53 protein-coding genes and 1 tRNA gene (1 of these 54 running past the window's edge) are annotated in these 57,671 nt (G+C 43.0%); 36 read left to right on the forward strand and 18 right to left on the reverse strand.

What is annotated here, in order from left to right:
- On the forward strand, positions 1–874 hold an 874-nt coding region (locus AC13CC_RS13700; protein ID WP_482877617.1), incomplete at its 5' end, for an IS256 family transposase.
- A gap of 27 nt (positions 875–901) precedes the next feature.
- On the opposite strand, the gene AC13CC_RS13705 is transcribed toward AC13CC_RS13700, so the two are convergent.
- Positions 902–1,258, reverse strand: a complete 357-nt coding sequence (locus tag AC13CC_RS13705; protein ID WP_482877618.1) for a hypothetical protein — start codon at positions 1,256–1,258, stop codon at positions 902–904.
- A 354-nt stretch (positions 1,259–1,612) separates the two neighbouring features.
- Between AC13CC_RS13705 and AC13CC_RS13710 the strand changes: the two genes are divergently transcribed.
- Together AC13CC_RS13710 and AC13CC_RS13715 are read left to right on the forward strand one after the other, a co-directional pair.
- Entirely contained in the window at positions 1,613–2,323 is a 711-nt protein-coding gene (locus AC13CC_RS13710; protein WP_482877619.1) for a tRNA1(Val) (adenine(37)-N6)-methyltransferase, read from the forward strand.
- Between the two features lie 46 nt (positions 2,324–2,369).
- Complete coding sequence (locus AC13CC_RS13715; RefSeq protein ID WP_482877620.1) at positions 2,370–3,548, forward strand: acyl-CoA dehydrogenase family protein; 1,179 nt, start codon at positions 2,370–2,372, stop codon at positions 3,546–3,548.
- Here AC13CC_RS13715 and AC13CC_RS13720 read toward each other — a convergent pair whose 3' ends face one another.
- Positions 3,549–5,855 carry an FdhF/YdeP family oxidoreductase gene (locus AC13CC_RS13720; RefSeq protein WP_482877622.1) on the reverse strand — a complete coding sequence of 769 codons (2,307 nt, stop codon included), beginning with the start codon at positions 5,853–5,855 and terminating at the stop codon, positions 3,549–3,551.
- Between the two features lie 135 nt (positions 5,856–5,990).
- Between AC13CC_RS13720 and AC13CC_RS13725 the strand changes: the two genes are divergently transcribed.
- Both AC13CC_RS13725 and AC13CC_RS13730 read left to right on the forward strand, forming a co-directional pair.
- Positions 5,991–7,250 carry a Y-family DNA polymerase gene (locus tag AC13CC_RS13725; RefSeq protein WP_326276968.1) on the forward strand — a complete coding sequence of 420 codons (1,260 nt, stop codon included), beginning with the start codon at positions 5,991–5,993 and terminating at the stop codon, positions 7,248–7,250.
- A complete protein-coding gene (locus AC13CC_RS13730; protein ID WP_326276969.1) occupies positions 7,247–7,696 on the forward strand; it encodes a LexA family protein in 450 nt (149 codons plus the stop codon). The genes AC13CC_RS13725 and AC13CC_RS13730 overlap by 4 nt, the downstream gene beginning before the upstream one ends.
- Positions 7,697–8,266: 570 nt before the next feature.
- Here the strand turns inward: AC13CC_RS13730 and hutG are convergent.
- From hutG to hutH, 4 genes are read right to left on the reverse strand one after another with little or no spacing between them, the layout of a single operon-like run.
- A complete protein-coding gene (gene hutG, locus AC13CC_RS13735; protein WP_326276970.1) occupies positions 8,267–9,238 on the reverse strand; it encodes a formimidoylglutamase in 972 nt (323 codons plus the stop codon).
- A 4-nt stretch (positions 9,239–9,242) separates the two neighbouring features.
- Complete coding sequence (locus tag AC13CC_RS13740; RefSeq protein WP_326276971.1) at positions 9,243–11,246, reverse strand: urocanate hydratase; 2,004 nt, start codon at positions 11,244–11,246, stop codon at positions 9,243–9,245.
- Between the two features lie 10 nt (positions 11,247–11,256).
- On the reverse strand, positions 11,257–12,483 hold the full coding sequence (gene hutI, locus AC13CC_RS13745; RefSeq protein WP_326276972.1) for an imidazolonepropionase: 1,227 nt from the start codon (positions 12,481–12,483) through the stop codon (positions 11,257–11,259).
- A 1-nt stretch (position 12,484) separates the two neighbouring features.
- Positions 12,485–14,062 carry a histidine ammonia-lyase gene (gene hutH, locus AC13CC_RS13750; RefSeq protein WP_482877623.1) on the reverse strand — a complete coding sequence of 526 codons (1,578 nt, stop codon included), beginning with the start codon at positions 14,060–14,062 and terminating at the stop codon, positions 12,485–12,487.
- 239 nt (positions 14,063–14,301) lie between these two features.
- On the opposite strand from hutH, the gene AC13CC_RS13755 reads away from it, so the two are divergent.
- Positions 14,302–15,189 (forward strand): LysR substrate-binding domain-containing protein, encoded by an 888-nt coding sequence (locus AC13CC_RS13755; protein WP_326276974.1) that lies wholly within the window; start codon positions 14,302–14,304, stop codon positions 15,187–15,189.
- 48 nt (positions 15,190–15,237) lie between these two features.
- Positions 15,238–15,792, forward strand: coding sequence for a nitroreductase family protein (locus AC13CC_RS13760; RefSeq protein ID WP_482877624.1), 555 nt, complete (start codon positions 15,238–15,240; stop codon positions 15,790–15,792).
- Here the strand turns inward: AC13CC_RS13760 and AC13CC_RS13765 are convergent.
- Positions 15,789–16,301 carry a DUF456 domain-containing protein gene (locus AC13CC_RS13765; protein WP_482877626.1) on the reverse strand — a complete coding sequence of 171 codons (513 nt, stop codon included), beginning with the start codon at positions 16,299–16,301 and terminating at the stop codon, positions 15,789–15,791. The two genes, AC13CC_RS13760 and AC13CC_RS13765, sit on opposite strands and share 4 nt — an antisense overlap.
- A 177-nt stretch (positions 16,302–16,478) precedes the next feature.
- Here AC13CC_RS13765 and AC13CC_RS13770 point away from each other — a divergent pair, with 177 nt between their 5' ends.
- The 14 genes from AC13CC_RS13770 (at position 16,479) to AC13CC_RS13835 (ending at position 29,513) form a co-directional block, all read left to right on the forward strand.
- The gene (locus AC13CC_RS13770; RefSeq protein ID WP_326276977.1) at positions 16,479–16,856 is read left to right on the forward strand and encodes a hypothetical protein; all 378 of its coding nucleotides are present in this window, start codon (positions 16,479–16,481) and stop codon (positions 16,854–16,856) included.
- Positions 16,857–16,970: 114 nt separating this feature from the next.
- Positions 16,971–19,196, forward strand: a complete 2,226-nt coding sequence (locus AC13CC_RS13775) for a TonB-dependent receptor (RefSeq protein WP_326276978.1) — start codon at positions 16,971–16,973, stop codon at positions 19,194–19,196.
- Positions 19,197–19,501: 305 nt separating this feature from the next.
- Positions 19,502–19,864 (forward strand): BlaI/MecI/CopY family transcriptional regulator, encoded by a 363-nt coding sequence (locus AC13CC_RS13780; RefSeq protein WP_326276979.1) that lies wholly within the window; start codon positions 19,502–19,504, stop codon positions 19,862–19,864.
- Positions 19,861–21,774, forward strand: a complete 1,914-nt coding sequence (locus tag AC13CC_RS13785; RefSeq protein ID WP_326276980.1) for a TonB family protein — start codon at positions 19,861–19,863, stop codon at positions 21,772–21,774. Before AC13CC_RS13780 ends, AC13CC_RS13785 begins: the two co-directional genes overlap by 4 nt.
- Before the next feature lie 29 nt (positions 21,775–21,803).
- Positions 21,804–22,952 carry a tetratricopeptide repeat protein gene (locus AC13CC_RS13790; RefSeq protein ID WP_482877629.1) on the forward strand — a complete coding sequence of 383 codons (1,149 nt, stop codon included), beginning with the start codon at positions 21,804–21,806 and terminating at the stop codon, positions 22,950–22,952.
- A gap of 44 nt (positions 22,953–22,996) precedes the next feature.
- The gene (locus AC13CC_RS13795) at positions 22,997–23,476 is read left to right on the forward strand and encodes a hypothetical protein (RefSeq protein ID WP_326276982.1); all 480 of its coding nucleotides are present in this window, start codon (positions 22,997–22,999) and stop codon (positions 23,474–23,476) included.
- A gap of 1 nt (position 23,477) precedes the next feature.
- Complete coding sequence (gene ruvC / locus AC13CC_RS13800; protein WP_326276983.1) at positions 23,478–24,029, forward strand: crossover junction endodeoxyribonuclease RuvC; 552 nt, start codon at positions 23,478–23,480, stop codon at positions 24,027–24,029.
- Positions 24,030–24,036: 7 nt separating this feature from the next.
- Positions 24,037–25,167, forward strand: coding sequence for a radical SAM family heme chaperone HemW (gene hemW / locus AC13CC_RS13805; protein ID WP_482877630.1), 1,131 nt, complete (start codon positions 24,037–24,039; stop codon positions 25,165–25,167).
- An 85-nt stretch (positions 25,168–25,252) separates the two neighbouring features.
- On the forward strand, positions 25,253–26,005 hold the full coding sequence (locus AC13CC_RS13810) for a cyclase family protein (protein ID WP_482877631.1): 753 nt from the start codon (positions 25,253–25,255) through the stop codon (positions 26,003–26,005).
- Positions 26,002–26,361, forward strand: coding sequence for a DUF4260 domain-containing protein (locus tag AC13CC_RS13815; protein WP_482877632.1), 360 nt, complete (start codon positions 26,002–26,004; stop codon positions 26,359–26,361). Before AC13CC_RS13810 ends, AC13CC_RS13815 begins: the two co-directional genes overlap by 4 nt.
- Positions 26,354–26,977: a DUF4230 domain-containing protein gene (locus AC13CC_RS13820; RefSeq protein WP_326276987.1), complete on the forward strand. Its 624-nt coding sequence runs from the start codon at positions 26,354–26,356 to the stop codon at positions 26,975–26,977. Before AC13CC_RS13815 ends, AC13CC_RS13820 begins: the two co-directional genes overlap by 8 nt.
- A gap of 2 nt (positions 26,978–26,979) precedes the next feature.
- Positions 26,980–27,381 (forward strand): Dabb family protein, encoded by a 402-nt coding sequence (locus tag AC13CC_RS13825; protein ID WP_293167131.1) that lies wholly within the window; start codon positions 26,980–26,982, stop codon positions 27,379–27,381.
- Positions 27,378–27,737 carry an MmcQ/YjbR family DNA-binding protein gene (locus tag AC13CC_RS13830; protein WP_326276988.1) on the forward strand — a complete coding sequence of 120 codons (360 nt, stop codon included), beginning with the start codon at positions 27,378–27,380 and terminating at the stop codon, positions 27,735–27,737. The genes AC13CC_RS13825 and AC13CC_RS13830 overlap by 4 nt, the downstream gene beginning before the upstream one ends.
- Before the next feature lie 6 nt (positions 27,738–27,743).
- Positions 27,744–29,513, forward strand: a complete 1,770-nt coding sequence (locus AC13CC_RS13835; protein WP_326276989.1) for a MutS-related protein — start codon at positions 27,744–27,746, stop codon at positions 29,511–29,513.
- Between the two features lie 224 nt (positions 29,514–29,737).
- Here AC13CC_RS13835 and AC13CC_RS13840 read toward each other — a convergent pair whose 3' ends face one another.
- The 3 genes from AC13CC_RS13840 to AC13CC_RS13850 all read right to left on the reverse strand — a co-directional run bounded on the left by AC13CC_RS13840 (position 29,738) and on the right by AC13CC_RS13850 (position 33,363).
- Complete coding sequence (locus tag AC13CC_RS13840; RefSeq protein WP_326276990.1) at positions 29,738–30,838, reverse strand: DUF4407 domain-containing protein; 1,101 nt, start codon at positions 30,836–30,838, stop codon at positions 29,738–29,740.
- A gap of 108 nt (positions 30,839–30,946) precedes the next feature.
- The gene (locus AC13CC_RS13845; RefSeq protein ID WP_482877633.1) at positions 30,947–32,995 is read right to left on the reverse strand and encodes a M56 family metallopeptidase; all 2,049 of its coding nucleotides are present in this window, start codon (positions 32,993–32,995) and stop codon (positions 30,947–30,949) included.
- Positions 32,996–32,997: 2 nt separating this feature from the next.
- On the reverse strand, positions 32,998–33,363 hold the full coding sequence (locus tag AC13CC_RS13850) for a BlaI/MecI/CopY family transcriptional regulator (RefSeq protein WP_326276992.1): 366 nt from the start codon (positions 33,361–33,363) through the stop codon (positions 32,998–33,000).
- Positions 33,364–33,498: 135 nt separating this feature from the next.
- Between AC13CC_RS13850 and AC13CC_RS13855 the strand changes: the two genes are divergently transcribed.
- On the forward strand, positions 33,499–34,077 hold the full coding sequence (locus AC13CC_RS13855) for a PhnA domain-containing protein (RefSeq protein WP_326276993.1): 579 nt from the start codon (positions 33,499–33,501) through the stop codon (positions 34,075–34,077).
- On the opposite strand, the gene AC13CC_RS13860 is transcribed toward AC13CC_RS13855, so the two are convergent.
- Positions 34,074–35,462, reverse strand: a complete 1,389-nt coding sequence (locus tag AC13CC_RS13860) for a dipeptidase (protein WP_482877634.1) — start codon at positions 35,460–35,462, stop codon at positions 34,074–34,076. The two genes, AC13CC_RS13855 and AC13CC_RS13860, sit on opposite strands and share 4 nt — an antisense overlap.
- Before the next feature lie 97 nt (positions 35,463–35,559).
- Here AC13CC_RS13860 and AC13CC_RS13865 point away from each other — a divergent pair.
- The 3 genes from AC13CC_RS13865 (at position 35,560) to AC13CC_RS13875 (ending at position 38,120) form a co-directional block, all read left to right on the forward strand.
- Positions 35,560–35,641 (forward strand) — tRNA-Leu (locus tag AC13CC_RS13865).
- A gap of 542 nt (positions 35,642–36,183) precedes the next feature.
- Positions 36,184–36,573 (forward strand): response regulator, encoded by a 390-nt coding sequence (locus AC13CC_RS13870; RefSeq protein WP_326276995.1) that lies wholly within the window; start codon positions 36,184–36,186, stop codon positions 36,571–36,573.
- An 86-nt stretch (positions 36,574–36,659) separates the two neighbouring features.
- On the forward strand, positions 36,660–38,120 hold the full coding sequence (locus AC13CC_RS13875) for a sensor histidine kinase (protein ID WP_482877635.1): 1,461 nt from the start codon (positions 36,660–36,662) through the stop codon (positions 38,118–38,120).
- Between the two features lies 1 nt (position 38,121).
- On the opposite strand, the gene AC13CC_RS13880 is transcribed toward AC13CC_RS13875, so the two are convergent.
- The 3 genes from AC13CC_RS13880 to AC13CC_RS13890 form a co-directional block, all read right to left on the reverse strand.
- The gene (locus AC13CC_RS13880; RefSeq protein WP_482877636.1) at positions 38,122–39,057 is read right to left on the reverse strand and encodes a threonine ammonia-lyase; all 936 of its coding nucleotides are present in this window, start codon (positions 39,055–39,057) and stop codon (positions 38,122–38,124) included.
- A 60-nt stretch (positions 39,058–39,117) separates the two neighbouring features.
- Positions 39,118–40,026, reverse strand: a complete 909-nt coding sequence (locus tag AC13CC_RS13885; RefSeq protein ID WP_482877637.1) for a universal stress protein — start codon at positions 40,024–40,026, stop codon at positions 39,118–39,120.
- An 81-nt stretch (positions 40,027–40,107) separates the two neighbouring features.
- The gene (locus tag AC13CC_RS13890; protein ID WP_326276999.1) at positions 40,108–40,797 is read right to left on the reverse strand and encodes a Crp/Fnr family transcriptional regulator; all 690 of its coding nucleotides are present in this window, start codon (positions 40,795–40,797) and stop codon (positions 40,108–40,110) included.
- 119 nt (positions 40,798–40,916) lie between these two features.
- On the opposite strand from AC13CC_RS13890, the gene AC13CC_RS13895 reads away from it, so the two are divergent.
- From AC13CC_RS13895 to AC13CC_RS13935, 9 genes are all read left to right on the forward strand, one after another.
- Positions 40,917–43,301 (forward strand): heavy metal translocating P-type ATPase, encoded by a 2,385-nt coding sequence (locus AC13CC_RS13895; RefSeq protein ID WP_482877638.1) that lies wholly within the window; start codon positions 40,917–40,919, stop codon positions 43,299–43,301.
- 59 nt (positions 43,302–43,360) lie between these two features.
- Positions 43,361–43,570, forward strand: a complete 210-nt coding sequence (gene ccoS / locus AC13CC_RS13900) for a cbb3-type cytochrome oxidase assembly protein CcoS (RefSeq protein ID WP_326277001.1) — start codon at positions 43,361–43,363, stop codon at positions 43,568–43,570.
- Positions 43,571–43,572: 2 nt separating this feature from the next.
- Positions 43,573–45,756, forward strand: a complete 2,184-nt coding sequence (gene ccoN / locus AC13CC_RS13905) for a cytochrome-c oxidase, cbb3-type subunit I (protein ID WP_482877639.1) — start codon at positions 43,573–43,575, stop codon at positions 45,754–45,756.
- A gap of 99 nt (positions 45,757–45,855) precedes the next feature.
- Positions 45,856–46,044, forward strand: a complete 189-nt coding sequence (locus AC13CC_RS13910) for a hypothetical protein (RefSeq protein ID WP_014033099.1) — start codon at positions 45,856–45,858, stop codon at positions 46,042–46,044.
- 4 nt (positions 46,045–46,048) lie between these two features.
- The gene (locus AC13CC_RS13915) at positions 46,049–46,942 is read left to right on the forward strand and encodes a cbb3-type cytochrome c oxidase N-terminal domain-containing protein (protein WP_326277003.1); all 894 of its coding nucleotides are present in this window, start codon (positions 46,049–46,051) and stop codon (positions 46,940–46,942) included.
- Between the two features lie 102 nt (positions 46,943–47,044).
- Positions 47,045–48,454 carry a cytochrome c oxidase accessory protein CcoG gene (gene ccoG / locus AC13CC_RS13920; RefSeq protein WP_326277004.1) on the forward strand — a complete coding sequence of 470 codons (1,410 nt, stop codon included), beginning with the start codon at positions 47,045–47,047 and terminating at the stop codon, positions 48,452–48,454.
- A gap of 11 nt (positions 48,455–48,465) precedes the next feature.
- Complete coding sequence (locus tag AC13CC_RS13925; RefSeq protein WP_326277005.1) at positions 48,466–48,912, forward strand: FixH family protein; 447 nt, start codon at positions 48,466–48,468, stop codon at positions 48,910–48,912.
- Between the two features lie 2 nt (positions 48,913–48,914).
- Entirely contained in the window at positions 48,915–49,625 is a 711-nt protein-coding gene (locus AC13CC_RS13930) for a sulfite exporter TauE/SafE family protein (protein WP_482877640.1), read from the forward strand.
- A gap of 14 nt (positions 49,626–49,639) precedes the next feature.
- A complete protein-coding gene (locus AC13CC_RS13935; protein ID WP_482877641.1) occupies positions 49,640–50,908 on the forward strand; it encodes an acetyl-CoA hydrolase/transferase family protein in 1,269 nt (422 codons plus the stop codon).
- Between the two features lie 91 nt (positions 50,909–50,999).
- Here the strand turns inward: AC13CC_RS13935 and AC13CC_RS13940 are convergent, their stop codons facing one another.
- A complete protein-coding gene (locus AC13CC_RS13940; RefSeq protein WP_326277008.1) occupies positions 51,000–51,824 on the reverse strand; it encodes a universal stress protein in 825 nt (274 codons plus the stop codon).
- Between the two features lie 18 nt (positions 51,825–51,842).
- Positions 51,843–53,216, reverse strand: coding sequence for an oxygen-independent coproporphyrinogen III oxidase (gene hemN / locus AC13CC_RS13945; protein WP_482877642.1), 1,374 nt, complete (start codon positions 53,214–53,216; stop codon positions 51,843–51,845).
- Between the two features lie 171 nt (positions 53,217–53,387).
- On the opposite strand from hemN, the gene AC13CC_RS13950 reads away from it, so the two are divergent.
- The gene (locus AC13CC_RS13950; protein ID WP_326277010.1) at positions 53,388–55,232 is read left to right on the forward strand and encodes a glutamate-cysteine ligase family protein; all 1,845 of its coding nucleotides are present in this window, start codon (positions 53,388–53,390) and stop codon (positions 55,230–55,232) included.
- Between the two features lie 2 nt (positions 55,233–55,234).
- On the forward strand, positions 55,235–56,437 hold the full coding sequence (locus tag AC13CC_RS13955; protein ID WP_482877644.1) for a succinylglutamate desuccinylase/aspartoacylase family protein: 1,203 nt from the start codon (positions 55,235–55,237) through the stop codon (positions 56,435–56,437).
- A 39-nt stretch (positions 56,438–56,476) separates the two neighbouring features.
- Here AC13CC_RS13955 and AC13CC_RS13960 read toward each other — a convergent pair whose 3' ends face one another.
- Both AC13CC_RS13960 and AC13CC_RS13965 read right to left on the reverse strand, forming a co-directional pair.
- Positions 56,477–57,205: an energy transducer TonB gene (locus AC13CC_RS13960; RefSeq protein ID WP_326277012.1), complete on the reverse strand. Its 729-nt coding sequence runs from the start codon at positions 57,203–57,205 to the stop codon at positions 56,477–56,479.
- A gap of 202 nt (positions 57,206–57,407) precedes the next feature.
- Positions 57,408–57,671: the final stretch of an ROK family protein gene (locus AC13CC_RS13965; RefSeq protein WP_326277013.1), read on the reverse strand. 705 nt of this gene lie beyond the right edge of the window; the window shows 264 of its 969 coding nt (coding positions 706–969); its start codon lies beyond the right edge, outside the window — the gene reads right to left on this strand; its stop codon occupies positions 57,408–57,410.

Consider the following 57,671-nt stretch of genomic DNA (forward strand, 5'->3'; position numbering starts at 1 on the left):
GCACCAGAGGTCCAAGGACGGCAACTCCCGTAACGGGCACTCCAAAAAGAAGGTGCGTACCTCTTTCGGGGAGTCCGAGATATCCGTCCCCAGGGACAGGGATGCCAGTTTCAACCCCATGGTCGTCCCCAAGCGGGGCAACATGGTGGACGGCATCGAAAATGTCATCGTATCGCTATATGCCAAAGGGATGAGCAACAGCGATATCGAGGAGCAGATACGCGAGGTTTATAATTTTGACATCTCCACTTCCACCATATCGAGGATAACCGAAAAGGTGGCGGAGGACATTGTCGCCTGGCAGAACCGACCCTTGGAACCGGTCTATCTTATCGTATGGATGGACGGGATCGTCTTCAAGGTCAGGGAATCCTCCAAGGTGATCAACAAGACCGTGTACGTGGCCGTGGGCCTGCGCAGGGACGGACGTAAGGAAGTCCTCGGCCTCTGGCTGGGCAAGAACGAATCGGCGGCCTTCTGGATGTCGGTGCTCACCGACATGAAGGGCGTCTACAACGCACCCAACGAGAAGGCCGCAAGGGCCGCCCTGGAGGACTTTGCCAAGAAATGGGAAACCAAGTACTCCTATGCCATAAGGAGTTGGAGGGACAACTGGGACGAACTCACCGTGTTCTATGAGTTCCCTCTCGAGATACGAAAGATCATCTATACCACCAACCTTATCGAGAACCTGAACGGGAAGATCAGGAAGTACACCAAGAACAAGCTTTCCTTCCCGACCGACGATGCGGTGATGAAATCCGTATATTTGGCAACAAGGGAGGCCACCAAGAAATGGTCCATGCCCATCAGGAACTGGGGCATCATTTTAAACCAGTTCCTTACGATCTATGAAAAAAGGGTCAGGCTCTAGAAAAGCCCAACCCCCGTTATTTTTAACTTACACACTTATTGGGATAGTGTCATGAAAAGCAAAACCGATTAATCCTTGAAAAGCACTGTCTGTCTTACTTTCACCTAAAGTCATATTGTATCGAATTGTTGGCTCAATACTTACATTGTTTGCGACAAACCATGCATAACCTCCTTGAACGCCAACCCAACTGGCACCATTCCCATTAGAACTTGCCCCAGTGTAATCCACTCCTAAAGGTATCTCATCTATAATATAGTATTTGACCCCCACTTTGTAATTGAATGTGCCATCCATATCATCTCCCCTAGAATAACCTAAACCTAGTTTTAAAGCTAAATTGTCGGACACAAAGTAACCTCCCTCTGTTCCGATAGAATACAAGGTATATCCATATAGTTGAGACCAGGGAAAAAGCTGTGCTGCCCGTAGTCCAGGAACCTGTATTGGCCTCGATAATCCAACTACCTTGGTTCAAGGAATTTGAATCATTCTGTGAATAAGTTGCTAGTCCAATCAGAACAGAGAATGCAAAAAAGATTTTTTTCACAATCATAAGTTTAGATAATTTGGTAATGATTTAATTGGGGCTCTTCCCCGTAAATTATTAGCGAAATAACCATATTGATCCGATTTATCACCCTGCAAATTAACGGATGGCCTATATGAACTGATGGATACCTTATTTCAATTGATGGTTGTAAATTGTTTACAATGCTTTGCCTTACCTTTGATTCAATGAAACCTTTCAAATTCAAAGAATTTGCCATTCAACAAGACCAATGCGCCATGAAGGTGGGGACCGATGGGGTATTGTTGGGCGCTTGGGCATCGCTGGACAAGCTGCCGGAATCCATTCTGGATATAGGCGCGGGAACCGGGCTCATTGCCTTGCAAATGGCCCAACGTTCATCAGCAGAGGTTATAGATGCCATTGAGCTGGATGATGATGCCTACGAACAATGTGTCACCAATTTTGAAGCTTCACCATGGGCAGACCGACTGTTCTGTTACCATGCAGGTTTTGATGAATTTGTGGATGAAATGGATGATAAGTACGACTTGATCATTTCCAATCCGCCTTTCCATTCAGAAGATGTGGCCAGTGGAAACGAATCGCGAGACAAAGCAAGACAAAGCAGTTCACTGCCTTTTGGGGAATTAGTTGAGGGAGCAGCAAAACTTTTGAATGAAGATGGGATTTTTGCGGTGATCGTTCCCTTTAAAGAGGAGTCTTATTTTACCGGTCTTGCTAAAAAAGAAAGATTATTTCCAAACCGAATCACTCGGGTAAAGGGAAATCCCGAGACTGATTTTAAAAGGAGTTTGATGGAATTTAGCTTTGATGAGGTCAAACCAAACATCAATAATTTGATAATAGAGGAGAGCCGGCACCAATACACCAAAGAATACATTGAATTGACCCAAGCATTTTATTTAAAAATGTAACAATGAAAAGACTAAATGTTATATTTGACAAGTAAAATTATTCTGAATGAAGCCCGATTTATTTGAAGCACCAGATTACTACAACCTCGATGATTTGCTTTCCGAGGAACATAAACTCGTTCGCGATGCTGCCCGTCAATGGGTGAAGCGGGATATTTCACCCGTTATTGAGGAATATGCCCAAAAAGCGGAATTTCCCAAACAGATTATCGGCGGATTGGCCGAAATAGGTGCGTTTGGACCCTACATTCCAGAAGAATATGGTGGGGCTGGCTTAGATCAAATCAGCTATGGGTTGATCATGCAGGAGATTGAGCGGGGTGATAGCGGGGTGCGTTCCACCGCTTCCGTACAATCATCCTTGGTCATGTATCCCATTTTTGCTTATGGCTCCGAAGAACAACGCAAAAAATATCTGCCGAAGTTGGCGACCGGGGAGTGGATGGGCTGCTTTGGACTTACTGAACCCAACCATGGATCCAATCCGGGGGGGATGGAGACCAAATTCAAAGATGCAGGGAACCATTACCTTTTGAACGGTGCCAAATTGTGGATTTCCAATTCACCCTTTGCCGATATAGCCGTGGTGTGGGCCAAAAATGAAGAAGGGCGCATTCATGGGCTTATCGTGGAACGTGGCATGGAAGGTTTTTCCACACCTGAGACGCACAACAAATGGTCATTGCGGGCATCGGCCACGGGCGAACTTATTTTTGATAATGTAAAAGTGCCCAAAGAAAATTTGTTGCCGGGCAAAAACGGACTTGGAGCACCACTCGGTTGTTTGGATTCCGCCCGATATGGCATTGCTTGGGGAGCCATTGGTGCCGCCATGGATTGTTATGATACGGCACTCCGATATGCCAAAGAGCGGATTCAGTTTGGGAAACCCATTGCCGCATACCAGCTTCAGCAGAAAAAATTGGCCGAAATGATTACCGAAATTACAAAGGCCCAATTACTGGCTTTCCGTTTGGGACAGTTAAAAAATGAAGGGAAGGCCACTACGGCACAAATTTCCATGGCCAAACGGAACAATGTGGAAATGGCCATTAAAATAGCCCGCGAAGCAAGACAGATATTGGGTGGAATGGGCATTACCGGCGAATACAGCATTATGCGCCACATGATGAACCTTGAAAGCGTAATCACTTACGAAGGTACCCACGATATCCACCTCTTGATTACTGGTGCGGATATTACCGGAATCCAGGCATTTAAATAATCAAGATAAAGAAACTTTTTCTACCGTTACCTTAATGGATTTACTGATGGGCGTCTGGCTTTTATCGGCAAAATGATTATGGGGAACCAACATATTGGTTTCAGGAAAATAAGCGGCCATGTTTCCTTTCGGGATTTCATAGGGTACAACCATAAATTTTTCCGCGGTGCGTTTGATGTCGTCATAATTACTGTGTAGATGAACCACATCCAGTTTGGTCAGATGTTTCTCCGCCATATCCTCCTCATTCATAAAAACTACGCGGCGCTCGTTGTGGATGCCGCGGTAACGATCGTTCAATCCATAAATGGTGGTGTTGAACTGGTCGTGGGACCGTATGGTCATCAACAGCAATTCATCAGGATTCAGCTGATGGTCGGGCAAAGAGGTAATGGATAACTGTGCCCTGGCGTTCGGCAGCATCCGAAAATCACGTTCACGAACATTGTTCGGGAGGTAATACCCAAACCCTTTGGACTGTTCACTCGTTTTTTCAAACCCTTTTACGGTCTTATCGATAAGATTTCGGATGAGATTGTAGTCCTGGCCCAATGCATACCAATTCATGGAATGGTCGCCCCTAAAATATGTATGGGCCAAGAGCGAAATGATTTCAGGTTCACTTTTAATGTGTTCCGAAGCAGGCCTTAACAGGCCCTTGCTCTGCCGAACCTTGCCCGTACTACTTTCCATCGTCAAGAATTGAAGCACTCCATTTTTATCATCCTTTTCGGAACGGCCAAAAGTGGGAAGTAGGAGGGCTGTTTTGCCCGTCACCAAATGGCTTCGATTCAGTTTGGTACTTATCTGAACCGTCAAATCACAATTTTGTAGGGCCTCCGCAGTATATTTTGTATCCGATGCAGCCATTAAAAAATTACCGCCCAAACAAATGAATACCTTGGCTTTTTTTCCATACATGGCCTCAATGGCTTCCACCGTATCATATCCCTTTTCGGTTGGTGGGTCAAAATTAAGATGCTCCCGGATTCTCTCGTTCAAGGTCTTGTTCACGAAATGCATTATCCCCACCGAACGATCACCTTGAACATTGCTATGGCCCCTAACCGGACAGGTTCCCGCAAAGAGTTTGCCCACGGCACCCTTTAACAATAAAATATTCACATATTCCTTAATGCACTCCACAGCATTTTTATGCTGGGTGATTCCCATGGCCCAGCAGATGACAATCTTGGAATTTTCGGCCAATAATTCCACAACCTTGTCAATTTTGTGCATATACACCCCACTTCTGCGTTGGAGGCTTTCCGTATTGTAACGGTCTAAATCTTTCAACAGATCATCATACCCATCAACATATTCCACAATAAATTCGTGGTCGATAATATTGGAATTTTTAGCATCGAGAGCGACCAGCTTCTTCAAGATCAGTTTTGCCAAAGCTATATCCTCATTGATTTTGACAGGGAGGTGAATGTCGGCAATAGGCTGTCCGTTGCCCAACATATCCGAAATATTTTGGGGATTTTTAAAGTTGACCAGTCCCGTTTCTGCCAATGGATTTATACTGATGATTTTACCACCATTCTTTTTGCACTTTTCCAGGGCCGATAGCATTCTTGGGTGATTGGTGCCTGGGTTTTGCCCCACGACCAGAATAACTTCCGCCCCATACAGATCGTCAAGCTTTACGGAACCTTTTCCAATGCCCAAGGTTTCGGAAAGTGCCACCCCAGATGATTCGTGGCACATATTGGAACAATCGGGCATGTTGTTGGTGCCAAAAGCACGGGCAAACATGTCGTAGAGATAAGCGGCTTCGTTGCTGGATCGGCCCGAAGTATAAAAAATAGCCTCATTTGGGTTTTTCAAGCAGTGCAATTCATCCGAGATCAATTCAAAAGCATCCTGCCAAGAAATGGGTTCGTAATGAACACTGTTCGGTTTAAGGATCATCGGTTCAACCACACGTCCCAATTTGTTGAGTTCAAAATCGCTGAGTTGGGATAGTTCTTCCACGGAATGTTTTGCAAAAAATTCCGCGCCAATATGTTCTTTGGTGGCTTCGTCCGCCAGTGCTTTGGCTCCATTTTCGCAGTATTCCGCAATTTTTGAGGGGTGCTCGGGAACGGGCCATGCACAACTGGGGCAGCGAAAGCCGCCCTCTTGGTTCATTTCCAAGAGACTACGCATGGAACGGGCAATGCCCATTTCCTTAAAAGTATGCCGTAAAGCTTCTTTGATCCCCAAAAGACCTGCAGAGGTTTGCATGGGTTCTTTTAGACGCAGTCCCGTAAATTTGATGTCCCCAGTGAGGGAAACCTTGCGCTTTATCTCTTTTTCCATGCTCTAATATAGGATTTTGGTGTGGGATAATTATTTTTCATCATTTCGGGCAATTCTATGTAGAGCGTAGTTACCTTTAATTTGAATTGCAATTGATTTCCTATGTAATTTAGCAAAAACCGAGTATTTTAAAGTATGTTCGCCCTAGTGGATTGCAATAACTTCTATGCCTCATGTGAACGGGCCTTTCAGCCCCAGTTCAACAATGTCCCCGTGGCCATTCTCTCCAATAACGATGGTTGTTTCATCTCGCGCAGCGATGAGGCAAAGGCACTTGGACTGCCCATGGGTGCCCCGGAATTTAAGTACAGACAATTTTGCAAGGAGAACAAGATCAAGGTCTTTTCGTCCAATTATCCCCTGTACGGAGATATGAGTGCCAGAGTGATGAATATTCTCGGAACGTTCACGCCGGATATGGAGGTCTACAGTGTGGATGAGGCTTTTTTAAAGTTTGATGGTTTCAAGAACTACGACTTTGATGCTTACGGCAGGGAAATCCAAAGAAGTGTGGAAAAGTGTACGGGAATCCCCATCAGCATAGGAATTGCCCCAACAAAAGCCTTGGCCAAGGTCGCCAATAAAATTGCCAAAAAGCTGAAATCAAAAACTGGGGGTGTGTATGTAATTCAATCCGAGGAGAGACGGGTAAAAGCATTAAAATGGACCAAGATCGAGAGTGTTTGGGGGATAGGGCGTGGAAACCTGAAACGACTTGAGAGCAGAAACATAAAAACGGCTTATGATTTTACCCAATTGTCGGATGAATGGGTGCGGAAGCAAATGGGCATAATCGGTCTTAGACTGAAAAAAGATCTGGATGGAAGCCCGACCTTGGATCTGGATGATTACACCCGCGATAAAAAGGCCATAGCCACCACACGAAGCTTTGAATACACCTATTCCGATATTGAAAACATTAAAGAACGAATATCCACCTTCGCGACCAGTTGTGCCGAAAAATTGCGGAGCCAAGGAAGCAGTTGCAACTATCTTGTTGTACTTTTAAGAAGTGACAGGCATAAAAAGGATGAGCCACAGGATAGGGGCAGTCTTATTGTTACCTTGCCCTATGCTACGGATTCCAGCCTGACCATAAGCAACTATGCCGTCAAGGCCGCTGTCTCCATATTCAAACCAGGAATCAAATACAAAAAGGCAGGAGTGATCGTATCGGGACTGGTGCCCACCCATGAAAGACAATTGGATCTCTTCCTGTCCGAAAACCCAAAACACCAGAGACTTATGCAGGTGATGGACGGCATAAACAACAAATATGGCATCAGCAAAATGAAAATAGCCAATCAAGATTTGGAAAGGACTTGGAAGATGCGCCAAGAACACCTTTCCCCAAAATATACCACAAACATCAATGATATCATAAAAGTGAAATGACCTCAAAAAAATCGCCAGAAACAGATTCACTTACTTTTTTTGCCCCAAATGAAGAAAAGGGTTTGGGGATGCCATTGTCCAGAAATGCCATCTCAGCAGGATTTCCATCACCAGCTGACGATTTTAAGGAAAAGCGCATCAGTTTGGACAAAACTTTGATCAAAAACAAAGAAGCGACTTTCTACGCACGCGTGAGCGGAGAATCCATGATTGGGGCCGGATTGGATGATGGAGACCTCTTGGTCATAGATAGAAGTTTGGAAGCGGAGCATGGCAAAATAGCCGTTTGTTTTTTGGATGGGGAATTCACCGTAAAACGGTTGAGCATTGAAAAAGACACCATTACATTGATGCCCGAGAATAAAAATTACAAACCCATCAAAGTTTCCAAGGACAGTGACCTATTGATTTGGGGAGTGGTCACTTATGTGATCAAGGCGGTGTAAAAGATAGATTTTCCAATCGTTACCATGTTCCTCATTTCGAAATGACATATTGTTTTTCTTTATTGTTTTTATTCTTGGATTGAGAAGCTTTCCTCCGTGTCATTTCGAACGAATGTGAGAAATCTTGAGTCTATCTGTCCTAAACTTGGGTCTCGACTGCGCTCGACCTGACACCAACTAGTTTTCAATTATTAGTGCCATTAGTGTCAAACCATTAACGCTGCCCCGAATGCCAAGTATGTTCCTTTGGAATGGTTTTGCCCTGATTTTTTTTGAAAAGACGGCAAGTTCGAAAAGCTTTGCTATCTTTGTACCGTTGTGTTGGATTCCAGTCGCGATGATTGGAATCAGGTTGAAGCATCAAACCGATGCTCGCCAATGAAAGGCTTTCCATTTGGAAGGCTTTTTTTGTTTGTGAGACCGGTAGGTCGAACAAATTCCGCTGCAGAACGGAATCTTTTCCTAATAAATTATAAAGTTGTCACCTCGAGCGCAGTCGAGAGGTCTTACTGTCAAAGGTCTCGACTGCCTGACCGTCCGGCAGTCGAGCATTCGACCTGACAAATACTATCAACCCCCAGAAACAGCATGTGCCACATGGTGCACGAGCGAAGCAGCGAGTTTTGCTGTTTGTCCATCAATATCATATTTCGGATTCATTTCGGCAATGTCCATACTGATCAATTTTCCAGAACCAATAATGGTTTTCAAGCATTCCAAAACCATGTGGGGCGTAAAACCCATAGGCGAAGCCGCACTTACCCCGGGAGCATAGGCAGAAGAGAATCCATCCAAATCGATGGTGACATACACAAAATCCACATTTTTGGCAAAGGCATTGATCCAGGTGGTGATTTCATTCAATAGTGGAATTTGAAAGGTATCGTTCATTACATAGATGACATCCAAGTCCCTTGCGGTTTGGAACAAGTTTCTATCATTGGCGTCCTTTCGGATACCCAGACAGAGATAGTTAAAATCAACACCCTCTTTTTCACAGTCTTTGGCAATTTGATAAAACGGGGTGCCCGAATTGCTCTGCTCTGTGTTTTTCCGCAAATCAAAGTGTGCATCAAAATTGATGATACCGATGGTTTGTCCTTCTTTTTTGAAATCCAGATATTTTTTGATACCGTTATAGTGACCATAAGCCACATCGTGCCCACCGCCCAAAACAATAGGGAATTGCTTTCTTTCTAAAAGTAAATTGACAGCTTCGGTAAGCTGATTTTGGGCAGCTTCCATATCTCCCTCATCACAGATAATCGAACCCACATCGTGCAACCGTACATTGCTCCCCAAATGGTTGGGCATCTTGGCAAAACTGCTTTTGATGACATCGGGACCTTCCGCGGCACCGATACGGCCTTGATTTCTTCGCACCCCTTCATCACAGGCGTAGCCCAAAAGAGCAATGGATTTTTTCTGGGCTTCAGGAAGTTCCTTCAAAGGCGTGCAATGCACCTTTTCATGCAGGTATAGCCATTTATTGGATATTCGACCTGTCCAGAGGTTTTGTTTCGGGAGTTCGTAGTGTTTCATCACATTAAAAAAGATTATCCAAAATATCGGATTCCACCAGATGGGGCAAAGTTACTTTTAAATTTGGAGAGCGTTCCATTTCCCGTTCAATGGCAAAGCGGGCTTCCTTGTTTCTGGCCCAACTTCTTCGTGAAATTCCATTGTTCACATCAAAAAACAACATTTTCTTCAATCGGTTGGAGGCTTCTTCGGAACCATCGAGCACCATTCCAAATCCGCCGTTGATGACTTCGCCCCAGCCAACGCCTCCACCATTATGGATGGAAACCCAAGTGGCACCCCTAAAACTATCGCCAATCACATTTTGAATTGCCATATCAGCGGTGAATTTGCTACCATCATAAATATTGCTGGTCTCCCTAAAGGGAGAATCCGTGCCGCTAACATCGTGGTGATCTCTGCCCAAGACCACGGGTGCACTAATTTCTCCAATGGCAATGGCTGTGTTGAAGGCATCGGCAATCTTGCTTCGTCCCTCGGCATCGGCATAGAGGATTCGTGCTTGCGAACCCACCACTAATTTGTTTTGTTCTGCCTCCGAGATCCATTTGATGTTGTCTTGCATCTGCTGTTGGATTTCTTCCGGTGCTTGGGATTTGATTTTTTTCATCACTTCCAAGGCAATGGCATCGGTTTTTTGAAGGTCTTTGGGGTCGCCCGATGTGCAAACCCATCGGAACGGACCAAAACCGTAGTCAAAACACATCGGACCCAAAATATCTTGGACATAGGATGGATACCTGAAGTCGATGTTGTTTTCGGCCATCACCTCGCCACCCGCTCGCGAAACTTCTAGTAAAAAGGCATTGCCATAATCAAAAAAGTAGGTGCCCTTTGCGGTGTGTTTATTGATGGCGTTGATTTGCCTTCTTAATGATTCCTGCACTTTTTCCTTGAAATCCTCTGGATTTTCCACCATTAAGGCATTCGATTCCTCAAAAGAAAGTCCGACCGGATAATAACCACCCGCCCAAGGGTTGTGCAAAGAGGTTTGATCAGAACCCAAATCAACAAAGATGTCCTCTTCAAAAAAGCGTTCCCAAACGTCCACCACATTGCCAATGTACGCCAAGGAAACCACTTCCTTGTTTTCAACAGCTTCTTTGGTTCGGACGACCAGTAGGTCCAAATCCACCAACAATTCATCCACCCAACCTTGGTCGTGGCGTTTTTTCGCAGCTTCGGGGTTGACTTCGGCACAAATGGTAATGCCCCCCGCGATGTTTCCTGCTTTGGGCTGTGCGCCGCTCATGCCTCCCAATCCAGCGGTCAAGAAAATCTTGCCTTCGGGCGATTCGTTTTTCTGTAACACTTTGCGAAAGGCGTTCATTACCGTAATGGCCGTTCCGTGGACAATGCCTTGTGGACCAATGTACATATAGGAACCAGCAGTCATCTGTCCGTATTGTGTTACGCCAAGGGCGTTGTGTTTTTCCCAATCATCGGGTTTGGAGTAATTGGGAATCATCATCCCGTTGGTGACCACCACTCTTGGTGCTTCCTTGGATGATGGAAAAAGTCCCATCGGATGCCCGGAATACATATTAAGGGTCTGTTCCTCGGTCATCTCCGCCAAATATTTCATGGTAAGCAGGTATTGCGCCCAATTTTGGAAAACCGCCCCATTGCCGCCGTAGGTAATCAATTCTTCGGGATGCTGTGCCACGGTAGGATCTAAATTGTTTTGAATCATCAGCATAATCGCCGCAGCCTGATGTGTTTTGGCGGGATATTCCGAAATAGGCCGCGCGTACATCTCATAATCGGGCTTAAACCGATGCATATAGATACGGCCATAGATTTTGAGTTCCTCTGCAAATTCAAGGGCAAGTTCCTTGTGCCAAGCCTCGGGAAAATATCGTAGCGCATTCTGTACGGCCAATTTTTTCTCTTCCTTGGAGAGAATGTCCTTTCGTTTTGGGGCCGGGTTCCCGTTTTTCGGATATGGCTTTTTAGCAGGAAGTTGTTGGGGGATGCCTTGTACTATTTGTTGCTGAAATTCAGTCATGATGCAATGTTTAATGGATGGGCGTTCCTTTTTTCCAAACCTCACTTGGCTTCAATTGCCCTTGATGGTAAGTGACTTCCTGATAGTTATCCGTTGGGAAAATGACAAAGTCAGCTTGTGCTCCAGTTTCCAGTTTTCCTCGGTCGGTCAAACGTAAAGCAGCGGCAGCTCTTGAGGTGATACCTGCCAAAACCTCGGTGTTGGACAGTTTTTCAAAGGTTCCCAAAATACTGGCTTGGGTGAGCAAATCGCCCATGGGAGCGGATCCGGGGTTATGGTCGCTGGCAATGGACAATGCGCCACCGGCATCCAAAATTTTCCGTGCTGGCGTGTAGGCGCATCCCAAACCGATGGATGCACCGGGCAATGCCGTGGCTATGGTGTTGCTCTTGGCCAAGAGTTGAATTTCCTTTTCGGTGCTGGCTTCTAAATGGTCGGCACTTACCGCATCAAAATCCACTGCAACTTGACTGCCACCCGCAGTAAATTGGTCGGCGTGTACGGTAATGTCAAATCCCATTTCCTTCGCTTTTTGGAAGTAAGGCTTGATTTCCCCGGGAGAAAAGGCACTTTCTTCCACAAAGGCATCCACACGATGGGCCAAATTTTCGGTTTTGATGATGGGGAACAATTCATTTATGATTACGTCCAAATAATCTTTGTCCTGACTCCAATCTTTAGGCTTCATATGGGCTGCCAAACAGGTCGGAACCAATGTAACATTCGAAGTTTCATTGGCCTGCTTGATGGCGCGTAGCATTTTCAATTCTTCATCCACGGAAAGACCGTAACCACTTTTCACTTCGATGGTGGTGACTCCGTTTTTGAGATGTTTTTTACTTCTGGAAATAATCCCTTCCACCAGCTCTTCTTGTGATGCTTTCCGGGTTTGGGTCACTGTATCCCAGATACCACCGCCAGCCTTGGCGATTTCCAAATAGGTTTTTCCAGCATTTCGATATGCGTAATCCCGAGCGCGGGTACCTCCAAAACAAATATGGGTGTGCGAGTCTACAAATCCGGGCAGGCAAACCTGTGCTCCTTCGATAGGGTGGATGTCCACCTCATCGGATTTCAACTCGTCAAAAACACCAACTTTGAGAATTTTTCCTTCGGAAACCAAAATGCCGCCATTTTGAATGATGGGCAGTTGCTCATCTTTGAGCGCTCCTTTTAGCGGGAGTCCCGTCATCGGGAGCAATTGGGTGAATGGTCCTATTAATAGTGGTCTGCTCATGTTAATATGTTTCAAATTCTTGAAGGTGTGGTGTGTTCCACTTCAGTTGTTTCTCCTCCATAATACGGTCTACCAAATTGATGATTTCCCCGTTTTGGATAATTTCGATTCCTTTTTCGATATCGTCTGCAAAAACACGGTCGTTTTCGGCAAAAGCAACCTTTGTCCTCAGGAATGTATGGATTTCATCCAACAGAATGCCCGATTTTAAGGGTTTTCTATACTCGAAGGCCTGCGCTGAGGTCAATAGTTCAATGGCGAGGATTTTCTCCACATTCTCAATAATGTTGAGTGCTTTTCTACCGCTGATGGAACCCATGCTCACATGGTCTTCCTGCCCCAAAGAGGTAGGAATGCTATCGGCGCTGGCGGGGAAGCACAGGCTTTTGTTCTCGCTGGCCAATGCGGCCGAAGTGTACTGTAGGATCATATAGCCGGAATTGATACCCGTATCTTTCATCAATAATTTGGGTACACCGGGGCTGTTGCCTTCCAGGGCTAGGTAAATGCGTCGGTCGGATATGTTTCCAATTTCTGATGTGGCCAAGGCAGCATAATCCAAGGCCATGGCCAAAGGCTGACCATGAAAATTTCCTCCGCTGATGGTGAGTTCATCATTTATGATGACAGGATTGTCCGTTACCGAATTGAGCTCAATTTCCAACAATTCCTTAAGGTGGAGCCACGCATTTCGGGATGCCCCGTGCACTTGTGGCATACAGCGCAAAGAGTAGGGGTCTTGCACCCGTTCGCAATCGATATGATCTTCCAAAATCTCAGAACCTTGAAGAAGGGTACGGATTCTGCCCGCCACGTGTTGGTTCCCTTTGAAGGGTCGTAATTCGTGTAACTCTTCAAAAAAAGGCTTCATGGAACCTTGCAGGCCTTCGAGCATCATGGCGCCGATTATATCCGCATGTCGAAGGCAATGCTGCAATTTGTGGACCACCATTACCCCATGTGCGGCGATAAATTGGGTGCCATTGATCAGGGCAAGTCCTTCTTTTGGGCCCAATTCCAAGGGTTGTAATCCTGTTTGTTCAAATAACGCTTGGGTCGGGATGGTCTTTCCCTGATATTCCACTTTTCCCAAACCAATTAAAGGCAAAAACAAATGGGATAGCGGAGCCAAATCACCTGATGCACCAACCGAACCTTGCGAGGGAACCACGGGGATGGCACTGTTTTCCAAATGCCAAAGCATACGTTGCAAAGTAGTTTCGGCAATTCCGGAATAGCCCTTCGCCAAGGCATGGATTTTCAGGATCAACATGATTTTGGCCAATTCGGTGGAAATGGGTTCGCCCACTCCTACGCTGTGGCTTTTCAATATGTTGGATTGAAGGATTTTGGTATCGGCTTTGGAAATCTTGGTATTGCACAAGGGACCAAATCCCGTATTGATGCCATACACCGTATCGCCTTTTTCCACGATGCGTTGCACACGTTCGTAACTGGCATTTACATTTTTTAAGCATTCATTGGAGAAAATACCTCTTATGGTGCCATGGGCCATGCCCAAAGCTATGCTTGTGGTTAAATGGTCTTCGCCAAATTGAAATGTTCGGTTTATCGCCATGTGTTTAATTAATTTACTAACTGATTGTCCGTAATAACCCCATGAATTAAAAGATGTCAGGTCTGGTCTTTCGACTGCGCTCAAGATAAACTTAAGTTGAGATCTTTTTTAGGGCCCTGAGTTCAAAAACTTCTCGACTGCGCTCGAAGTGACAGTGCGTCATGATTGATTACGGCTATTCAAAGTTACCGATTAGGTTTAATAATTGCCAATACTTATTTTTGTAATAATCAATAAGTATGAATTATCATATAGAACTACGACATTTCATTTATTTTTTGGCCGTGGCCGAAGAGCTTCACTATCGAAAGGCGGCTGAAAAGCTCTTTATTTCCCAACCGGGATTGAGTACGCAAATCAAACAGATGGAAGAAATATTGGATACTCAACTGTTTGTTAGGGACAAGAAAAAGGTTAGCCTTACTCCTGCGGGGGAGTTTTTAAAGAAGGAGGTGGAATTTATCTTGAACCATTTGGAGCAGACGAAAAAACAGGTAAAACTTATCGGAGAGGGACAATTGGGCGAGGTACGCATTGGGTTTTTGGGTTCGGCCATGCAAAATGTGGTGCCCAATTTGCTGTTGGGCTTGAAGGAAAAGTATCCAACGGTCCACACTACTTTGGAAGAACTTTCCAACCGAGCACAGATCAATGCGATATTGGCCGACCGTTTGGACCTTGGTTTTGTGCGATTGTCTCGCGTACCTAAAGGATTGGATGTGAAGCCCGTTTTTGAGGACACCTTTTCCTTGGTGCTGCCAGCGGAGCATCCTTTGAATGGGGAAAACTTTAAGAACATCAATCAAGTGGCGGATGAGGATTTTATCCTTTTTTCCCAGGATTATAGCCCTATGTATTACGATACGGTGCTCAGTATTTGTGAGGATAGTGGGTTTGTACCTCATGTTTCGCATAAATCGGTACATGCACAGACCATTTTTAAACTGGTGGAAAACAAACTGGGTATTGCCATTGTGCCAACTACCCTTCAATATGGGTTTCAGATGAAAGTAAAGTTCATCGAAATGAAAAACATAAAACAACGTGCCGTATTGAGCATGGTCTGGAAAACCGATAATCGGAATCCTGCGCTACAGAAATGTATGGATTTGCTCATGGAATTATGACGGCAATGTTTTCGAGTGTAACTTTGGAATTCAACTTAATATACAACTATGATTTTTGACTTGATCAAGGAGAGAAGAAGCATTTTTCCTCCGCAATATATTGATAAGCCCATCGCCAAAGAAACCATTGAAAAGATTTTGGAAGCGGCCAATTGGGCCCCTACCCATAAAAAAACAGAACCTTGGCGCTTTAAGGTGTTGACGGGTGAAAAGAAACAGGAACTGGGGATTTTCCTTTCCAATAAATATGAAGAGGTTGACCCCAAGCCAAAGCAGATAAAGATTAAAAAATTACAATTTAACCCGTCAAATTCGGGTGCTGTAATCGCTATCTGCATGCAACGGGACCCTAAGGAAAGCCTGCCCGAGTGGGAAGAGATTGCTTCAGTGGCCATGGCGGTGCAAAATATGTGGTTGTGCTGCACCGAACTCGGCATTGGCAGTTATTGGTCTTCCCCCGGCCTCATTAAGTACATGGATGAGTTTTTCGATTTGAAGGAAGGGGAAAAATGCTTGGGCTTTTTCTATATGGGTTATTTTGATGGCGAGGTAATCCCATCCGCCAGAACTCCCATGGCTGACAAAGTGGAGTGGCTGGACTAACTAAAGGTGAACAGGTCGCCCGCATATTTGATGGAAATGTACACGTAGAAGATGGCATACACAATGGTGACCAACAATTTCATAAAGGTACCGGTCAAAAAACCTAAAAACGAACCGAAAGCCGCCTTCATGGCGGTTTCTTTGTTGGCTTTGTTCAGCAATTCGCCGACCAAGGCCCCAATAAAGGGCCAAATAATAATTCCGAATGGGCCAAAAACAGGAACAAAGATAGCCACAAGTAATCCTACAATGGTGCCCCACATTCCAGCTTTGCTGCCACCAAACCGTTTGGTGCCCATGGCAGGGATCACATAATCCAAAACTGTTATGGTTATGGCTATCACAAAGGTAACCCCCAAGACCCACCAATTATCGGGTACGGCTTTGGTTAGATAAAGCAGTAGCAGTCCGACCCAACTTATAGGCGGACCGGGCAATACGGGCAAAAAACTACCCAGTATCCCAACGAGCATCAGGAGAAACCCTAAAATGAGCAAAGCAATGTCCATGGTTGTGTTTTTCTGTTAGACAAATGTAGCCTACAATTGTTACAAACAAAATCAAAATAAAACCCTACCCCTAAAAATTTCGTAGGTAAATTTGAAACCAATTACGAAACTGTCGTGGAAACAAATAAAACACATACTAAACCAAGGTTCATTCAAGTAGAGTGCGCCCTTATAGCAATGTTTTATTTGTTAGGACTTTTTAATGGATTGGTGTTGGAAACCCTGCACGAAGTATCGCACGTGATGGCCCCAAAAGCACACCACCATAACTTTGCCTCGGACCACGAAGCTATTGATTATTCTTCATTGGAGGCTATGGCAGGTCACTCGCACGAAGCTTTGGAAGCCTTAAAGGATTTGTTGGAGGCCAATCAACCAGATGAGCACGAATCCAATGATAACATCAGCCTAAAATTGGATAAACATTTCGTTGAAGAAATTCAAATTGCATCTGAAATCAATACTTTAATGGACAGCAATCGTCTTTGGGCATACCAAGACATAACTTCTTTTTGGTGCCAAGGGTTAACCACGCCTCCTCCCCAGCATAGCTGAAATAAACTAGACCAAAATTTTAAGGAACAGGCTTCATCAATACTTCGATGAACCAAGGTCTAGGGATGCTATTGTTCAGACTTTTTTACACAAATCAAATTAAAAGACAACGACATGAAATATTTTATGGCGGCATTGTCCATGCTGTTCATGGGCACTATTGCTGCACAAAACGTAAAGGGAAAACTGGTGGATGAATCTGGTTCTTCCATTGAAGATGCTGGAATTTTTAACAAGACCAGCGGCCAACACAGCCATACCGATGGTACAGGGCATTTTGTTCTGGATAGGACCTCAGTCAACGATACGATTTACTTTTCCAGATTGGGATATGCCACACAGACCAGAGTGGTCAACCAAGCTGATTTACAGAATCCGATTACCGTTATTCTTGTGGAAAGCTCCATTTCTTTGGACCAAGTGGTTTTGGTGTCAAAGGTGGACGCTTTGAGCAGAGTGGTGGATGTGGATGTGAAAACAAATCCCGTAAAATCATCACAGGGAATTTTAAGGAAGGTACCAGGACTGATCATCGGTCAGCACGCTGGAGGCGGAAAGGCCGAGCAGATTTTTTTGCGCGGTTTTGATGTGGATCACGGCACCGATGTGGCCATCAACGTGGATGGTATGCCGGTGAATATGGTGTCCCATGCCCATGGGCAGGGATATGCCGATCTTCACTTTGTGATTCCGGAAACCATTGAAAATGTAAACTTTGGAAAAGGGCCTTACTATGCTGATCAAGGCAATTTTAATACGGCGGGCTACGTCAATCTAAAGTTGAGAAAAAGCTTGGACAAGAGCATGTTGTCGACCGAAGTGGGACAGTTCGGGTCCCGTAGGTTTACGGGGATTTTCAATGTGATGAACAACCAAAACAGCAATGCTTATTTGGCTTCCGAATTGTATTTGACAGATGGTCCATTCGAGTCGCCACAGAACTTCAATCGCATCAATATCTTGGGAAGATATCGGTATGCTTTGCCGGGTAATCAAGAATTGTTATTGACCGCATCACACTTCTCAAGCAAATGGGATGCATCGGGCCAAATACCACAACGAGCCGTGGACCAGGGTTTGATCAGTCGTTTTGGTGCCATTGACGATACCGAGGGCGGACAGACGAGCCGAACCAACTTCGTTTTGGACTATAACAAAAATTTGGGTACTGGAACATCCTTGAATTCCATGGCTTTTGTTTCCCATTATGATTTTGAACTGTATTCCAACTTTACCTTTTTCTTGGAAGACCCCGTGAACGGAGATCAAATCAGGCAATTTGAAAACCGACTGATGGCTGGAGCCAAAACGGTTTTTCAGGATAATTCGGCCAATTTGGGCGGTATGGATTTCAAATACAATGCTGGGATTGGTTTCAGGTACGATAATGTGGATGACAACCAATTGTCCCGCACTCTGAATCGTCAGGAATTATTGGAACGTTTGGCCTATGGTGATGTGGATGAGGTGAACAGCTACGCCTTTGCGGGCGCTGAATTCAAATCAGGTAAATTCATGTTTGAGCCAGCTGCTCGATTGGATTATTTTAGGTTTGACTACATAAATAAGATGAGCGAGCTATACGATAGCCGAAGCGAGGAAAAGGTGGCTTTTAGCCCAAAGTTCAATACCATTTACAGCCCAACCCAAAATACTCAACTGTTCTTGAAAACGGGCATAGGGTTTCACTCCAACGACACCCGAGTGGTAGTAGCCAATGGTGGCGAAGAAATTCTACCTGCCGCTTACGGAGTGGATTTGGGAACCATCATAAAACCTGCGGACAAATTGGTCTTGAACGCCACTTTATGGACTTTGTTCCTAGATCAAGAGTTTGTATATGTAGGTGATGCAGGTATTGTGGAGCCCAGCGGAAAAACCCGAAGAATGGGGCTTGAAGTGGGAGCGAGGCACCAACCCTTGGACTGGCTTTACCTGTATACTGATGCCAATTATACCCACGCTCGTAGTATCGAAGCTGCCGATGGGGAAGATTATATTCCATTGGCACCCGATTTCACCATGGCCGGTGGTGTGACTTTGGGAGGTGATCAGGGATTTTCGGGAGGATTGAACTATCGATATATTGATGATAGACCTGCCAACGAGGACAACTCCATTGTGGCGGAAGGCTATTTTGTTACCGATGCGACACTCAATTATAGTGTAAACAACTGGACCTTTGGCCTGATTGTGGAAAACCTGTTCGACACTGAATGGAACGAAACACAATTTGCCACCGAAAGCCGTTTGTTCAATGAACCGAACTCCTTTGAGGAAATCCATTTTACCCCAGGTACACCTTTTTACCTAAGAGGTAAGGTAACCGTAATTTTCTAAATAAGTATCCGCCAGAATAATACACTGGCGGAATTTCTTCTTTTTTTAACTAAAAAATTAGTTTAAACTAAATATTTAGTTATATTAGCAGTGTCATTTCGAACTGAGCGTGGCGAATGTGAGAAACATCAAACCATTTTTTGGTTTAGGAGTTGCAATTGCACAGCTCATTTTCGAATTGTCAGACTGAGTGGAGTCGAAGTCAAGATGAGAAACCTGAACTAATTTTCAAGGGTTCAACTCAGATTTTAAGGAACATTAATAAGATTCCCGATTTCTCGGGAATGAAAAATAAAATGGGTCAAATGAAACAGCTCACCAAGGCAGAAGAAGAGGTAATGCAGCTCCTTTGGAAAATTAAAAAAGGGAACGTAGCTGCAATTTTAGAGGAATTGCCAGAGCCCAAGCCAGCCTACAATACCGTTTCCACCATTGTTCGGATTTTGGAGGACAAAGGTTTTGTGTCCCACGAAAAAGTGGGCAAGGGGCATGTGTATTTTCCTTTGGTGAAAAAGGAAGAGTACAGCAATCAGAGCCTCAATAAATTGATGGATGGGTATTTCCAAGGATCTTTCTCCAGCATGGTATCCTTTTTTATGAAGAAGAACGATATCAGCCTGAAGGAACTCGAAGAGATTATGAAAAACATTAAAGACGAGGAGCAATGATTACTTATATATTGGAAAGCTTGGCGTTTCAACTGGTCTTTTTGTTGGCCTATGATCTCTTTCTGAAAAAAGAAACTTTTTTTCAATGGAACCGAGTATATCTCTTGGGTACGTTTGCACTTTCTATCCTGTTGCCTTGGGTAAAGATTGAGGCGTTACAAGCCTCTATGCCGCAAGAATTGGGGGGTGTCACAATTTTTCTGACACAATTGGATGGCGTGGTACTTGGACCGAGAGCAGAGGAAATCAGTTTCTTGGCAAACATCCCTTGGCCGTATTGGGTTTTAGGAGCTGGAAGTGTTTTGGCTTCCATCTGGTTTGCCTACAAGCTGATTCAAATAAGGCAACTTCGTAATAAGGGTTCAGTGTATCATTACCAAGAATTCACAAAAGTCACAGTGCCAAAAAGCACTTCTGCCTTCTCCTTTTTCCGAAACATTTTTATGGGAGAAGAAATCCAAAAGGACAAAGAAGCCAACATACTGGCCCACGAGTTGGTGCACGTAAAGCAATGGCACACCTTAGACCTGCTCTTTTTTGAGCTGGCCCGAATCGTCTTCTGGTTCAGCCCATTAGCTTACATCTACCAGAACAGGGTTGCCGAGCTTCATGAATTTATTGCCGATGAAAAGGCGGTAAAACACAATAAGGCCGCACATTTTGAAATGCTATTGTCCGAAGCGTTCCATACGCAGAACATCAGTTTTGTCAATCAATTTTTCAATAGATCATTAATCAAAAAACGAATAGTCATGTTACAAAAAAACAAATCCAAAGCCGTATGGCAGTTAAAGTATGTATTGTTGTTGCCCCTTGTTCTGGGGATGTTGGTCTACACCTCTTGCGAGACAAACAAGGAAGATAATGGTCTTGAATCGGTGGAAGGAGTATCTCTGGCCGTTGCTAATGAAATCCCATTCGGCGCCATTGATGAAGTACCAGTTTTTCCAGGTTGCGAAGACGCTGACGATAAAAGAGCTTGTTTTCAGGAGAAAATGCAAGCACATATTCGTAAAAACTTTCATTATCCCGAAGCGGCTCAAGAACAAGGTATTCAAGGGAGGGTGAGTGCGATTTTTAGAATAAATCCAGAAGGAAGCATAGTGGACATCAAAATGAGAGGACCGCACGAACTTTTGGAAAAGGAAACCGAAAGGATTTTATCAAAATTGCCACGAATGCAACCAGGAAAACATGAAGGAGAAGTGGTAAATGTTCCTTTCTCCATTCCAATAACTTTCCGGCTCCAAGGAAATGATGAACAGGAAGTCAGTAAGCAAAGGGGGGAGAGACTTGGGGTTCCCTTCGCGAACGTCGATGAGGTTCCAGTCTTTCCGGGATGCGAAGACGCTGAGGATAAAAGAGCTTGCTTCAATGAACAGATTGTGAAGCATATAAAAAAACATTTTAATTACCCTAAAAAAGCCCAAGATCTGGGTGTTCAAGGTAGGGTGAGTGTGATTTTTGTGATTGGGAAAGATGGAATAATTACTGACATAGGGAAACGTGGCCCACACGAGTTGTTGGAAAATGAAGCTGTCAGAATCATAGAACGTTTGCCCAAGATGCAGCCAGGCAAGCATGAAGGGAAAGAGGTAAAAGTACCATTCTCGATTCCAATAACCTTTAGGTTAAAAAAACAACCAGAGGATACAACGGTCAATGGCTTGAAAGACTATATGCTAGTAAGTGCCAGTATCATGGAAAAGCAGGGAAAAATGTTTTATGAGGGTACGGTGACCGATAAAGAATCTTTGGGGTTGGCAGGTGTTACTATTTCCATTGAAGGTGAATCATCAGGAGTTGTGTCAGATTTCAACGGAGTTTTTTCAATAGAAGTGGACAAAGGGGATGTTGTGAAGTTCCAGTACGTAGGCCTTCCTGATAAAAGGGTGGAAGTGTCCAATTAGTAATCAAAAGAACTAAATCAAGGCTGTTGATGCGTAAAACAAAATACATTTACGTTACATTTTTGATTTTCTTTTTATCCAAAGCCAGTGCACAAACATCGGCTTTGTCCGTTGCCGATAGTTTGTACGCTTTGGGCAACTATGCAGCGGCCATCAACGAATATGCAAAGGTTGGGGACAAAAAATCGAATCTGCAGATAGCACGGGCCTACAATGCCATAGGCAATTATGATAAGTCCATTGCCCAATACACAGTTGTTTTGGACAAGAATCCTAAATTTGACCTTGCACGGTTCGAGCTTGGCAAGTTGTTGTTGAAAACCAAAAACTTTAAACCTGCTATGGAAATGTTTAATGTTTTGGTTTCATCAGAACAAGAGAATCCCGAGTATTACTATTATTTGGGTAGAACCTACGAATCTGTGAAAGAAGCAGACAAGGCCAACAAGGCATTCAAAACTGCTGTGGCCATGGACAGCACCCATTTGAGAAGCCTCTATGCGCTCGGTAAATATTACGTAGGCCAAGAAATAAAGGATTCCGCACTGGTTTATATTGATCAAGGCCTTCGATTTTATGGGAATGACGTTGCCATGATCAATTTAAAGGCCTTGGCTTTTTTTAACAATGGACAATTTCAACCTGCTTTCCCTCATTTTGAACGATTATTGGAATTGGGTGAGGAAAAACCCTTTGTTTATGAGAAATTGGCCTATTGTTATTTCCGAAACTGGGAGCCGGAAAAAGCACTGGAAACCTATCACAAGTTAACATCTTTTCCGGATAAATTGGCAGTTGCCTATGCAGGATTGGGAGAGGTATATTTTAAGGAAAAAGCGTTGGATAGTGCGCAATACTACATCAAAAAATCCATTGGGGAGCGAATGATCTCGTTTCCGAAGGAATATGCGAGCCTTGGCCGTATAGCTCGCCTCAAAGGGCAAACCAAAAAATCCATAGATTACTATGTAAAAGCATGGGAAGAGAACAAGGAGAATTATTACAATTATTATCAAGTCTGTGTTTTGGCGGACCAATACTACAAGGATTCCAAAACCCGATTGAACTATTACGAAAAGTTACTTGAAATGTATCCTGATTTAGTTCCTTGGCTCAAGGAACGGGTCAGAAACCGCATCACTGAGATAAAGGAGGAAATCCATTTTGGCAGCAACTGATTTCTTCAAAATGTCGTAATTTCAGCCAAATTATCAGGGCTGTCATGCAGAAGTATGTTTTATTGATCATTTTCATGGGTTTTCTCGTATCCTGCGAGCTGTTCGAGTCCAAGGAGGACAAGGCCCAAAAACTGGTCAATGAGGAACTTTTGGCCATCGATTGGAACGATGTGGACCAATACCCACTTTTTGAGGATTGCGACGAAACCGCCCCCAAGGACGCCCAACAGGAGTGCTTCCAGAATGTGATCACCGAATATTTTTCCGAAGCTTTGGCAGGACTCAAGTTTCAGGTTCGGAACGATATGAACGACACGGTTTATATCGATTTCTTGATTGATGAACACGGTTTTATCTCCGTGTTGGGCGTCGAAGAAAAGACCTCCGTATTGAATGAGATATCCGATTTCAACAGCAAAATTTCCGAACATTTGAACGATTTGACCACCGTGGCGCCCGCATTAAAAAGAGGAAACCCGGTAAGCCTACGTTTTAGGCTCCCACTGGTACTAAACACCAACTAACTTGGCTACAGAAAAAATCATATTGGGAATAGACCCTGGAACCACCATCATGGGTTTTGGAATCATCAAAGTCATTAACAAACAGATGCATTTTGTGCAAATGAACGAGCTGATGCTGCGAAAATATGATGACCCCTACACCAAACTCAAACTTATTTTTGAGCGTACCTTGGAGCTCATCGACACCTATCACCCAGATGAAATTGCCATTGAAGCCCCTTTTTATGGCAAAAATGTACAGTCGATGCTAAAATTGGGCCGTGCACAAGGGGTGGCGATGGCCGCTGGTTTGTCTAGAGAAGTCCCGATAACGGAATATATGCCCAAAAAGATAAAAATGGCCATCACGGGCAATGGAAATGCCAGTAAGGAACAAGTGGCTAGAATGCTTCAAAGTGTTTTAAAGCTGAAGTCCTTGCCCAAAAATTTGGACAGTACCGATGGATTGGCCGCAGCCGTTTGCCATTTTTACAACGAGGGCAGGATGGAAGTAGGAAAAAGTTATACGGGTTGGGAGGCCTTCATCAAACAGAACCCGGATAAGATCAAATAACAATCGAGTGAGCGGAATTTACATCCACATTCCATTTTGCAAGCAAGCTTGCCATTATTGTGATTTCCATTTTTCCACCCAACTGGAAAAAAAGGAGGTCATGGTCAATGCCATTGCCAAAGAACTTGTTTTGCGCAAATCGGAGGTGGATGATGCCGTTGAGACCATCTATTTTGGAGGAGGAACACCATCGGTTCTTTCCAATGAAGAAATTGAAAGATTGATTCAGACGGTTTATGAGCATTACAATGTAATTGACGAGCCTGAAATTACGTTAGAGGCCAACCCAGATGACTTAACCAGCAATCGAATCATCCAATTGTCCAACAGTCCAGTAAACCGCCTTAGCATCGGCATTCAATCTTTTTTTGATGAAGATTTAAAGCTGATGAACCGTGCCCACAACGCAGGAGAAGCTGAACAGTGCATCCAAGAAGCCATTGGGTATTTTGATAACATCACCATTGATTTGATCTACGGAATCCCGGGAATGGATAACAAACGTTGGAAATCGAACATCCAAAAGGCATTGGATTTTGGCCTGCCCCATATTTCAAGCTATGCTTTGACCGTGGAGCCCCGAACCGCCCTGAAGAAATTCATTGAAAAAGGCGTTGTCCCCGATGTGGATGATGAACAGGCTCAAGAACAGTTTCATATTTTGGTGGATATGTTGGAAGCTCAGGGTTTTGTGAACTATGAGATTTCCAATTTTGGGAAGCCCGGTTTCTTCTCCAAGAACAACACAGCATACTGGCTGGGCAAAAAATATCTGGGAGTGGGGCCATCGGCACACTCTTTTGATGGAAAACACAGAGGTTGGAATATTCGAAACAATCCGACCTACATTAAAAAAATAACCAAAGGTACTTTGCCCTTGGAAATTGAGACCCTTTCCAAAACGGACAGGTACAACGAATATGTGATGACTGGCTTGCGAACTATTTGGGGTGTGGATTTGGATAGGATAGCCTCGGAATTTGGGGAAAACTACCAAAAGTATCTCAAGCAACAAGCGGTTAAATTTCTGGAGCAAGATTTTCTGGTTCTGGAAGATGGAAAACTGCTCACGACCCAAAAAGGCAAGTTTTTAACCGATGGAATTGCCGCAGACCTTTTTATGGTTAATTTAAAGTAGTAAATTGTCACTCCTGCCAAGGCAGGAATCCATGAAGTAGAATTGAATCCCAAAAAACACTGGGAAGTTAAAAAAGGAATAGAATTTGATAGCAACCATAAAACACAACTCTCGAAACTACAGAATAGATTTAACCAAACCGCTCGATATTTCCATACCGCTTAAAGGGGGCGACAACAATGTGAACGCCTGGTATTTGGACCCGCCAAAAATTGCCCCGCACGAGCAAGATGGGTTTATAGGCAAGGTATCCGAAGGCGCATCCACCAATTTCAATGATATTTGGTTCAATCCACATTCACATGTAACACACACGGAATGTTTGGGACATATATCGGAGGAGTTCAACTCCATCAACAAAAAGCTGAAGAAGTTTTTCTTTTTGGCCGAGTTGATCACCGTGGCGCCCGAACAGATGGGAGAGGACTTCGTCATATCCGAAAAGCAAATAAAATACGCTCTGGGCAACAAAAAAAGACAGGCCGTGGTCATCAGGACCATGCCCAATTTGGGGTATAAGCGTTCCAAAAAATATTCGGATACCAACCCAACTTATTTAACGGAGGCAGCGGCCAAACATTTGGTGAAAAAAGGGGTTGAGCATTTGCTTATAGACCTTCCATCGGTGGACAAGGAAAGGGACGGGGGCGGACTTTTGGCACACAAGGCCTTTTGGAACATGAACGGTAAGCCCCGCACAAAAGCGACCATCACAGAATTTATTTATGTACCCAATCCCGTGGAGGACGGCACCTATTTTTTAAACCTTCAAGTGGCGCCTTTTGAGAACGATGCCAGCCCCAGCAGGCCGGTCTTGTATAAAATTCTTGAAAAATGAAGACGGTATTAAAGCTTGAAGAGCTGATGATGTTCGCATTGGGCATCTATTTTTTCAGTTTGTTGGATTATGCCTGGTGGTGGTTTTTGGTGCTTATTTTAACGCCCGACATTGGCATGTTAGGGTATCTTTTCGGAAACAAAGCGGGAGCTTTTTTCTATAATTTGTCCCATCATAAAGGAGTTGCCCTACTAATTTATCTTGCTGGTGTCTACTTTTCAATACCTTTATGTCAGCTGATCGGTGTAATTTTGTTTACGCATTCGGCTTTCGATCGAATATTGGGCTACGGCTTAAAATATGACAGAGGATTCAAGTTTACCCATTTGGGTGAAATAGGTAATACTAATGGGTGAAATTTTCGACACTTTTCTGGGGCTTGTACTAGGAGCAATACTCATGTATTGGTTGTACTCTGTGTTCCGAAAAAAAAGGAACAAGGAAATAACGGAGCAGCAATCCACCGTAATCTTGAACAAGATACGCAGCGTGTGCAAACTGGTTTCCGTTGAAGGTGATTTTGCCGAAATCTATCACTACGAGAATACCAAGGACAGTTTTATGAGTCTGTTCCGAAGCAAGAAAAAGGCATTGATCGTTATCAAGGCCAAGGCCCATATCGGGTATGATCTGAACAAACTTGATATGAAAGCGGACAATGATAAAAAGAAAATCATCTTGAGCCATTTTCCAGAGCCAGAAGTACTGTCCATTGAGCCCGACTTGCAATTTTATGACATTAAAAATGGTATTTTTAACAGCTTTTCGCCCACGGACCTAACGAATTTAAACCAAGAGGCTAAGGAGCACATAAAACAGAAAATACCAGAAAGCGGACTTATGGAAACCGCAAAAAATGAAGCTTTACAGGCCGTTTTGGTCGTGGAGAAAATCGTAGAGACCATTGGGTGGACATTGGATTATTCCGCCTTGGAAATATCAAACAGAGAAAAACAATCTATAAAAGAGTGAATATGAAAACCAAAATTTTGACCCTACTTCTGGTAGGTACAATATCAGTTATGAGCAATGCACAAGAATCCAACAAAACTACTTTTGACCACACATTTGCACATGTGGTTTATTTCTGGTTTAAAAACCCAGATAACCAAGCCGACCGAGCTACTTTTGAAGCGTCTTTGACCAAATTTTTGAACAATTCCAAGTACGCCAAAACCAAATTTATAGGTAAACCGCCAAAGGCGATTCGCGATGTAGTGGATGATTCATTTACCTATTCCTTGATTTTATCTTTTGAATCCGCCGAAGATCAGGCTGCCTATCAAGAAGAGCCTCCACACTTGGTGTTTATTGAGGAGTGCGAGGACCTATGGGAAAAAGTGATCGTTTACGACTCGCAGGGAATCGAACAATGAATGTAGAGGAACTTAGGGAGCTTTGCATATCCAAAAAAGGTGTAACTGAAGAATTTCCGTTTGATGACAGCACCTTGGTGTTCAAGGTTATGGGCAAAATGTTTGCCTTGGTTCCCTTGGAACGTCTTCCTGCGCAGTGCAACCTAAAGTGCGACCCGGAAAGGGCAGAAGAACTCCGTGAAGAATATGACGGAAACATTGCGCCGGGCTATCACATGAGCAAAACCCATTGGAACACTTTGTTTTTGGAACAACTCCCACCGCAATTGATCAAAGACTTGGTCGACCATTCCTACGAACTGGTGGTATCCAGTCTCACCAAAAAGCTACAGCAAGAGCTTAAAAATTTAGGTTGACATTAGATGACGGACTTAAAACGTTTTTACACATCCCAACGAGAAAAGCACCAGCAAGAACTTCAGCAAGTAAAAAAACGATTGGGCCTTTTGGCCACTTTACGTTTGTCCGTTTTTGTGGGTTTGGCCCTTGGAGTTTATTTTCTATGGGGAACCACCTTGCTTTTTGCATTATTGCCCCTTGGTGTTGTGCTGTTTTTGTATCTCGTTCTGCGTTTTAGCAATATAAAGCGACACAAGGAGTATTTGCAGAGGCTCATTGCCATAAACACTACGGAGTTGGATATCTTGGTCCGTCGTTTCCACCATTTGCCAGATGGGAAGGAGTTTTTAAGACCCGACCATCCGTATGCACAGGATTTGGATATATTTGGAAGGGGTTCTTTTTATCAATACGCCAATAGAACCAAATTGCAACAAGGGCGGGAAATGTTTTCGGACCTTTTGCTGGATGGATATCCAAAGGATATAGCCAAAAAACAAGAGGCGATTCTAGAGTTGGCCAAGCTGCCCGAGTGGCGACAACATTTTTCGGCACTGGCCGGGGAAACCCAACCCAAAATATCGTCGGATTTGGTCTCCGATTGGATGAAAAACCACCAATCTTTTATACCTAAATGGGCGGGAACCGTTCCTCCTATTTTTAGTGTGTTATCAATTGCAATGATTGGCTTGGCTTTTATGGGCATGGTACCAGAAAGTCTGATCTTGTTTTGGTATTTTTCGGGCTTGGCAATCGTGGGTCGATACGCCAAGAATATTATCGGGTTTACTGCCAAAGTATCCGAGGCGCAAGAGACCATTCAACAGCATCAACGATTGATTTCTGAATTGGAGGAACACACTTTTAGCTCGGAATTGCTTCAAGAGATTCAGCAGAAATTGGAGGTCAATGCAGAAAAGACCTCTAAAATATTAAAACGCTTCTCCCAAAGTACCACGATGTTGGAACAGCAGTTCAACTTGATCGTATCATTTTTTGGTCAGGGTCTTGGTTTGTACAGTCTGTTTTATGCTTTTAAAGTCGACTCTTGGATCAAAAAATATGGTGCCGATGTGGCAGGGTGGTTTGCTGCCATTGCGCAATTTGATGCCTACATCACCTTGGGAACTTATGCCTTTAATCATCCCGATCATACCTATCCAAGTTTAGTGCAGGGGGATATCGTTTTGAGTGCGAAAGAAGTGGGGCACCCCTTGGTAGACCCTGAAAAGAACGTTTTGAACGATTTTGAAATTGGAAAAGGCCGTTTCTGTATTGTGACAGGGGCCAATATGGCTGGGAAAAGCACTTTTTTACGAGCCGTTGCTTTGCAAATAGTGATGGCCAACATGGGATTGCCCGTAAAAGGGAGGGATGTGCTGTACAATCCTGTTCGTTTGCTTACCAGTATGCGTTCTTCGGATTCCCTGACGGATGAGACCTCTTATTTTTATGCCGAGCTCAAACGCTTAAAATACATTGTGGAAGAGCTTAAAAAAGGCGACTGTTTTGTGATTTTGGATGAAATCCTGAAGGGCACCAACAGCGTGGACAAGGCCGAAGGCTCCAAAAAATTTGTGGAACGTTTGGTACGGAATGGGTCCACGGGAATGGTGGCCACCCACGATTTAAGCCTTTGTACCCTCGCAGACCAACTTCCAGAGGTGGAAAACCGTTATTTTGATGCCCAAATCATAAATGGGGAACTCTTCTTCGATTACAAATTCAAAGAAGGGGTTTGCCAAAATATGAATGCCTCTTTCTTACTAAAGAATATGGGTATTGTAGATTGATTTTTTACCATTAGTGTCCAGAAAACTTTTTACAACGCTTAGTAAATCCAATAGCAACATACGTTAAAGGGGTAGTTGGTTTATTGGCCTTACTTTTGAAAATACGGTACATGGCTTTCTTTTTTGAAACATAAACAAAGACCAAAGAGCTTGTCAATTGACTACCGGCATATCTTGTTTCTTGGTTCTTTCAGCGAAGTGGTCTATGGTCTAACCGTTTTATATCAAAGCCCTTTAACTTGGACATTGTGGAAGGAATCTGCCTGCAATCGGAGCAATTCCTCTGCTTTTTCTTTTTTGTAGCGGTAAAGTTCTTCTTCGTTTTTGATATCGGCATAGATTTGCTGATTGATCTCGCCATCAGTGGACAACAATAATTTACGCTGTTCCACTTTTTGGGTTACCCAGGTAGCTACGACACTTTCTTGTTCTTCAAACTTGTAATCATACTCGCCTTTGGGAGCTAATAACTTGGCAATAATGGGAGCTGTTTCAATGGCCAAGAACAATAAAAAGATAAAGAAGGATGGAAACCACGGCAATTTGCCCAGGGCATTGATGCGGGCCATCAATCCATCAAACCCATCAATAATGGGCTGGGAATTGGCCACAGCGGTATCGTAATCGGTTTGCAAAGCTGCAATTTGCGCTTCAATGGTTTCGATTTTCCCGGCATTGGCCTCTTTTAGGGTATTGAGTTCGGCCAATGCAGCATCGTGTTTTTCTCGTTTTTCCTTGTACACGGGTCCCTTGCCCAACAGACCGGTTCCAGCGGTGCCTTCCGCTTCGGAAATGTAAGTATCGTAAAGGGCATTGGTTTCTGCTTCTTTGGTCGCTATTTCATTCTTCAGCTTGGCAATGTCTAGGTTAAGGCTCTCAATCTTTGGGGTGTACTGGAGCGCCAATTGTTCCTTGTTGTCCAAGGTCATGGCGTTTTTCTCTTCCAAGAGCACTTGGTTGATCTCTTTTTCAAAAATCTTCATCTCCAAAGGTTTGGAAATCACTACGGCAATGATCAATGCCAGTACAATCCGTGGTGCGGCCTGGAGCAGTTCACTTTTGAAATTGTCCCTCTTTTTTATGGTGGAAACGATGTATCTGTCCAAATTGAAAATGAGCAGTCCCCAAATCAAACCAAAGAAAATGGCCGTATAAATATTGTCGAAAACTGTATAAAGCGCATAACCAGAAGCTATAAATGCCATTACAGCGGTAAAAAATACGGTGGCACCGATGCCTGCGTATTTGTTGCGTTCCCCGTTGGAACAAGTTTCTAAAATTTGGGTGTCCGCACCCGAGCAGAAAATAAAAAAGCGTTGTAACATAAGGTGTTCTCTTTGATTGATAGGGTATTAGAACGCAACTTTTGTGGATTTGTTACATAAAAAGCCCCAATTAAGGGGCTTTTAACAATTTTCATAACACGAACTTAGTTATCGATGATTTTGGGTTCCGGTGGATAGTTCAACAACGGGGTTGGATTCATTGGCTCCCATGGTAAGCATGGCTACATATTGTTTTTTTTGAACCACTTCGAGGGCTTTTTCACTAGATATTTCTTTTCCGTTCAAGGTGAAGGTTGCTCCCTTGGCCGCCATTTTTTTGATATGCTCAATGGGTTTTGGTGGCTTAGGTGGTGCTGGTGGACTGGGTGGCGCCACAGGTTTTATTTCTTTTACGTTTGTAATGGCTGAAGGAGGCATTGGAGGTTTTGTAGCTCCGGGAGCCGGTGGTGCTGGCGGTGGCGGTGGAAAATTGGGAAAAGGTTCTGCATCTGCCCGCTGTTTTTTGGACATTTTGCCATAAATGGTTTTTAGGTGCATTACCTCTTTCTTTTTAATGAACATGTGGTTTCGGTCCATTTCATTGTACTTTTTGGCCAAGGCGTTGTACTTTTTCATTTCTTCTCGGGTAGCGCTCTCTTGATGAAGCACTTTTGGACCTACAATAGTAATGGTGGCAGAACCGTACTCGGCGAGGATTTTATCTACCTGATCAATAATATTTTTTGAGGTGTTTTGGTCAACCTGAATGACTGAACGCAGTGTTTTTTTACGTTCATCAAAAGAGAGATGATTGTTTATTTTTAAAAGGGTTTCTTTTAAATCACTCAAGGGCACCAAATCTTTTTGAAACAATATCTGACCGCTCTTGTTGATTTTAATATTGATCGGGTTGATGGTTTTTTGGTCAGCATTTTGAGAGATGGGAGCTGGAGAAGACCCAGCAAATTCTTTTTGCCCCTCGTCCATTCCAACCACTGTCATTTGTTTTGCATTCAAAAGTGTTGTGCTTGGCGTAATCGGAACATTTTCTTTAAACTGACCTTCTTCCATTATGACCTCATTGGCAAATATCTCGATCAAATCAATACCAGTGGTTCTTATTTCTTTGGACAAATCGTTTATGGTATTTAGATATACAGGTTGGACAGCATTTATCTCAACCTTGGTTTTTTTAGAATTATAGGTCGATAGGTATTCCTGATTTAAAACTTGAGCGACTTCATTGAAATGTATAACCTCATCCTGAATTTGCACAGTTTCAATACCTAAAAGCTCCATTGTAATGATATGGTCTGTTGGAATTTCCCTTGCAATTTCACGATGCTCGCTAAACCCAAATAACAATAAGGCCGTAAGTGGCAAAAGCAATAGACTTCTGAATAGAAATGATTTTTTTGATGTGTTTGTTTTCATGACTGTAAAACGTTTTTTGATTGATGAATAATTAAGGGCATTTGCAATGCCGGTCGACTGATGTGTATTAAAACTATCATGTGATAAGTATGATAGGATTGTGTTTTGATAATGCGAATGATCGTTGTTCTTGTCAATCACGGCCCTATCCGCCAAAAATTCATGGTTCAGTTTAATGGACGATTTAAATAAGTAGATAATGGGATTGAACCAAAATATGACTTGGGCCAGTTCAATAAAGAGAATATCCAGGCTATGTCGCTGCTTCGCATGGGTTTCCTCATGTACAAGTACTTCCTGTGGAATGTTTTTTTCCTCAAATTGCTGTTGGTTCAAAAAGATATAGTTGAAAAAAGTATGGGGTGGAAGTGATTGTCGCAAAAGAACCTTGGTAACGAAATTCTCCTTGAACTTTGGATTCCTTCGGATACGAGACCAAATTTGTGTAAGATGTCTCATAAAACGGAATCCAAATGCAATAACCCCAAGTATATAAACGCTCCACAACAAAACTTCCCAGTCAAAGCCATGCTCTTCGGCGACTAAATGATCAGTACCAACCTCTAAAAATTCATCGGTAATTGGGAAGTCTTGAGCAACTGAATTTTGCGCTATCTCCACATATTCAACAAAGACAATATTGGGAATCAAAAAGGAGGCGATAAGAGCTCCCAAAAGAAAGAATCGTTTAAAATGATGTATGCTTTCCCTTTCCAGCACTACTTTGTAGAAGACCCAGAAAATGGCGAGACATGTGGTCGATTTTAAAAGGAAGACTAACATATTTACTTCTTTTTAATTTCATTGTCGATTAATTTCTTCAATTCTTCCAACTCTGTTTTGCTCAAATTCGTCTCTTGGGCAAAAAAGGAAGCAAATTGACTGGCACTGTCGTTAAAGAAATTTTTAATGAGCCCGTTCACATGCTTGGAAAAATAATCCTTCTTCTTTACCAAAGGAAAGTACTCCCTGCTTCTTCCTATACTGTTGTAGGCTATAAAACCTTTGTCCGCTACCCGTTTTAAGAGGGTTGCTACAGTAGTGGTCGCTGGTTTGGGTTCGGGGTAGGCATCCAATATGTCCTTCATATAGGCCTTATTTAAATTCCAAACAATGTTCATTAACTCTTCTTCGGATTTTGACAACTGCATTTCCAATTTTTTACAATTATTGCTCTACAAACATAGAATAAAAATTTTAATTCTACAAATGTAGAGTTTGTTTGTGATTATAAGAAGTCATTTTAATATCCTAAAATGTTAAGTTTGCCGTCAAATTTGAATATCATGGGATTATTGGAGGACTTACAAAACAGAAGTGGAAATACCTGCGAACTATGCGGGTCAACAGAAAACTTACAGGTGTATGAAGTTCCTCCGGTTTCCACTGGTGGTATGGATGGTAGCCTTTTAGGGTGTTCCCTCTGCATTGGTCAGATAGAAAATCCCGATACCACAGATGCCAATCATTGGCGTTGTATGAATGATAGCATGTGGAGCGAGCACGATGCGGTTAAAGTTGTGGCTTGGCGAATGCTGAACCGTTTAAAGTCTGAAGGATGGCCGCAAGATTTGTTGGATATGATGTATTTGGAAGATGAAACATTGGAGTGGGCCAAAGCTACGGGTGAAGGAGAAGAAGAAAGTGAAAAAATCATCCATAGGGATGTGAACGGCAATATATTGGAGAACGGTGATAGCGTTGTGCTGGTAAAGGATCTTAAAGTGAAAGGTTCCAGCATGGTCGCAAAACAGGGAACCGCCGTACGACGGATTTCCCTGGATCACGAAAATGCCGAGTATATTGAAGGCAAGGTAGATGGTCAACAAATTGTGATCATCACCAAATACGTCAAAAAGATTTAAGCTTTCATCTCCGTATAATATTTGTAGAAGTAAGGGATGGTCTCAATGCCCTTTAAAAAGTTCCAGACCCCAAAATGTTCGTTGGGGGAGTGGATGGCATCGCTGTCCAAACCAAATCCTAAAAGAATTGTTTTACTGTCAAAAACATTTTCAAAAAGGGCCACAATTGGAATACTCCCTCCGGTTCGTTGTGGCACAGGAGTTTTTCCAAAGGTTGTTTCCATCGCCTTGGAAGCGGCTTGGTAGCCAATACTATCAATTGGGGTAACATAAGCTTGACCTCCGTGGTGGGGAGTCACTTTTACTTTTACGCTCTTGGGGGCAAGGGATTTGAAATGCTTGGTAAACAGATCGGTGATCTCGTGCCAATCTTGATCGGGCACCAATCGCATGGAAATTTTGGCGTAGGCCTTACTGGCAATTACGGTTTTTGCACCCTCACCTGTGTAACCGCCCCAAATACCGTTCACATCCAAGGTTGGTCGTATTCCAAAACGTTCTGGTGTGGAATATCCCTTTTCACCATGGACATCATCAATGTCCAATGATTTTTTATAGACTTCCAAATCAAATGGTGCTTTGGCCATTTCTGCCCGTTCTTCATCGGATATGATCTCAACCTTGTCATAAAAACCGGGTATGGTGATGTGGTTGTTCTCGTCATGCAATCCAGCAATCATTTTAGAAAGTACGTTGATGGGGTTCGGAGCGGCTCCTCCGTAAATTCCAGAATGCAGGTCCCTGTTCGCTCCGGTCACTTCCACTTCAACATAACTAAGTCCGCGTAGGCCTGTTGTTATGGAAGGAGTATCGTTGGAAATCATTCCTGTGTCGGAGATCAGGATAATGTCATTTTTAAATTTTTCGCTGTTCTCCTTTAGGAAATCTTCCAAATTATCACTCCCTACTTCTTCCTCGCCTTCGATCATGAACTTTACGTTGCAGGGCAACGTATTGTTTTTGATCATAAACTCCACTGCCTTTACATGCATAAAAAACTGGCCTTTGTCATCGCAGGCCCCACGGGCAAAAATGGCACCATCGGGATGCAGTTCCGTTTTTTTGATCACGGGTTCGAACGGGGGGGAATCCCACAAATTTATAGGGTCCGGGGGTTGCACATCGTAATGGCCGTAAACCAATACTGTTGGCAGATTTGGGTCTATGATTTTGTCACCATAAACCACGGGATACCCATTAGTTTCGCAAATTTCGGTGTTTTCGCAACCTGCTTCGTCCAAAGATTTTTTTACGGCCTTGGCCGCTTCCAAAACATCTTGGGAATATGCTTTATCGGCACTAATAGAGGGGATTTTTAAGAGGTCGATCAACTCGTTGATAAATCTGTCCTTGTTGGTACTGATGTAATTATGTATGTCTTTCATATATGAATTAAAAAGGACCCTAAAAGTACAAAAAACAAGTTTTTCGGGGCAGTGGATTTGCAAATCGGAAAATTGATTTATATTTGCACTCCATTTCGCGGGTGTGGTGGAATTGGTAGACACGCTAGACTTAGGATCTAGTGCCGCAAGGCGTGGGGGTTCGACTCCCTTCACCCGCACAAAAAAGCTCTTCAGCAATTGAGGGGCTTTTTTTGTGTTAAAAATCCTGTCACGTATTTCCCATTTTGAAATCAGATTCTTTTCAAGCGTTATTATTCAAGAATTTGCCAGATCCTTTCCTGTTTTAAAAAACCTTCGGAATTGATAAATAGTATCCCTAAATCATTTAAAGCACGATTGTATTATGGGGAGTAACTTATATTACTTTTAACCTGCTTATTTGCGCACTGGTCAAGAAACGCTACTCATGATTAATGTATTTGGGATGATGATAAAAATCAAAAATCAAAAGTTGATTTTTGAAATTATCCATAAGATTTTGTTAAAACGAGGGGATATTACTAAATTGAAATCGTTTAAGAGAGGAAAATAACCAGGTCAAGCTTTAAAAAAACGCAATAAGCAATCCGTGTAAATTATTTTTATAATAAAGTTTTCCGATTTTAGTTCTACTTAAATACAGAATATTGATATTTGTCAATATTTTTTACAGTAGAACAAAACCAAACCAAAACTAACAAAGTAAAAGACCAACTACGCTATGTACAAGGAAATATACTTGGTCGATGACGAAGACCTAGTGAATACGGTTAATGCGATTCACTTCAGAAGAATGGGAATGGAAGATAGGGTTAAGAGCTTTACCAATCCCGAATTGGCATTAGATGACCTTAGATTTAGAGATAATCCTCAAACTAAGACGCTCATACTATTGGATATAAACATGCCCGAGATGAGCGGTTTCGAATTTTTGGAATTCATGATGCTAGAAGATTTTCCGGTAACCAACGAAGTACTTTTGGTAACTTCTTCCGAGTCCGATGCGGATAAAGAAGAAGCAAAGAAGTATGAGAAATATGTTAAGGAATTTATTACAAAGCCTTTGAGAATTGAGCATTTGGAAGATTATCTACAAAGCGCCAATAAATAGTTTTTAGTGCCCTACAACTAGAAAGTATTTGGTTTCCCTTTTAAGACCTGAGTTTTAAACGGCCCATTCTGATTAAATTTTGACTTTTGAAAAGGAAACAGACACTTATTCATAACAAGGTTGAAATCGTAGAGGATAGGGATGACGCTGTGTGGGCGATGGATTTAAACTATCGGCTGACCGCTTTTAATCCATCGTTTAAAACAAGACTCAAATGTGAGGGGTGGGACAAAGTCGACCGGGGTATGGATCTAAGAGCTGTATATCGGTCGGTAAGTTTTTTTAAACCATGCGAACAGGGATGCGAACGGGCCTTTGACCGGTTCGCAACCACTTCTAAACACACTTTTGAACAAAATGGGGAAGTAGTGGTGCATGAGTTTTCGTTTCAACCTTTTATGAACAGCTCGGGAAAGGTTATCGGTTGTTGTATTTGGCAAAAGGATATAACGCAGGAAGTGGACAATAATAATCGTTTGCTCGAAAGCGAAAGAAAGTATCGTGAAGCCCAAGAAGTTGCGAATGTTGGGCATTGGGGCTGGGATATGAAGGATGACAAAATTGTTTGGTCCAACCAATTGTTTCGAATCTTTGAACAAGACCCTTGGAAATTTAAGGCAACCTTTGATGCATTATCGGAAATTATCCATCCAGATGACCGCCAAGCGTTTATTGATGATGTTCAAACTAGTATTGAGGAAAACAAAATGCACGACATTACCCATAGAATTGTTTTGGGCAATGGAGAAATACGTTATGTGCACCAAAAGGGTAGGGCTTATTACGATGAGCACGGCAAACCAAAATACATGTCCGGTACTGCACAAGATGTGACCAAAGAGGTATTGTCCAATCATCAAATAGTACAGCAAAACCAAGAGCTTCAGAATTTTGTTAGAATCATATCGCACAATCTACGAGGGCCCATATCCAACCTTTTAATGTTGTCCAAAATTTATGAATGGGGTAAAGATGAAATAAACGACGACATTGTTAAAAAGATTGAACATACAACCGAGGCACTTGATCAGACCATTAAAGACCTCCACCTTTCCCTATCATTAAAGTCTGCTGACAAGAAAAAATTCAGAGAGGTGTGCCTCAAAGATGTGATGAAAGATGTGAACGGGTTGTTAACAGAGGAGGTCATGAAGCAAAAGGCGTCGATTCGAACCGATTTTTCGCAAACGGATACCGTGTTCGGGGCCAAAAGCTATGTGGTAAACATTTTTTACAACCTTATTCTTAATGCGATACATTACGCAAAGGATGGTGTTCCTGCCATAATAAATATATCTACCTATCAAACCAAGGAAACGGTAATATTAAAATTTACCGACAATGGTATTGGAATGGAGCTCACGCCCGAAAAGGAACGAAAAATATTTGATATGTATGGAAGGCTCAGTGGAGCAACCGAAGGTAAAGGCTTTGGACTTTACTTGGTAAAGACCCAAGTGGAAGCCATGGATGGGAAAATAGAGGTAGAAAGTGAGAAAGGGGCAGGGAGTACATTCACCATAACACTTCCCAACAAGATACAGTAACCTAAAAGGGCAAACGCTCCAAGTCCACATTGCCCCCAGAGATAATAATACCTACTTTTTTATTGGAGAGTACCCCCTTTCTTTTAAAAACAGCAGCCAAGGCTACGGCGCTGGAAGGTTCGCATACAATTTTGAGTCGCACCCAAATCAATCGCATGGATGCAATAATTTCTTCTTCGGACACGCGGACAATTTCTTTCACATGCTTCTGGATAACGGGAAAGTTTCGGTCACCCAACTGCGTTTTTAAACCGTCGGCAATAGTGTCTGTGGTGGTATTGGTTTCTATTTTTCCGCTTTGTAGGGAACGATAGGCATCATCCACCTCAAAAGGTTCGCCTCCAATGGTTTTACAATGGTTTCCAAAATAATGCGCCGAAAGGGCTGAACCTGCAATCAAACCGCCACCGCCTACTGGGGCAATAACGTAATCAATGTTCGGATGTAGTTCCAGTAATTCTTTACAGGCAGTTCCCTGTCCTAAAATCACATGGTCATCATTGGAAGGGTGAATAAAAGTAGCCCCATGCTCGTTTACAATCCGTTCAGATTCATGTTCCCTAGCCGCCAAGGTGGGTTCGCATTCAATCAAAAACCCACCGTATCCCCTCACCGCTTCTTTTTTTACCTGGGGAGCCGATCTCGGCATCACAATATATGCCTTAACCCCTAAACTTTGTGCGGAAAGGGACAAGGCTTGGGCAAAATTGCCCGAAGAATGTGTGACTACACCGTTCTTCTTTTGTTCGTCCGTAAGTTGTATTATGGCATTGGCTGCCCCACGCATTTTAAATGCACCCATACGCTGAAAGTTTTCACACTTAAAAAACAAATGGGCACCCGCCATCTCGTCAATGAGGCGGGAAGTAAGAACGGGCGTATTGTGGATAAAAGGTTTTATCCGTTCGTGGCAGTCGATTAGTTCTTGTTTGTCCATAAAATTACCTTGTACCGATTTTTGTAGCAATTAAATCGTGGTAAAGATAACAATGGGATATTAATTGCGCGACTCCACTTCTTCCTCTTCTTCCTTGGCTTTTGCCGAAATACCCTCCATACCCAGTTCAGGTATCACCAACAATGGTATTTGGGTATGGAATGCCGTTCTTTTGATAATAGGCTCACGAGTCATTTTTTCCATATAGCTGTGCTGGTAATTGAGCATCGCCAACAGATGAATGCCTAATTCCTTGGAAAAGGTTTCCAAGGTATGGGAAACGGAATTGAGTTCCGAAACGGTATGCACATAGTGCTCTACATCGTTCAGATAGCGCCGCAGCATGTTAAGGTTGAACTGTTGTAGTTCCGTCAATGCCTTTATGCCATATTGTACATGCACAATCCGAATGGTGGCTTTGAACATCTTTGCCATTTCCAATAGTGGTGATAGTTCGGATGTAGTGTAAAATCTATTAAAATCCGTGGCAAAAGCAATCTCCGAAGGAGTAACATATTCAAAATGATGGGGAATGGCCAAAACAGGACATTTTTTAGTGCTTTTTATAATCCGTACCGTGTTACTTCCCATAAATACCTCATCCACTCCGGATGCCCCTTTTGTACCGGTAACTACCATATGTATGCCAAAAGTTTCCACAATATCTTTTACCTCATCCACCAATAGGTTAAAAGAAGAAATGGTCTCGAAACTGTGGTTGGGGTTGCCATATCTGGCTTTTATCCGTTCCACTGTTTTGTTCAATTCCCGTTCAGAATTTTCCCGGACTGCATCCACAATCCGAACCCCATCAATCATTTTTGCCATAAATCGGCTACTGGGAATAACAGGGGTATAGGTGTTGAGCAAATAAAAAGTACAGCGCCTGTTGCGGAACAATTGCATGGCATAATCAATGGCGTTCCACGCGTTTTCCGAAAAATCCGTAGGTATTAATATCTTTTGCATCTGACTAAGATTTTCGATGCGATAAAATTAGACCTAAGGGCTAGGGGATACTATGACAATTGTTAGGTTTTGGAAAGTGAATTAAAAACCCTCGACCACTTCCAAAAGTTTACGTTCATCCTTAATTCCAATTTTTTTGCCAGAAGTATGAATCAAACCTTTCTTTTTGAATTCCGAAATGATTCTAATGGCGGATTCGGTTGCAGTGCCCACCACGTTGGAAATGTCCTCTCTGGACAAAGTAAGGGCCAAAAAACCATCGGTATCTTCGCCAAAATTGTTCTGGAGGTACAGAAATGCCTCGGCCATGCGTTGCTTTACGGTTTTTTGGGAAATATTGACGATTACATCGTCGGCCTCCTTTAAATCGTGGGCCATGTGCCGCAAAACCTCTAAAGTAAAATTAGGGTTCTTTTGGAGTGTATTTGTGATAGCGTCTTTTGGAATAAAACAAACCTCCATATCGTTTACAGCAACAGCGGAAAGATTGGTGATTTCTTGGGAAATCACCGAGCGTTGGCCCAGAACTTCGCCCTTACTGGCCAATTTCACGATCTGATCTTTTCCGTTGGCGCTCAACTTGGAAAGTTTGGATACTCCGTTCCTTACACAATAAACCCCGTTGAGTTTATCACCCTCCGCAAATAAAGATTCACCCTTTTTTATGATCTTGGTGGTTTTGGTATCGGAAACTTGTTTCAATTCCTCCTTGCTCATGGCACGGAGCGAGTTGAACTGTCGGATGATACAATTTTCACATCTACTTTCCATAATGTTTTGCTTACCTGATTTGGCAAACTTAAGGGTTAAACATTTACGAATTACTGATAAATATCATATTTTTAGGAAGAATAGTATTACAAATTTGCACCAGGTAAAGCAAATGTAAAATGGCAGACTCGACCTGTTATCATTGTGGAGACGAGTGCGGTAAAGGTTATGTTAAGCTTGATGATAAGGATTTTTGTTGCAATGGTTGTAAAACCGTTTACGAGATTTTTACGTCCAACGGCCTGTCCACCTATTACGAAATAGAGGGCAAGGCAGGAACCACACCTAACGAAATCCGTCAGAAATACGATTTTTTGGACAACCTAGAAATTGTACAGAAACTCGTGGAATTTAATGAAGAGGGTGTGCAAGTGGTCAGTTTGAGTATTCCTGCCATTCATTGCAGTTCCTGCATTTGGGTGTTGGAAAACCTGAACAAGCTACATTCGGCCATTAAAGTTTCCCAGGTCGATTTCCCAAAGAAAACCATCCGGGTTACCTATAAAACAGAGGACTTTTCCCTGAAAGCATTGGTACTTTTGTTGTGCAGCATCGGTTACGAACCCTATATCTCCCTTGAGGAATACAACAAAAAAGCAAAGAAAGTAGACCGTTCCCTAATCTATAAGTTGGGTGTTGCGGGTTTTGCCTTTGGAAATGTGATGCTGTTCTCCTTTCCCGAGTATTTTGAGGTGGAAGAATTTTGGTTGGACCAATACAAGCAGGTTTTTCGGTGGTTGATGTTTGCTTTTTCCCTGCCCGTGGTATTTTATGCCTCGCAGGATTACTTTATCTCGGCCTACAAGGGCATCCGTTCCAAATTATTGAATATTGATGTGCCCATCGCCTTGGGGATTTTAGTCCTCTTTTTACGAAGCACCGTCGATATAGCGTTTGATTTGGGCTCAGGCTTTTTTGATAGTCTTACCGGCTTGGTGTTCTTTTTGTTGTTGGGCAAGTTCTTTCAGCAGAAAACCTACGCTTATCTCTCGTTTGAACGCGATTACAAATCCTATTTTCCCATAGCCGTTACCCGTTTGAAGAAAAATGGGGAAGAAGAAAACATCCAAATTTATAATATCGAAGTAGGGGATAGGGTCCTTATCCGAAGCCACGAAATTATCCCAGTGGACTGTATTCTGATCAAAGGAACTGCCGAGATTGATTACAGTTTTGTAACGGGCGAATCTGAAGCGGTTTTTAAGGAATCGGGAGAAAAATTGTTTGCGGGCGGCAAACAACTTTCAGGGGTTTTGGAGGTTGAGGTGCTCAAATCCGTCTCCCAAAGTTATTTGACCCAGTTGTGGGGCAACTCCATATTTTCCAAGGACAAGGCAAGTCAATTCCAGACCCTTACGGATAGCATCGGAAAACGATTCACCATTGCCGTTTTGAGCATTGCCACCTTGGCCACCGCTTTTTGGTTGATTTTTGACCCAAGTTTGGCCCTGAATGTGTTCACTTCGGTATTGATCATCGCCTGTCCGTGCGCCATTGCGTTGGCGGCCCCATTTACCTTGGGAAATATGCTACGCATTTTCGGGAAACATAAATTCTATTTGAAGAATACCAATGTGATCGAACGCTTGTCCAAAATAGACACCGCTATTTTTGATAAAACCGGAACGCTCACCACAAATCAAAAGGATACCATCCATTATGAAGGAATGGAACTTACGGAGGAGGAAACCGCACTTTTGAAAACTACCTTGAGGGCATCCAACCACCCCTTGAGCCGATCTCTCTATACTATTTTAAAATCCAATGCCATCATGACCCTTGGAGAATTCCAAGAACATACCGGAAAAGGTATCGAGGGCAAATATAAGGAGCACTCCATAAAAGTGGGTTCGGCATCCTATGTGGGTGAAAGCATATCCAATGCATTGACCAATACTTCGGTCTACGTAAGTGCCGATGAAGATTTTAAGGGACGGTTCGTGTTCAAGAACACCTATCGCGAAGGGATGGGCCAAATTTTTGATGAGCTGTCCGCCGATTTGGAACTGGGCATTCTTTCGGGGGATAATGATGGAGAAAAAGCGCAGTTGGAAAAAGTGCTTCCGGAAAAGACAAGAATGCTATTTGATCAAAAACCTGAGGACAAGTTGGAATACATCAAACAGTTGCAGGAAAAACATAAAGTTTTGATGGTGGGCGACGGTTTGAACGATGCGGGGGCCCTGGCCCAAAGTGATGTAGGATTGGCTGTTTCGGAAAACATCAATGTGTTTTCACCAGCTTGTGATGGCATTCTGGATGCGAGCAAGTTGCGAATGCTGCCAAAGTTCATACAACTGTCCAAAAAATCCATTCGCATTATAAAAATGAGCTTTTTGTTATCGCTCTGTTACAATGTCGTGGGATTGTATTTTGCCGTCACAGGTCAGTTACAGCCCGTTATCGCCGCTATTCTGATGCCGTTGAGCTCTATCAGTATTGTGGTGTTCACCACCTTGGCGACAAATTACCTCGGTAAAGATTTAAAAATTTTAGAAAGCTGATATATGTCATTTTTTGAGGAATACCATCACAGTAGTTTTACCCCTAAATTCAGGCAGGTATGAGTGTTATTTATGTGTTGTTGGCCATTAGCATAACGGTGGCCGTAATCTTTTTTGTAGCCTTTGTTTTCTCGGTAAAAAGCGGACAATACGATGACACCTATACCCCATCGGTAAGAATGTTGTTCGAGGATGAGGTGGTTAAGGACAAGGAAAAATCAAACCCAAATAAAAAGGAAATCAAACAAGCTAAAAGTACAAACCAATAAATATGGAAATACAACAGTTCCGTTACGATAACAAAATCGTACAAAAGTTTTTATACGCCACCATTTTATGGGGCGTAGTGGGTATGTCGGTAGGCCTTTTATTGGCCTTTATGTTTTTGTTCCCCAATGTTACAGAGGGTATCTCATGGTTGAGTTTTGGGCGTTTGCGTCCATTGCACACCAACGCCGTGATCTTTGCATTTGTGGGGAACGCCATTTTTGCAGGGGTGTATTACTCCTTGCAACGCTTGCTTAAGGCACGAATGTTCAGTGACGCCTTGAGCAATATCAACTTCTGGGGCTGGCAATTGATCATTGTCTCCGCAGCGATCACACTTCCATTGGGGTATACCACCACCAAGGAATATGCCGAGTTGGAATGGCCCATAGATATTGCCATTACAATAGTATGGGTGGTCTTTGGATGGAACATGATCGGTACCATCCTCAAAAGGCGACAAAGGCACTTGTACGTGGCCATCTGGTTTTACTTGGCCACGTTTGTTACCGTGGCCGTGCTGCACATTTTTAATAGCTTGGAGCTGCCGGTATCCGCACTGAAGAGTTATTCCGTATATGCTGGTGTGCAAGATGCATTGGTACAATGGTGGTACGGGCATAATGCGGTGGCATTCTTTTTGACCACGCCTTTCTTGGGGTTGATGTACTACTTTGTTCCCAAGGCGGCCAATAGGCCCATCTATTCCTATAGATTGTCCATCGTCCATTTTTGGTCGTTGATATTCATTTATATCTGGGCTGGTCCACACCACTTGTTATATTCTTCCTTGCCAGATTGGGCACAGAATCTTGGTGTCGTATTCTCCATAATGTTGCTGGCTCCATCTTGGGGAGGTATGATCAACGGGTTGTTGACCCTCCGTGGTGTTTGGGATAAGGTTCGCACCGATGCTACATTAAAATTTATGGTGGTAGCTATTACGGGGTATGGTATGGCCACCTTCGAAGGCCCCATGCTTTCCCTAAAAAACGTAAACGCTATTGCCCACTTCAGTGACTGGATTATTGCCCACGTTCACGTAGGTGCCTTGGCCTGGAACGGATTCTTGACCTTTGGTATGATCTACTGGTTGGTGCCACGAATGTTCAAAACAAATTTGCACTCCAAAGGATTGGCCAATTTCCACTTCTGGATTGGCACCTTGGGTATTGTATTGTATGCCCTTCCCATGTACGTAGCAGGATTCACCCAAGCCTTGATGTGGAAAGAATTTAACCCAGATGGTACCTTGGTTTATGGTAACTTCTTGGAAACTGTCACCCAAATCATCCCCATGTATTGGATGAGGGCCATCGGAGGTTCGTTGTACATCCTCGGTATGTTTGTGTTGCTTTACAATATTGTGATGACCATCAGGTCTGGTAGCAAGGTTGAAGATGAAGCAGCTGAAGCTCCGGCCTTGGAACGTGTGGCAAAACGAAGAGTGGCTGGCGAAACCTTCCACAATTGGTTGGAAAGGAAACCGGTTCAGTTGACCATCTTGGCCACCATCGCTATTTTGATTGGAGGTATTGTTCAGATTGTCCCAACGATTTTGGTAAAATCCAACATTCCGACCATTACAAGTGTTAAACCGTATACTCCGCTGGAATTGGAAGGTAGGGACCTTTACATTCGAGAAGGTTGTGTGGGTTGTCACTCACAAATGGTCAGACCGTTCCGTAGTGAGGTGGAACGCTATGGCGAATATGCCAAGGCAGGAGAATTTGTGTATGACCACCCATTCCTGTGGGGCAGTAAGCGTACAGGTCCCGACTTGTTACGTGTGGGAGGCAAATACTCCGACAGTTGGCACCTGAACCACATGTACGACCCCCAAAGTACCTCGGCAGGTTCCATAATGCCATCGTATGAGTGGTTGGTGACGGACGAACACGACCGTAGCGATGTTCAAGCTAAAATGGAGGCTATGGTAAAATTGGGTGTACCATATACTGATGATGACATTGCCAACGCTCCGCAATCCATGGCAGAGCAAGCGGCCCAAATAGAGAAGAGCCTGTACACAGACCCGGAATTTGAAAAAACCTACGAAGCGGATAAAAAATACGCAGAGGAAAACGGATTGGAGTTTGTGGAAATGCGCGATCGCGAAATCGTTGCCTTGATTGCTTATCTGCAACGATTGGGCACCGATATTAAGCTTGAGGGAACAGAAGAGTAAAATAAAAATAATGAACCAAGATTCAGGAGCCAAGACATAGGCAATTTAAGATTTCAAAGTCTTGCATCTTGATTCTTGCATCTAAAATCTAATATAACCATGTTGAAATTTGTAAAAGAACATATGGAAACCATCGATGGGATAGCCAACTACCCCATGGTTTCCCTGCTCATCTTCTTTGTCTTTTTCGTTCTCTTGTTCTGGTGGGTATTTACCGCTACCAAGGAACACATAAGGGAGATGTCCGAACTGCCATTGGATAACGATGATCAACAACACAAACTATAACATTATGAGTACTAAAACACCTTGGTGGATACGAGTCCCGGTTTTATTCTTTTTGATCTTCGGATTGATGGAATTTTTTATAGACTCCGGTGACAAACCCGCAATACTTGAATATCCCATCACGCAGTTTTTTATGCTGTTGGTATTGATGATCCTTATTGCCATTGAATTGATTTTGAATTCTATAGAGAACATTATGTTCCAAACCCTTTCCGAAGAAGGCAAGGAACGTTACTTGGAGACCAAAAGCAAGAAATTTGAATGGACTTGGGCCAAAAACCTCATGAAAAAATTGACCAAGAGCCGAGCCATTGAAAAGGAAGGTGAAATTGTCTTAGATCACAATTATGATGGTATCCGGGAGCTGGACAATGTGCTCCCGCCTTGGTGGGTGTACCTTTTCTACGCGACCATTGTTTTTGCAATTGTTTATTTAGTGCGCTTTCACGTTATTGGAGATTATACACAAGAACAGGAATACGAACAAGAGGTGGCCGCTGCCCAAGCAGCTATTGAGGAGTATAAAAGAACTGCCAAAGACTTGGTGGATGCCAGTACTGTGGAATTCCTTTCGGATGAATCCGACTTGGCCGCAGGAGAGAAAATATTCCAGACCAATTGTGTTGCTTGCCATATGGCCGATGGAGGAGGAGGAATTGGACCAAACCTGACCGATGAGTATTGGATTTTGGGCGGAGGTATCAAAAATGTGTTTTCCACAATTTCCGAAGGTGGTCGCGATGGCAAAGGGATGATTGCATGGAAACAAACCTTAAAACCGGTCGAAATGGCCCAGGTGGCCAGTTACATAATTACTTTGGGTGGAACCACACCGGCCAACCCAAAGGAACCTGAAGGGGATATTTGGGTAGACCCAGATGCTCCTGATGAAAATTAAGCAAATCAAACCTGATACGAAAAGCTGTGTCCCGAGAATTTGGGCCGGGTTCAGGTTCCGGATAAGTAGCATCAAAACATTTATCCACAAACCACAAATGTGATGGAAGAGAATTTTAGGGATTCCATAGGCACAATTACAGAAGAAGGGAAAAGAAATTGGATTTTCCCCAAGAAACCCAGTGGACGGTATTATGATTACCGAAAGTACGTAAGTTACATTCTGCTGATTTTCTTGATTGCAGCTCCTTTTGTCAAGATCAATGGGCACCAATTTTTGCTGTTCAATGTGTTGGACAGACGGTTCAATATTTTTGGACTTCCGTTTTGGCCTCAGGATTTTCACCTGATTGTGGTGTCTTTGATCATAGGAGTTGTTTTTATAGCACTCTTTACAGTCGCTTACGGTCGTATTTTCTGTGGGTGGATGTGCCCACAGACCATTTTTTTGGAAATGGTATTCCGTCGTATCGAATATTGGATAGATGGTGATCGAGGTGCACAGATGCGTTTGGCCAAAGCACCATGGACCGGCAAAAAAATCAGGAAAAGAGTGTTGAAGTGGATTATTTTCTTCATCATCTCCTTTTTTATTGCCAATGTGTTCTTGGCATACTTGATCGGAAGTGATCAGCTTCTATCATATATTACTGATGGCCCTATGGCCCATTTGGGCACCATGGTTCCGTTGCTGATTTTCACAGGGGTGTTTTATTTCATCTTCGCGTGGTTTAGGGAACAAGTCTGCATCATTGCCTGTCCTTATGGTAGATTACAGGGAGTGCTTTTGGACAATAAATCCATAGTTGTGGCCTATGATCATGAACGTGGTGAAGGTGAAAACGGACGTAAAAAGTTCAGGAAGAATGAAGATCGGGAAGCGCTGGGACATGGGGATTGTATTGATTGCTTCCAATGCGTGAACGTTTGCCCGACAGGGATAGATATCCGTAACGGGACCCAATTGGAATGTGTAAACTGTACCGCTTGTATTGATGAGTGTGATCACATTATGGAAAGTATCAATAAACCCAAAGGTTTGATCAGGTACGCCAGCGAGGATGAGATCACCAACAAGAACAAGTTTAAGTTTACCGCTCGTTTGAAGGGCTATACGGCAGTACTTGTTGTGCTAACGGGTGTCCTTATTGGAATGTTGTTTATGAGAAACGAGGTCGAGGCCAATGTGCTGCGCTTACCGGGCCAGTTGTACGAGCGAAAGGCAAATAATATCATCAGTAATGTGTACACCTATAAAATAGTGAACAAAACCACAAATGATATCGAAAACGTTTCTTTTGAACTGATGTCGCACAAGGGCGAAATCAAAATGGTGTCCCAAGAAAGTTTTACGGTTCCGGCAGAAGAGTTGACAGAAGGTACCTTGTTCATCGAAATAAATGCATCGGCATTGAACGGCGACAAGGATAAATTGAAGATCGGGGTGTACAGTGGCGATAAGCTCATAGAAACCACGGTGACCCAGTTTTTGGCACCGAGGAGCTATAATTAAATAAGACAACAATGAAAATTAATTGGGGAACGGGAATAGTATTGGCATTTATAGGTTTTATCACCTTCATCCTATACTTTGTCTTCAGGATGAGCACGGATGATAGTGCCAACCACGATTTGGTGACAGAGGAATATTATAAAAAAGAATTGTCCTATCAGCAGGAGATAGATGCATCAAAAAAGGCCACGGAAATGAATGCCAACCTAAAGGTTGAAAAAACAGATGAAGGCTTGTTGGTTTATTTTCCAGAGCGTTTCGACCCCAAAAAAATAAGTGGAACAGTGTCCCTATACAGACCGTCTAACAAGCACTTGGACACAAACTTTCCTTTAAGTTTGTCCAATACACATTTGCTCATACCTGACAATCGCTTGGTAGACGGTCGCTGGGACATTTCCATAAACTGGGAATACGAAGGTAATTCCTTTTTACATAAAGAAAAATTGGTGTACTGATCATGTTGACCTCTGCATTGGTTCTGGGACTTTTGGGAAGCCTGCACTGCTTGGGCATGTGCGGGCCAATAGCCTTTATGCTGCCTCTGGACCAAAACAATGGTATAAAAAAGACAGCACAACTGTCCATCTACCACTTTGGAAGGCTGTTTGCCTATGGTGTTATTGGCGTGTTGTTTGGACTTTTGGGCAAGGGATTGTCTCTATTTGGCATTCAGCAAAAGCTATCCATTGGAATAGGGGTGCTTATGATTATTCTGGTGTTGATCCCTGGAAGATATCTGAACGGTCATAAATTGTTGTCGCCCATTTACTCGATCATTGGCAAGGTAAAGTCCAGACTCGGTGCTGAACTTAAAAAAAAGACACCCGATACCTTTTTGACCATTGGCTTTTTGAACGGCTTTTTGCCCTGTGGTCTGGTGTATATGGCCCTTTTGGGGGCCATTGCCATGGGCAGTCCTTTGGAGGGCGGTTTTTACATGATGATTTTTGGTCTGGGAACCGTGCCACTGATGTCCTTGGTGGTCTATTCCAAAGGAATGTTCAGTACATCCATTAAATCCAAAATACAGAAATTGATACCGGTATTTGTGGTCATCATTGGTATATTGTTTATTGTACGTGGGCTGGGATTGGGAATACCCTATGTTTCCCCTAAAGCTGCACCTGCAGATTCGGTATCGGCGACCATTGAATGCCATCAACCCTAAAATTATAATCCAAAATGAAAATAACATCAGCGGAAGAAGCGGTAGGAATTGTAAAATCAGGCGACCGGGTCTTTTTCCAAGGAGCGGCCATGACCCCAAACGAGTTGATCGACGCACTCTGTGAGCGTCACGATGAATTGAAGGATATAGAGATTATTTCCATCCATACCGAAGGGGATGCAAAGTATACCAGAAAGCCCTATTGTGATGCCTTTACCTTGAATGCCTGTTTTGTGGGGGGCAACGTTCGGACATTTGTAAATACGTATATGGGCGACTATATTCCGGTTTTTTTGAGTGAAATACCATGGTTGTTCGCCGACGAATATCTTCCGTTGGATGTGGCCTTTGTACAAGTGTCGCCACCGGACAAGCATGGCTATTGTTCCTTGGGAGTATCGGTGGATGTAGCATTGCCGGCCATTAGAACGGCCAAAAAAATCGTGGCGCAGATAAATCCACAGGTACCCAGAACCCACGGTACAGGTATCGTTCACGTGGATGAGATTGCATTTGCCACGGAGGTCAATAGGCCCATTCACGCACACCTTCCCACCGAACCGTCGGAAGTAGAGCACGAAATTGGTAGGCACGTAGCATCACTTATTGATGATGGCGCAACCCTACAAATGGGAATTGGGAACATCCCCAATGCGGTTCTGTCCAACTTAGCAAACCATAAAAACCTTGGGATCCATACCGAGATGTTCTCTGACGGGGTATTGCCCTTATTGGAAAGCGGGGTCATCAACGGAAAGGAAAAGGCGGTGAAACGAGGTAAAATTGTTAGTTGTTTTGCTGTGGGCTCTCAAAAACTATATGATTTTATAGACGACAACCCTATATGTGATTTTAGGGACTCGGGGTATACCAACGACACGGCCAGAATCCGTAGAAATCCGAAAGCAACGGCCATTAACAGTGCCATAGAAATTGACCTTACCGGCCAAGTTTGTGCGGATACCATTGGAGGATATCAGTTTTCTGGAGTAGGCGGACAAATGGATTTTATGCGGGGGGCATCGCTTTCCAAAGGAGGTAAACCCATCATAGCCATGTCTGCCACCACCAAAAAAGGGGTTTCCAAAATAACACCCTTTTTAAAGCAAGGAGCCGGAGTCACCACCACACGGGCCCACATGCACTATGTGGCCACGGAATATGGTGTGGTGAATCTTTTTGGGAAAAATCTGCAACAACGGGCCAAAGCTTTAATTTCCATTGCACACCCTGATCATAGGGAGGAGTTGGAAAAAGCAGCCTATGAAAGATTTCATGGTTAGGGTCAATCATAGTTAATCACAAAAAAAAGGGGCAATTTTAAAATCGCCCCTTTTTTTGAATTGTATGAAACCAATCAAAAAATACAATCCATTAAATTTTAAAGGTTATTACAGGAGCTTCGGAATGGTTGACAATATCCTCGCCAATACTTCCCATAAAGAAGTGGGATAGACCCTTTCTGCCGTGTGTTGGAATACCGATCAGGTCAGCGGATATTTTGTCGCTGTAATTGATAATACCTTTTTCGACGGTATAGTCGTTGAATATCTCCACTCCAACGTTTATTTTGGCCTCGTCCAGGAATTTGGAGATTTTTTCAGAGGCATCATCGGTGCTTAAAAACTCGTCTCCCGGAGTGTTTATATAAACAAGGTGCAACTTGGCCTTTAAAAGGCCGGCCATTTTCTTGGCTTTTTTTAGGGCAGGAACACTCTCTTCCTCAAAATCACAGGCAAAAACAAAATGCTTTGGGTTAAAGCCATTGACCTCATTTCCTTTGATGACCAAAACAGGGACATCGGAAGTTCTTACCACTCTTTCGGTGTTGGAACCAATAAAAATTTCCTGAAGGCCATCTGCACCATTGGATCCCATAACAATAAGATCGGCTTTGTGTTTTTCCGCCACTTCGGCCACTTCACTGAAGACTTTGTAGTGCTTTATAATGGGAATTACCTTTAGTTCTTTTAAATAAGGTTTGTCCAAAAAGTCGGCAAACCTTTGCTCTCCTAATTTTATAAGATGTACCACTTGTTCTTGGGAAATATATCCAGATTCCCCCATAATGGCGGGAGAAAGTTCCAGCATGTGCAAAACATATAGTTCTGCCTTGTGTTCCTTTGCTAAGGAAGCCGCAATTTTAAGGGCTTTTTCGGATTGATTTGAAAAATCAACCGGTACGATTATACTGTTCATTTTGTTGTTTTTTTAAGGTTAAACGGTCATGGAAAATATTCGGGTATTTGGTTTTTGTCGGTGCAGTTTAAGATCAAATGCCATACTAATGTTTCTTACAAAAGGCCTCCCTTTGTCGGTTACCTTGATTTTAGTGTCATTTATTTCTACAAGTCCATCGGCTTCCAATTCGGATAGGTTGCCCAAGATATTTCCAAAATCCACCACTTCTTTTTCCTCGGTGTTCCAAGTAGTTTCGAATTGGCACATTATATTAAGAATATGCTTTCTCAAGATTTCATCTTCCGTATTTAGGATGTGTCCTCTAAAAATAGGGATAACTCCGTGCGAAACCAAATTCTGATATTCTTCCACGTTCTTTACATTTTGGGCAAATCCATACCAGCTATCGCTAATGCTCGATGCTCCCAAACCGATCATAAGTTTGGTTTTTGATGCGGTATAACCCATAAAGTTTCGGTGCAGGGTTCCATTTCCCAGTGCTTTGTACAAACTATCGGTGGGAAGAGCAAAATGATCCATGCCAACATCTTTGTAACCGAACCCCGTGAGCATCTTTTTACCCATTTCGTACTGTGTTTTTTTCTCCACGGACGATGGCAGGTCTTCATCTTTATAGCCACGTTGTCCGTTGCCTTTTATCCAAGGCACGTGAGCGTAACTATAAAAAGCGATTCTATCGGGTTTTATGGCATTGGTTTTTATCATGGTATTCTCTACATCGGCACAATCTTGAAATGGCAATCCATAGATGATGTCGTGTCCAACCGAGGTGTATCCAATTTCCCTGGCCCATTCGGTAACATTTTTCACGTTCTCAAAAGGCTGTATTCGGTTGATGGCGCGCTGAACGGTGAGGTTATAATCCTGTACGCCAAAAGAAACCCTTCTAAACCCTACATCGTAAAGCGCTTGTAAATGTTCTTTTGTGGTGTTGTTGGGATGGCCCTCAAAACTAAACTCAACTTCGTCCGCCTTGTTTCCAAGACGCACAATGCCCTCGATGAGCATTTTTAAATTTTCCGGAGAAAAAAAGGTAGGGGTGCCACCACCCAAATGGAGTTCCTTTATCAGGGGCTTGGAACCCAACAAGTCGCAATACAGTTCCCATTCCTTTAAAACTGCCTTTATGTAGGGTAGTTCAACCTCATGTCTTTTGGTAATACGTTTGTGGCATCCGCAAAAAGTGCACAGATTTTCACAAAATGGGAGGTGTATGTATAAACTTATTCCTTCCTGTTGGCTTTCTCGATATGCTTTTAGTACACTGGAATTCCATTTTTTTCCAGAAAAACTGTCCAGATCCCAATAGGGTACGGTTGGGTAACTGGTATATCGGGGTCCGGGAACATTGTATTTTTGAACTAATCCACACATCGTTGTATATATCATTACATTATAGTTCAAAATTACCTTAGTCAAGTTGCATAGAACATGATAATTGTCAGGATTGGTGTATGGAATCGCGAAAAATGAGTTTTTAGGCCTGATGAGTATCATATTTTTCGTTATCCCAGCATAGTACCTTTAAAGGATTGTTGACTTACAATTAACTTAAGTTCAATGGGAGAACATATCGGAAAAAGTACGTTTAGTGAAGAGGAACGGAAAGCGTTTGTCCAACATCTTATCGATGACGTCCAATCCTTGGAGCAAATGATTGCAGAAGGTATGATCGAAAATGATATTGTTAGGATTGGAGCCGAACAGGAAATGTGCCTTGTAAATGGTGATTTTAGGCCATCCCCCAAATCCATGGAAATCATCAAAGAGGTTAACGACGACCACTTTACCACCGAATTTGCAACATATAATATTGAGGCCAATCTCGATCCGTATACGTTGGAGAAGGATTGTTTTGCCAAAATGGAACAGCAGCTACGAAAATTGATGGACAAGGTGAAAGAAACTGCAAATGAACATGGTGTAATGATTATTTTGACCGGTATTCTCCCTACCATAAGCAAGGAAGAGCTTGGTATGGATTTTATGACACCGATACCTCGGTATTACCGAATAAATGAAGTTTTAAAGGCTTGGAGAGGGAATGATTTTTCGCTCAGGATCAAAGGGGCAGATGAACTTTCACTGCATCACGACTCGGTACTTTTTGAAGCCTGTACTACCAGTTTTCAACTCCATTTGCAGATACCCCCCGATGACTTTATCAAAAGTTACAATTGGGCACAGGCCATTTCGGGCCCTGTTTTGGGAGTTTGCTGCAATTCTCCTTTGCTTTTGGGAAAAGAACTTTGGAGAGAGACCAGAATAGCCCTGTTCCAACAAAGTTTGGATACCAGGGTTTGGACAAAGGCAGTTAAGGAACAAGTGGCAAGGGTAGGCTTTGGAGAGCACTGGCAAAGGGATTCTGTGGCCGAGATTTTTAAACAAGACATTTCCTCGCACCGAATTTTACTCACAAAACCCATAACAAAAGGTTCGTTACATGTGTTGCGGGACGGAAAAACCCCAAAATTGGAAGCACTGAGCCTGTTCAATAGTACAGTGTACCGATGGAACCGCCCATGCTACGGAGTGGGCAATGGAAAGCCGCATTTGCGAATTGAAAACCGGTACATCCCCTCTGGCCCAACAGTAATCGATGAAATGGCCAATTTTGCATTTTGGGTAGGGCTTATGGCGGGAAGGCCGGAAACGTATGACGATATGCCCAACGTTATGGACTTTAGGGTGGCGAAGCTCAACTTTTTTAGAGCCGCCATGAGTGGAAGGCACACGGTGTTTTCATGGTTGGACAAGACTATGACGGCAAAAGAAATTGTCAAAAAAGTATTGTTGCCCATAGCTTACAACGGATTGCGGAAATTCGATATTGATGAAAAGGATATTAATAGGCTTTTGGGCGTAATTGAAGCAAGAACGAAAAGTGGCACAGGGGCCGAGTGGCAAATCAAAAATTTTAGGGAACTTAAAAAACAGATGAAGCTGGACAGCGCCATTGTACAATTGACCAAATCCATGTACAATAACCAAGAGACCCAAACTCCCGTCCATCAATGGAGACCAATAAGTGGAATGGCCAAAACAAAGGAATCGTTTCAATGGGTAAGGCAGGTCATGTCCACAAAGCTCATGAAGCTATACGAAGATGATTATGCCAATTTGGCCATAGCCATTATGCAATGGAACAACATACACCATATTCCTGTAGAAAATGGAAAAGGGGAATTGGTGGGGCTGCTCACCTGGAGCCATATCGAAAAGTTCGAAAAACTGGACAAGAAAGAAGCTAAGGTGTCGGATATTATGGTCAAAGACGTAATTACCGTAGAGCCCAGAACTGAAATAGAAACCGCAAGAAAAATGATGCACGATCACCAAATAGGATGTTTGCCGATTTGTGTGGACACCCATATCGTGGGAATCATAAGTAAAGTAGATTTGTAGCTATGACTTTAGTTCACAATATAGCATGGGATGAAACAATAAGGGTTGATAGAATCATAGATCATATCAAAGGTATAAAGAGTGGCCCGACCGTAGTTTTTTTTGGAGGTATTCATGGGAACGAAACAGCAGGTGTTTTTGCCTTAAAAGCTGTTTTTAATGAAATCAGAACAAAAAAAATTGGCATAAGCGGCGAAGTTTATGCCATTTCTGGAAACTTGGGCGCTCTGGAAAGTAAGCAGCGTTTTCAAGATGAGGACCTGAACAGGATTTGGTTTCCAGAACGGATAGAACGTATAGTAGGGAATAAAGAAACCCATCATAACGAGGATAACGAACTGAACCAGCTTTATCGGTTGATACAGGACATCCTAAAAAACAGTAATCCTCCCTTTTATTTTTTGGATCTTCATACAACATCAAGCCATACCCCTCCTTTTATGGTACTCAACGATAGTTTGCTCAACCGTACGTATGCATCCAACTATCCATTGCCCATTATCCTGGGGATTGAGGAGTATCTTAAAGGGGCTTTATTGAGCTATATCAATGAATTGGGCTATGTTTCTCTTGGTTTTGAAAGTGGACAACATAATGATGGCGTAGCCATACAAAACAGCATTGAGTTTATTCGCTATTCCTTGGCATTGACCCAGTCCGTTGATTTTTCGGAACAGCAGAAGGAACGATTAAGGAATAAAATAGCGGCATGGGGAACGGTATCGCATAAGTTTTACGAAATATACCATCAGTATGATATTGGTTCGCAAACTGCCTTTAAAATGTTTCCGGGCTTTGTCAATTTTCAAATAGTGTCAAAGGGCGAGAGTTTGGCACTTGTTGATGCCGTTGTGTTAAAAACGACCAAAAAACGACAGATTTTTATGCCCCTATACCAAAAACAAGGGAATGAGGGCTTTTATTTTATTAGACCCATACCTAAATTTTGGTTGTGGTTGTCCAAAAAAATAAGAAGGTTCAAAGTAGACCATATTTTAGTGAAATTGCCCGGTGTGGAATGGGAAACGGATAAGAAAGACACCCTGATGGTTGACCAAAGGGTGGCCCGTTTTTTCACCAAATCCTTTTTTCACTTGTTGGGTTACAGGGCAAGAAAATTGGATAAAAACCATTTAGTGGCCAAAAATAGGGAGAGCGCATCAAAATCTGGGGAATATAAGGGTTCGGCTTGGTTCAAAAAATAAAAAAGGCCCAAGAAATTGACTTGGACCTATCTTCGGGTTTCAGTTTTGCATTACAAAGTTTATAGGTATGCTATACTTTACGCTTACTTTTTTTCCGCGTTGTTCGCCCGGTTTTACTTTGGGCAAAGATGCAATAATGCGTTCGGCTTCTTTTTCCAATAGCTTATCCGGGCCTCTTTTTTGTATGCCGGTTACCCTGCCGTTTGAATCGATTACAAACTGTACGTGGACCCTGCCCGTTATACCCATTTCCAAAGCCGATGGCGGATAATTGAAATTAGCTTTGATATGCTCCTGGACTTTTTGGTTAAAGCAATTTTTGCGTTCTGTTTGAGTTTGTAGATGTTCGCATCCAGGGAATACTGGAACATATTCAATTACTGCAAAGGGCACTACAACTTCTTCCTCAACTTCCTCAACTTCAACATCCTCGATTTTTACCACAACATCCTCGATATAGGTTTCTTGACTACTTTCGGTACTTTCAATCACGGTTTCTTTCACATCTTCCACATCCTCCACAATTTCAATTACATCAGGTGCAGATGGTGGGGGAGGGGGTGGTGCGGTCCTGATTATTTCGGTAATGGGTACATCTTCCTTAAGTTCGTCGGTTACCTGCACAACTTCCGAAACTTTGGATTCCTCTTCATAGAACTTTACTTCAAAGGATTGCCATGTCATGAACAACACAGAAGTAAGTCCTATCATGAAATATAGACTGCTGTTGCGTCCAATTTCTGCGTTTGGGTTCTTTTTTGGTTTCATGACTGCTACTATTTAACTATGTTAAAGGTAGCGTTCTCCAAAATCAGAAAATATGACAATGGTCAGGTTTGGATACAGGTTGAAACTGCTTTGTTTTCCGAATGACTGATATTTGTATTAGGCAGGTATTATGGGCTAAATCATTTTTTGGCAGCGTGGTGCTTGTCATGGATTCCCCTTTTTTTAAATAAAAGCTAGTTTTTTAAACAATTTTCTTTTTTTGGTTTTCCCAGATAAGGGCAGCGGCCCCACAAATAGCGGCGGTTTTTCCCTCCATGCTGGAGTGTAGGAGTTTCACCTTTCCTTTGTACACATCCAAAAGGAAACCGTTAAAGTATTTTTCCAAAGGGGTCATCATCCATTTGCCACTATTGGTGAGGCCGCCCATTAAAATAAATGCCTCGGGTTGTGTAAATGCCGTAAAGTTGGCCAACGCCTGTGCCATAATTCGAGCCGTATAGTCAAA

This window comes from Flagellimonas sp. L-11 (assembly GCF_056857735.1).

What these genes read in the sequence shown, in the direction of transcription:
- AC13CC_RS13710 (WP_482877619.1), top strand. Translation starts at nt 1,613, where the DNA reads ATGAAACCTTTCAAATTCAAAGAATTTGCCATTCAACAAGACCAATGC.
- AC13CC_RS13715 (WP_482877620.1), top strand. Translation starts at nt 2,370, where the DNA reads ATGAAGCCCGATTTATTTGAAGCACCAGATTACTACAACCTCGATGAT.
- AC13CC_RS13720 (WP_482877622.1), bottom strand. Translation starts at nt 5,855, where the DNA reads ATGGAAAAAGAGATAAAGCGCAAGGTTTCCCTCACTGGGGACATCAAA.
- AC13CC_RS13725 (WP_326276968.1), top strand. Translation starts at nt 5,991, where the DNA reads ATGTTCGCCCTAGTGGATTGCAATAACTTCTATGCCTCATGTGAACGG.
- AC13CC_RS13730 (WP_326276969.1), top strand. Translation starts at nt 7,247, where the DNA reads ATGACCTCAAAAAAATCGCCAGAAACAGATTCACTTACTTTTTTTGCC.
- hutG (WP_326276970.1), bottom strand. Translation starts at nt 9,238, where the DNA reads ATGAAACACTACGAACTCCCGAAACAAAACCTCTGGACAGGTCGAATA.
- AC13CC_RS13740 (WP_326276971.1), bottom strand. Translation starts at nt 11,246, where the DNA reads ATGACTGAATTTCAGCAACAAATAGTACAAGGCATCCCCCAACAACTT.
- hutI (WP_326276972.1), bottom strand. Translation starts at nt 12,483, where the DNA reads ATGAGCAGACCACTATTAATAGGACCATTCACCCAATTGCTCCCGATG.
- hutH (WP_482877623.1), bottom strand. Translation starts at nt 14,062, where the DNA reads ATGGCGATAAACCGAACATTTCAATTTGGCGAAGACCATTTAACCACA.
- AC13CC_RS13755 (WP_326276974.1), top strand. Translation starts at nt 14,302, where the DNA reads ATGAATTATCATATAGAACTACGACATTTCATTTATTTTTTGGCCGTG.
- AC13CC_RS13760 (WP_482877624.1), top strand. Translation starts at nt 15,238, where the DNA reads ATGATTTTTGACTTGATCAAGGAGAGAAGAAGCATTTTTCCTCCGCAA.
- AC13CC_RS13765 (WP_482877626.1), bottom strand. Translation starts at nt 16,301, where the DNA reads ATGGACATTGCTTTGCTCATTTTAGGGTTTCTCCTGATGCTCGTTGGG.
- AC13CC_RS13770 (WP_326276977.1), top strand. Translation starts at nt 16,479, where the DNA reads ATGTTTTATTTGTTAGGACTTTTTAATGGATTGGTGTTGGAAACCCTG.
- AC13CC_RS13775 (WP_326276978.1), top strand. Translation starts at nt 16,971, where the DNA reads ATGAAATATTTTATGGCGGCATTGTCCATGCTGTTCATGGGCACTATT.
- AC13CC_RS13780 (WP_326276979.1), top strand. Translation starts at nt 19,502, where the DNA reads ATGAAACAGCTCACCAAGGCAGAAGAAGAGGTAATGCAGCTCCTTTGG.
- AC13CC_RS13785 (WP_326276980.1), top strand. Translation starts at nt 19,861, where the DNA reads ATGATTACTTATATATTGGAAAGCTTGGCGTTTCAACTGGTCTTTTTG.
- AC13CC_RS13790 (WP_482877629.1), top strand. Translation starts at nt 21,804, where the DNA reads ATGCGTAAAACAAAATACATTTACGTTACATTTTTGATTTTCTTTTTA.
- AC13CC_RS13795 (WP_326276982.1), top strand. Translation starts at nt 22,997, where the DNA reads ATGCAGAAGTATGTTTTATTGATCATTTTCATGGGTTTTCTCGTATCC.
- AC13CC_RS13815 (WP_482877632.1), top strand. Translation starts at nt 26,002, where the DNA reads ATGAAGACGGTATTAAAGCTTGAAGAGCTGATGATGTTCGCATTGGGC.
- AC13CC_RS13820 (WP_326276987.1), top strand. Translation starts at nt 26,354, where the DNA reads ATGGGTGAAATTTTCGACACTTTTCTGGGGCTTGTACTAGGAGCAATA.
- AC13CC_RS13825 (WP_293167131.1), top strand. Translation starts at nt 26,980, where the DNA reads ATGAAAACCAAAATTTTGACCCTACTTCTGGTAGGTACAATATCAGTT.
- AC13CC_RS13830 (WP_326276988.1), top strand. Translation starts at nt 27,378, where the DNA reads ATGAATGTAGAGGAACTTAGGGAGCTTTGCATATCCAAAAAAGGTGTA.
- AC13CC_RS13835 (WP_326276989.1), top strand. Translation starts at nt 27,744, where the DNA reads ATGACGGACTTAAAACGTTTTTACACATCCCAACGAGAAAAGCACCAG.
- AC13CC_RS13840 (WP_326276990.1), bottom strand. Translation starts at nt 30,838, where the DNA reads ATGTTACAACGCTTTTTTATTTTCTGCTCGGGTGCGGACACCCAAATT.
- AC13CC_RS13845 (WP_482877633.1), bottom strand. Translation starts at nt 32,995, where the DNA reads ATGTTAGTCTTCCTTTTAAAATCGACCACATGTCTCGCCATTTTCTGG.
- AC13CC_RS13850 (WP_326276992.1), bottom strand. Translation starts at nt 33,363, where the DNA reads ATGCAGTTGTCAAAATCCGAAGAAGAGTTAATGAACATTGTTTGGAAT.
- AC13CC_RS13855 (WP_326276993.1), top strand. Translation starts at nt 33,499, where the DNA reads ATGGGATTATTGGAGGACTTACAAAACAGAAGTGGAAATACCTGCGAA.
- AC13CC_RS13860 (WP_482877634.1), bottom strand. Translation starts at nt 35,462, where the DNA reads ATGAAAGACATACATAATTACATCAGTACCAACAAGGACAGATTTATC.
- AC13CC_RS13870 (WP_326276995.1), top strand. Translation starts at nt 36,184, where the DNA reads ATGTACAAGGAAATATACTTGGTCGATGACGAAGACCTAGTGAATACG.
- AC13CC_RS13880 (WP_482877636.1), bottom strand. Translation starts at nt 39,057, where the DNA reads ATGGACAAACAAGAACTAATCGACTGCCACGAACGGATAAAACCTTTT.
- AC13CC_RS13885 (WP_482877637.1), bottom strand. Translation starts at nt 40,026, where the DNA reads ATGCAAAAGATATTAATACCTACGGATTTTTCGGAAAACGCGTGGAAC.
- AC13CC_RS13890 (WP_326276999.1), bottom strand. Translation starts at nt 40,797, where the DNA reads ATGGAAAGTAGATGTGAAAATTGTATCATCCGACAGTTCAACTCGCTC.
- AC13CC_RS13895 (WP_482877638.1), top strand. Translation starts at nt 40,917, where the DNA reads ATGGCAGACTCGACCTGTTATCATTGTGGAGACGAGTGCGGTAAAGGT.
- ccoS (WP_326277001.1), top strand. Translation starts at nt 43,361, where the DNA reads ATGAGTGTTATTTATGTGTTGTTGGCCATTAGCATAACGGTGGCCGTA.
- ccoN (WP_482877639.1), top strand. Translation starts at nt 43,573, where the DNA reads ATGGAAATACAACAGTTCCGTTACGATAACAAAATCGTACAAAAGTTT.
- AC13CC_RS13910 (WP_014033099.1), top strand. Translation starts at nt 45,856, where the DNA reads ATGTTGAAATTTGTAAAAGAACATATGGAAACCATCGATGGGATAGCC.
- AC13CC_RS13915 (WP_326277003.1), top strand. Translation starts at nt 46,049, where the DNA reads ATGAGTACTAAAACACCTTGGTGGATACGAGTCCCGGTTTTATTCTTT.
- ccoG (WP_326277004.1), top strand. Translation starts at nt 47,045, where the DNA reads ATGGAAGAGAATTTTAGGGATTCCATAGGCACAATTACAGAAGAAGGG.
- AC13CC_RS13925 (WP_326277005.1), top strand. Translation starts at nt 48,466, where the DNA reads ATGAAAATTAATTGGGGAACGGGAATAGTATTGGCATTTATAGGTTTT.
- AC13CC_RS13930 (WP_482877640.1), top strand. Translation starts at nt 48,915, where the DNA reads ATGTTGACCTCTGCATTGGTTCTGGGACTTTTGGGAAGCCTGCACTGC.
- AC13CC_RS13935 (WP_482877641.1), top strand. Translation starts at nt 49,640, where the DNA reads ATGAAAATAACATCAGCGGAAGAAGCGGTAGGAATTGTAAAATCAGGC.
- AC13CC_RS13940 (WP_326277008.1), bottom strand. Translation starts at nt 51,824, where the DNA reads ATGAACAGTATAATCGTACCGGTTGATTTTTCAAATCAATCCGAAAAA.
- hemN (WP_482877642.1), bottom strand. Translation starts at nt 53,216, where the DNA reads ATGATATATACAACGATGTGTGGATTAGTTCAAAAATACAATGTTCCC.
- AC13CC_RS13950 (WP_326277010.1), top strand. Translation starts at nt 53,388, where the DNA reads ATGGGAGAACATATCGGAAAAAGTACGTTTAGTGAAGAGGAACGGAAA.
- AC13CC_RS13955 (WP_482877644.1), top strand. Translation starts at nt 55,235, where the DNA reads ATGACTTTAGTTCACAATATAGCATGGGATGAAACAATAAGGGTTGAT.
- AC13CC_RS13960 (WP_326277012.1), bottom strand. Translation starts at nt 57,205, where the DNA reads ATGAAACCAAAAAAGAACCCAAACGCAGAAATTGGACGCAACAGCAGT.